Annotated in this window: 46 protein-coding genes; 33 read left to right on the plus strand and 13 right to left on the minus strand. The window is 72.3% G+C overall.

Translation table 11 applies throughout. The annotated features are described in order from the left end of the window. The first annotated feature begins 166 nt into the window (after positions 1 to 166). From AAC134_RS08475 to AAC134_RS08485, 3 genes are all read left to right on the plus strand, one after another. Entirely contained in the window at positions 167 to 1,438 is a 1,272-nt protein-coding gene (locus AAC134_RS08475) for a YihY/virulence factor BrkB family protein (RefSeq protein ID WP_339948643.1), read from the plus strand. A 23-nt stretch (positions 1,439 to 1,461) separates the two neighbouring features. Beyond that, the gene (ccmE, locus tag AAC134_RS08480) at positions 1,462 to 1,956 is read left to right on the plus strand and encodes a cytochrome c maturation protein CcmE (RefSeq protein ID WP_339948644.1); all 495 of its coding nucleotides are present in this window, start codon (positions 1,462 to 1,464) and stop codon (positions 1,954 to 1,956) included. 188 nt (positions 1,957 to 2,144) lie between these two features. Beyond that, the gene (locus AAC134_RS08485) at positions 2,145 to 3,041 is read left to right on the plus strand and encodes a PhzF family phenazine biosynthesis protein (RefSeq protein ID WP_339948645.1); all 897 of its coding nucleotides are present in this window, start codon (positions 2,145 to 2,147) and stop codon (positions 3,039 to 3,041) included. A 147-nt stretch (positions 3,042 to 3,188) separates the two neighbouring features. Here AAC134_RS08485 and AAC134_RS08490 read toward each other — a convergent pair whose 3' ends face one another. After that, the gene (locus tag AAC134_RS08490) at positions 3,189 to 4,124 is read right to left on the minus strand and encodes a homocysteine S-methyltransferase family protein (protein ID WP_339948646.1); all 936 of its coding nucleotides are present in this window, start codon (positions 4,122 to 4,124) and stop codon (positions 3,189 to 3,191) included. Positions 4,125 to 4,383: 259 nt separating this feature from the next. Between AAC134_RS08490 and AAC134_RS08495 the strand changes: the two genes are divergently transcribed. The 3 genes from AAC134_RS08495 (at position 4,384) to AAC134_RS08505 (ending at position 7,752) form a co-directional block, all read left to right on the plus strand. Next, positions 4,384 to 6,360, plus strand: coding sequence for a heme lyase CcmF/NrfE family subunit (locus tag AAC134_RS08495; protein WP_339948647.1), 1,977 nt, complete (start codon positions 4,384 to 4,386; stop codon positions 6,358 to 6,360). After that, positions 6,357 to 6,839: a cytochrome c-type biogenesis protein gene (locus AAC134_RS08500; RefSeq protein ID WP_339948648.1), complete on the plus strand. Its 483-nt coding sequence runs from the start codon at positions 6,357 to 6,359 to the stop codon at positions 6,837 to 6,839. Before AAC134_RS08495 ends, AAC134_RS08500 begins: the two co-directional genes overlap by 4 nt. Positions 6,840 to 6,921: 82 nt before the next feature. Further along, positions 6,922 to 7,752 (plus strand): enoyl-CoA hydratase-related protein, encoded by an 831-nt coding sequence (locus AAC134_RS08505; protein ID WP_339948649.1) that lies wholly within the window; start codon positions 6,922 to 6,924, stop codon positions 7,750 to 7,752. A gap of 234 nt (positions 7,753 to 7,986) precedes the next feature. Here the strand turns inward: AAC134_RS08505 and AAC134_RS08510 are convergent, their stop codons facing one another. Continuing rightward, positions 7,987 to 8,967: an HNH endonuclease gene (locus AAC134_RS08510; protein ID WP_339948650.1), complete on the minus strand. Its 981-nt coding sequence runs from the start codon at positions 8,965 to 8,967 to the stop codon at positions 7,987 to 7,989. A gap of 47 nt (positions 8,968 to 9,014) precedes the next feature. On the opposite strand from AAC134_RS08510, the gene AAC134_RS08515 reads away from it, so the two are divergent. Further along, entirely contained in the window at positions 9,015 to 13,427 is a 4,413-nt protein-coding gene (locus AAC134_RS08515) for an error-prone DNA polymerase (protein ID WP_339948651.1), read from the plus strand. Positions 13,428 to 13,453: 26 nt separating this feature from the next. Here the strand turns inward: AAC134_RS08515 and AAC134_RS08520 are convergent, their stop codons facing one another. Beyond that, entirely contained in the window at positions 13,454 to 14,278 is an 825-nt protein-coding gene (locus tag AAC134_RS08520; protein ID WP_339948652.1) for a formate/nitrite transporter family protein, read from the minus strand. 232 nt (positions 14,279 to 14,510) lie between these two features. On the opposite strand from AAC134_RS08520, the gene AAC134_RS08525 reads away from it, so the two are divergent. Beyond that, entirely contained in the window at positions 14,511 to 15,296 is a 786-nt protein-coding gene (locus AAC134_RS08525; protein WP_339948653.1) for an enoyl-CoA hydratase/isomerase family protein, read from the plus strand. Positions 15,297 to 15,673: 377 nt separating this feature from the next. Here AAC134_RS08525 and AAC134_RS08530 read toward each other — a convergent pair whose 3' ends face one another. Next, positions 15,674 to 16,138 carry an alcohol dehydrogenase catalytic domain-containing protein gene (locus tag AAC134_RS08530; protein ID WP_339948654.1) on the minus strand — a complete coding sequence of 155 codons (465 nt, stop codon included), beginning with the start codon at positions 16,136 to 16,138 and terminating at the stop codon, positions 15,674 to 15,676. Between the two features lie 243 nt (positions 16,139 to 16,381). On the opposite strand from AAC134_RS08530, the gene AAC134_RS08535 reads away from it, so the two are divergent. From AAC134_RS08535 to AAC134_RS08545, 3 genes are all read left to right on the plus strand, one after another. After that, positions 16,382 to 17,578 (plus strand): aminotransferase class V-fold PLP-dependent enzyme, encoded by a 1,197-nt coding sequence (locus AAC134_RS08535; RefSeq protein WP_339948655.1) that lies wholly within the window; start codon positions 16,382 to 16,384, stop codon positions 17,576 to 17,578. A gap of 285 nt (positions 17,579 to 17,863) precedes the next feature. Next, positions 17,864 to 20,830, plus strand: coding sequence for an isoleucine--tRNA ligase (gene ileS / locus AAC134_RS08540; RefSeq protein ID WP_339948656.1), 2,967 nt, complete (start codon positions 17,864 to 17,866; stop codon positions 20,828 to 20,830). Positions 20,831 to 21,046: 216 nt separating this feature from the next. Further along, positions 21,047 to 21,289, plus strand: a complete 243-nt coding sequence (locus AAC134_RS08545) for a hypothetical protein (RefSeq protein ID WP_339948657.1) — start codon at positions 21,047 to 21,049, stop codon at positions 21,287 to 21,289. Positions 21,290 to 21,397: 108 nt separating this feature from the next. Here AAC134_RS08545 and tkt read toward each other — a convergent pair whose 3' ends face one another. Next, the gene (gene tkt / locus AAC134_RS08550; RefSeq protein WP_339948658.1) at positions 21,398 to 23,416 is read right to left on the minus strand and encodes a transketolase; all 2,019 of its coding nucleotides are present in this window, start codon (positions 23,414 to 23,416) and stop codon (positions 21,398 to 21,400) included. Between the two features lie 261 nt (positions 23,417 to 23,677). Between tkt and AAC134_RS08555 the strand changes: the two genes are divergently transcribed. Both AAC134_RS08555 and AAC134_RS08560 read left to right on the plus strand, forming a co-directional pair. Further along, on the plus strand, positions 23,678 to 24,016 hold the full coding sequence (locus AAC134_RS08555) for a hypothetical protein (RefSeq protein WP_339948659.1): 339 nt from the start codon (positions 23,678 to 23,680) through the stop codon (positions 24,014 to 24,016). Between the two features lie 56 nt (positions 24,017 to 24,072). Continuing rightward, a complete protein-coding gene (locus AAC134_RS08560) occupies positions 24,073 to 24,765 on the plus strand; it encodes a cell division protein ZapA (RefSeq protein WP_339948660.1) in 693 nt (230 codons plus the stop codon). 377 nt (positions 24,766 to 25,142) lie between these two features. Here the strand turns inward: AAC134_RS08560 and AAC134_RS08565 are convergent, their stop codons facing one another. Further along, positions 25,143 to 25,862, minus strand: coding sequence for a PAS domain-containing protein (locus AAC134_RS08565; protein ID WP_339948661.1), 720 nt, complete (start codon positions 25,860 to 25,862; stop codon positions 25,143 to 25,145). Between the two features lie 355 nt (positions 25,863 to 26,217). Between AAC134_RS08565 and AAC134_RS08570 the strand changes: the two genes are divergently transcribed. The 3 genes from AAC134_RS08570 to AAC134_RS08580 all read left to right on the plus strand — a co-directional run bounded on the left by AAC134_RS08570 (position 26,218) and on the right by AAC134_RS08580 (position 28,468). Beyond that, on the plus strand, positions 26,218 to 27,123 hold the full coding sequence (locus AAC134_RS08570) for a YicC/YloC family endoribonuclease (RefSeq protein ID WP_339948662.1): 906 nt from the start codon (positions 26,218 to 26,220) through the stop codon (positions 27,121 to 27,123). An 83-nt stretch (positions 27,124 to 27,206) separates the two neighbouring features. Beyond that, on the plus strand, positions 27,207 to 27,944 hold the full coding sequence (gene gmk / locus AAC134_RS08575) for a guanylate kinase (RefSeq protein ID WP_339948663.1): 738 nt from the start codon (positions 27,207 to 27,209) through the stop codon (positions 27,942 to 27,944). Next, the gene (locus tag AAC134_RS08580) at positions 27,941 to 28,468 is read left to right on the plus strand and encodes a gamma carbonic anhydrase family protein (protein WP_339948664.1); all 528 of its coding nucleotides are present in this window, start codon (positions 27,941 to 27,943) and stop codon (positions 28,466 to 28,468) included. The genes gmk and AAC134_RS08580 overlap by 4 nt, the downstream gene beginning before the upstream one ends. A 282-nt stretch (positions 28,469 to 28,750) precedes the next feature. Here the strand turns inward: AAC134_RS08580 and AAC134_RS08585 are convergent, their stop codons facing one another. Further along, positions 28,751 to 29,509, minus strand: coding sequence for a histidine phosphotransferase family protein (locus AAC134_RS08585; protein WP_339948665.1), 759 nt, complete (start codon positions 29,507 to 29,509; stop codon positions 28,751 to 28,753). Positions 29,510 to 29,563: 54 nt separating this feature from the next. On the opposite strand from AAC134_RS08585, the gene AAC134_RS08590 reads away from it, so the two are divergent. The 3 genes from AAC134_RS08590 to AAC134_RS08600 all read left to right on the plus strand — a co-directional run bounded on the left by AAC134_RS08590 (position 29,564) and on the right by AAC134_RS08600 (position 31,598). Continuing rightward, positions 29,564 to 29,734, plus strand: a complete 171-nt coding sequence (locus AAC134_RS08590) for a DUF3553 domain-containing protein (protein ID WP_339948666.1) — start codon at positions 29,564 to 29,566, stop codon at positions 29,732 to 29,734. A gap of 164 nt (positions 29,735 to 29,898) precedes the next feature. Further along, entirely contained in the window at positions 29,899 to 30,759 is an 861-nt protein-coding gene (locus AAC134_RS08595; RefSeq protein WP_339948667.1) for a GNAT family N-acyltransferase, read from the plus strand. Further along, positions 30,756 to 31,598 carry a 1-acyl-sn-glycerol-3-phosphate acyltransferase gene (locus AAC134_RS08600; protein ID WP_339948668.1) on the plus strand — a complete coding sequence of 281 codons (843 nt, stop codon included), beginning with the start codon at positions 30,756 to 30,758 and terminating at the stop codon, positions 31,596 to 31,598. The genes AAC134_RS08595 and AAC134_RS08600 overlap by 4 nt, the downstream gene beginning before the upstream one ends. Before the next feature lie 141 nt (positions 31,599 to 31,739). Here AAC134_RS08600 and AAC134_RS08605 read toward each other — a convergent pair whose 3' ends face one another. Both AAC134_RS08605 and AAC134_RS08610 read right to left on the minus strand, forming a co-directional pair. Next, on the minus strand, positions 31,740 to 32,366 hold the full coding sequence (locus AAC134_RS08605; RefSeq protein WP_339948669.1) for a thiamine phosphate synthase: 627 nt from the start codon (positions 32,364 to 32,366) through the stop codon (positions 31,740 to 31,742). A 324-nt stretch (positions 32,367 to 32,690) separates the two neighbouring features. Further along, on the minus strand, positions 32,691 to 34,154 hold the full coding sequence (locus AAC134_RS08610) for a short-chain fatty acyl-CoA regulator family protein (protein WP_339948670.1): 1,464 nt from the start codon (positions 34,152 to 34,154) through the stop codon (positions 32,691 to 32,693). Between the two features lie 293 nt (positions 34,155 to 34,447). On the opposite strand from AAC134_RS08610, the gene AAC134_RS08615 reads away from it, so the two are divergent. The 7 genes from AAC134_RS08615 (at position 34,448) to AAC134_RS08645 (ending at position 42,372) form a co-directional block, all read left to right on the plus strand. Beyond that, complete coding sequence (locus AAC134_RS08615; RefSeq protein ID WP_339948671.1) at positions 34,448 to 35,791, plus strand: substrate-binding protein; 1,344 nt, start codon at positions 34,448 to 34,450, stop codon at positions 35,789 to 35,791. A 221-nt stretch (positions 35,792 to 36,012) separates the two neighbouring features. Continuing rightward, complete coding sequence (locus AAC134_RS08620; protein ID WP_339948672.1) at positions 36,013 to 37,041, plus strand: branched-chain amino acid ABC transporter permease; 1,029 nt, start codon at positions 36,013 to 36,015, stop codon at positions 37,039 to 37,041. Positions 37,042 to 37,044: 3 nt separating this feature from the next. Continuing rightward, entirely contained in the window at positions 37,045 to 38,214 is a 1,170-nt protein-coding gene (locus AAC134_RS08625; protein ID WP_339948673.1) for a branched-chain amino acid ABC transporter permease, read from the plus strand. Between the two features lie 11 nt (positions 38,215 to 38,225). After that, the gene (locus tag AAC134_RS08630) at positions 38,226 to 38,990 is read left to right on the plus strand and encodes an ABC transporter ATP-binding protein (RefSeq protein WP_339948674.1); all 765 of its coding nucleotides are present in this window, start codon (positions 38,226 to 38,228) and stop codon (positions 38,988 to 38,990) included. Then, entirely contained in the window at positions 38,987 to 39,763 is a 777-nt protein-coding gene (locus AAC134_RS08635) for an ABC transporter ATP-binding protein (RefSeq protein ID WP_339948675.1), read from the plus strand. The genes AAC134_RS08630 and AAC134_RS08635 overlap by 4 nt, the downstream gene beginning before the upstream one ends. A 113-nt stretch (positions 39,764 to 39,876) precedes the next feature. Continuing rightward, the gene (acs, locus tag AAC134_RS08640) at positions 39,877 to 41,832 is read left to right on the plus strand and encodes an acetate--CoA ligase (RefSeq protein WP_339948676.1); all 1,956 of its coding nucleotides are present in this window, start codon (positions 39,877 to 39,879) and stop codon (positions 41,830 to 41,832) included. 135 nt (positions 41,833 to 41,967) lie between these two features. Beyond that, the gene (locus AAC134_RS08645) at positions 41,968 to 42,372 is read left to right on the plus strand and encodes a PaaI family thioesterase (protein WP_339948677.1); all 405 of its coding nucleotides are present in this window, start codon (positions 41,968 to 41,970) and stop codon (positions 42,370 to 42,372) included. A gap of 103 nt (positions 42,373 to 42,475) precedes the next feature. On the opposite strand, the gene AAC134_RS08650 is transcribed toward AAC134_RS08645, so the two are convergent. The 3 genes from AAC134_RS08650 to nrdR form a co-directional block, all read right to left on the minus strand. Next, positions 42,476 to 43,012, minus strand: coding sequence for a serine acetyltransferase (locus tag AAC134_RS08650; protein WP_339948678.1), 537 nt, complete (start codon positions 43,010 to 43,012; stop codon positions 42,476 to 42,478). A gap of 69 nt (positions 43,013 to 43,081) precedes the next feature. Continuing rightward, the gene (ribD, locus tag AAC134_RS08655) at positions 43,082 to 44,224 is read right to left on the minus strand and encodes a bifunctional diaminohydroxyphosphoribosylaminopyrimidine deaminase/5-amino-6-(5-phosphoribosylamino)uracil reductase RibD (RefSeq protein WP_339948679.1); all 1,143 of its coding nucleotides are present in this window, start codon (positions 44,222 to 44,224) and stop codon (positions 43,082 to 43,084) included. Positions 44,225 to 44,256: 32 nt separating this feature from the next. Beyond that, positions 44,257 to 44,727: a transcriptional regulator NrdR gene (nrdR, locus tag AAC134_RS08660; protein ID WP_339948680.1), complete on the minus strand. Its 471-nt coding sequence runs from the start codon at positions 44,725 to 44,727 to the stop codon at positions 44,257 to 44,259. A gap of 363 nt (positions 44,728 to 45,090) precedes the next feature. Between nrdR and AAC134_RS08665 the strand changes: the two genes are divergently transcribed. Continuing rightward, entirely contained in the window at positions 45,091 to 45,897 is an 807-nt protein-coding gene (locus AAC134_RS08665) for a hypothetical protein (RefSeq protein ID WP_339948681.1), read from the plus strand. 562 nt (positions 45,898 to 46,459) lie between these two features. On the opposite strand, the gene glyA is transcribed toward AAC134_RS08665, so the two are convergent. Next, positions 46,460 to 47,755: a serine hydroxymethyltransferase gene (gene glyA, locus AAC134_RS08670; protein ID WP_339948682.1), complete on the minus strand. Its 1,296-nt coding sequence runs from the start codon at positions 47,753 to 47,755 to the stop codon at positions 46,460 to 46,462. A 308-nt stretch (positions 47,756 to 48,063) separates the two neighbouring features. On the opposite strand from glyA, the gene AAC134_RS08675 reads away from it, so the two are divergent. The 6 genes from AAC134_RS08675 to AAC134_RS08700 all read left to right on the plus strand — a co-directional run bounded on the left by AAC134_RS08675 (position 48,064) and on the right by AAC134_RS08700 (position 55,538). Continuing rightward, positions 48,064 to 48,840: an NAD kinase gene (locus AAC134_RS08675; RefSeq protein ID WP_339948683.1), complete on the plus strand. Its 777-nt coding sequence runs from the start codon at positions 48,064 to 48,066 to the stop codon at positions 48,838 to 48,840. Beyond that, positions 48,837 to 49,463, plus strand: a complete 627-nt coding sequence (locus tag AAC134_RS08680; protein WP_339948684.1) for a LysE family translocator — start codon at positions 48,837 to 48,839, stop codon at positions 49,461 to 49,463. Before AAC134_RS08675 ends, AAC134_RS08680 begins: the two co-directional genes overlap by 4 nt. 129 nt (positions 49,464 to 49,592) lie before the next feature. Beyond that, a complete protein-coding gene (locus AAC134_RS08685) occupies positions 49,593 to 50,756 on the plus strand; it encodes an AI-2E family transporter (protein ID WP_339948685.1) in 1,164 nt (387 codons plus the stop codon). Next, on the plus strand, positions 50,753 to 51,460 hold the full coding sequence (locus AAC134_RS08690; RefSeq protein ID WP_339948686.1) for a chromosomal replication initiator DnaA: 708 nt from the start codon (positions 50,753 to 50,755) through the stop codon (positions 51,458 to 51,460). The genes AAC134_RS08685 and AAC134_RS08690 overlap by 4 nt, the downstream gene beginning before the upstream one ends. A gap of 32 nt (positions 51,461 to 51,492) precedes the next feature. After that, a complete protein-coding gene (locus AAC134_RS08695; RefSeq protein ID WP_339948687.1) occupies positions 51,493 to 53,709 on the plus strand; it encodes an RNA degradosome polyphosphate kinase in 2,217 nt (738 codons plus the stop codon). A 353-nt stretch (positions 53,710 to 54,062) separates the two neighbouring features. Beyond that, the gene (locus AAC134_RS08700; protein WP_339948688.1) at positions 54,063 to 55,538 is read left to right on the plus strand and encodes a Ppx/GppA family phosphatase; all 1,476 of its coding nucleotides are present in this window, start codon (positions 54,063 to 54,065) and stop codon (positions 55,536 to 55,538) included. Positions 55,539 to 55,880 lie beyond the last annotated feature (342 nt).

Consider the following 55,880-nt stretch of genomic DNA (forward strand, 5'->3'; position numbering starts at 1 on the left):
GCCTGGGGCCGGGCCGGGCCGGGCGCGGAGGCGTCCCGACCGGGGCGCCCAGGCGGCGTCGGACGCTGGGGCGCCTGCGGCGCCGGCGCCTCACGCCTGTGTGACCTCCCGCCGCGAAGGGTCCCGCGGCTTGCGTCCGCCGAGCCGCCCGATACCTTGATCGGCCATGAACGTCGGCGCCTTCCTGCGCGCGCGCCTGCCCGGCGGCGCCCCCGATCCCATCGCGGCCGCCGAGGCAGCGGAGGAGGCGCAGGCGTCCGCGTCCCCGCCGTCATCTGCAGAGCCTCGCCCCGTCGACCCGCCGCCGGCCGAGCCCCCTCCGCCGGCGCCCCCTCCCGCGCCCGCCGCCCGCCGCGGCCTGCGCGGCGAGGGCGGCGACGCCGCGCTCTCGGGCCTGCGCGCCCCGCGCGCGGGACCTCCGCCCAGCCGTTCGCACCTGCCCTCCGACCCCGAGCGGCGCGACCCCGTGGCCCGCGAGTTCTGGGCCGACGCGCCCGAGGATCCGTTCGCCCGCAAGCGCACCGGGATCGAACGCTTCTGCCTGTGGGCCGGGCGCTCGCTGTCGCTGGTCTTCTCGCTGGCCGCGCTGAAGGTGCTGTGGGACGCCACCAACCGCTTCCAGACGCACGAGGGCTTCATGCTTTCGGGCCACATCGCCTATTCGGCGCTGCTTGCGCTGTTCCCGTTCCTGATCTTCTGCACCTCCGTCGCCGCGGCCACCATCGGGCCGGGAGAGCTGCAGGCGCTGATCGACCTGATGTTCGACATCGCCCCCGCGCAGGTCGCCGACGCCATGCGCCCGATCCTCGAGCAGGCGCTGGGGGTCGAGCGGCGGGGCCTGCTGACCATCTCGGGCGTCGGCGCGATCTGGGCCGCCTCGAACGGGGTCGAGGCGTTCCGGCTGGGCTTCGACCGCGCCTACCAGCCGCCCAACGTGCGCAACTTCGTGATCAGCCGGGCGGTGGGGCTGGTGTTCGTGCTGATCGGCGCCGGGGCGGCGCTGATCATGGGGTTCGCCGTGGTGCTCGCGCCCCTGATCATCGAGCTGACCGAGATGCTGATCGGCCGCGCGCCCCCCTTCGGCATGGGGGTGCTGCGCTACATCATCGCGCTGGTGGCCTTCGCGCTCTTCCTCTACATGATGCACGCGATCCTGCCCTCGGGGCGGCCCCGCGCGCGCCGGCTCTGGCCGGGGATCACCGCCACGATCCTGCTGTGGACCGTCGCGGCCTCGGCCTTCTCGATCTACCTCGCGCGGTTCCCGACCTACACGGTCACCTACGGCGGGCTCGCGGGCGTGATCATCACGCTGCTGTTCTTCTACCTGTCGGGGGCGGTGATCCTCTACGGGGCGGAGATCAACGCGGCCATCCATCGGCGCGAGGCCGAGGCGGAGGCCAGGGCCCGGGCCGAGCGCGAGAGCCTCGCCACGGCCTGACGAGCAGGGACGGAGGACCGGCCATGGCCATGACCCGCAAGCGTCGGCGCATCATCCTGATCGGCATCGGCGCCGGCTTCGTGCTGGCCGCCTCGCTGCTGGTGGGCGTGGGGATGCGCGACTCCATCGTGTTCTTCTTCTCCCCCTCCGAGATCGCCGAGCGCGCGCCCGGCCCCGAGCAGCGCGTGCGCGTCGGCGGCCTGGTGGTCGAGGGCTCTGTCAGCCGGCAGGACGACGGCTCGGTCGCCTTCACCGTCACCGACGGCGCGATGGAGCAGCGCATCGCCTTCCCCGGCATCCTCCCCGACCTTTTCCGCGAGGGGCAGGGCATCATCGCCGAGGGTCGCCTGCAGTCCGGCGGTCTGTTCGTCGCCGAAGAGGTGCTCGCCAAGCATGACGAGAAGTACATGCCCAAGGAGATCGCCGACACGCTGAAGACCGAGGGCCATTTCAAACCCGAGTACGGCGCCGACGCCCCCCAGGCCGCCGGCGAGGCCGCCGCCGACGCCGACGGCTGAGGTCCGCCGGCCTTGCCGCCCCGCTCTCGCGAGCGGCTGCAAGGCGGGCCTGAGGATCTGACGTCGGCGCTTGGGCGCCGATCCGTCAGGACCTGCGCCCGTTTCGGGCCGCGCGAGGCCCCGGTTCAGGCCCGGGGCTCGCGCCCGACCCAAGCCCTTGCGATGCCCGCTGACCGGAGACCCGTCCCATGACCTACAGCTTCGACTGGGTCGACGCCTTCGCCGAGGCGCCCTTCGGCGGCAACGCCTGCGCCGTGGTGCACGGGGCCGAGGGCCTGAGCGTCGAGACCCGCCTCGCCCTCGTCCGCGAGACGAGCCTGAGCGAATGCGCCTATCTCGTCCCCTCGGCGCGCGCCGACTTCGGGGCCCGCTACTACCTCGCCCATCGCGAGATCCCGATGGCCGGCCACCCCACCGTGGCCACGGTGACGAGCCTGGTTTCGCGCGGGCTGGTCGACGTTTCGGCCGGCCCCGCGCGCTTCACGCTGGAGGTGGGCGCCGGGGTGCTGCCGATCGAGGCCTCGCGCGACGCGCAGGGCCGGATCCGCGTGACGATGACCCAGGCGCGTCCGCAGATCGGCCCGCCTCTCGACCCCGCGCCCATCGCCGCGATCTACGGGCTGGAGGTCGCCGACATCGCCCACCCGCCGCGCATCGTCTCGACCGGCACGCCGTTCTGCGTGACGCTCCTGCGCTCGCGCGAGGCGCTGCGCCGCGCCCGGCTCGACGTGGCGCGGCTGGAGGAATGGCGCGTCGCGAGCGCCCACCCCGACGCCGGCCTGATGGAGCCGTTCCTGGTGACGCTGGGCGGCGAGACTCCGGGAGGCGACGTCTTCTCCCGCCTGCTTCTCGCGCCCCCCAGCCCCGCCGAGGACCCGTTCACCGGCTCGGCCACCGGCTGCATGGGCGCGTATCTGTGGTCCGAGGGGCTGATCCCAGCCCCCCGCTTCACCGCCGAGCAGGGCCACTGGCTCGGCCGCCCCGGCCGCGCCGAGGTCGAGGCGCTGGGCCCGCGCGAGGACATCGCCGGGGTGAAGGTCTCGGGCGCCGGCGTGGTGCTGATGCGGGGCGAGCTGCTGGTCTGACCGGGGGGGACTCGCGGGGACGCGCGGCGGCCCGAGAGCTCCCGTCGGCGCGCGGCCCCCCGCGCATCAAAAGGCCGGCGGCCCAGGGAGGGGGGCGCGCCGGCCGGCTTGATGAAATCGGCTTGTCTGGAACGGGTCGCCCGGCGCTCAGGCCGCGGCGCGCAGGGCCTGCGACAGCTCGCCGGCGTGGCGCAGGTCGGCGCCGCAGCTCCCGCCGAAGACGTTCATCCACGGCATCCGCGCCCGCATCTCTGCCACCAGGCGACCGAACTCCTTCGCGTCGCCGGGGGCGAGCGCGCCGCAGTCCCCCCGCTCGGCATCACCCTCGCGCGCAGGGGCGCAGCGCAGGCCGCGGATCCGACGCGCCCAGACCTCGTCCTCGAGCCTCGCGGGGAAATGGTCGGGCTTGGCGCAGTTGACCATGTAGTAGGCCGGCGCCGCGCTGGTCGCGAAATCCACCCGGCGGATGGCCTCGGCCAGCGTCTCGCCCGAGGGCAGGCGGCCGTCGGTCTCGACCGTGAAGCTGACCACGTGGCGCAGCCAGGCGTCGGAGGCCGCGCGCGAGAACCCGATCGCCTCGGCCGAGGCGACATGGGTGGTCGCGGTGACCAGGTCGACGTCCGTCTTGGCCAGCCAGCCCATCTGCACGGCGTGGTAGTCGCGGGCCTGCTCGGCGGTCATCTCCGGCCGCCCGGCGCCGCCGTGGGGGCCCACGGGGGCGTTGAGCAGGATCGGCTGGGTCCCGGCGAACTCGTCGCGCAGGGTGGCGGCGAAGGCGACGGCCTCATGGTTGGCCAGGCGCAGCGCGGTCTCGTCCTCGCCCAGTTCCTGCGACCAGCAGGGGTGCGCCTTCCAGGTCGGCGCGTCGAGGATGAAGCCCGTCCCCGCCTCCCGCGCCAGGCGCAGGAAGCCGCGGAAATACTCAGCCAGCGCCGCACGGCCCTTGGGGTCGGGAAGCAGCGTGTGCGCGGCCATCGCCCGCACGGCGAGGCCGCGGTCGGCCATCAGGTCGGTCTCGAGCCCGGCATCGGTCAGGAACGGCGCGCCGGTCAGCTGGGGCAGTCGGGAGCTGCGGTCGAACATCGCTCTGCCTCTTGTGCGGGGAGCGGCGGGGATCGCCGGTCTCGGCCTCCGGTTTCGCTGCGTCAGCGTGATACGAACGTGATATTTGTGTTGCAGTAATGCCGCGAAAACGATTTCCAGCCGCAGCGCGCCGCAAAAAAGCCGCCGCGACCATCGGCGGACTGGCCTCGCGACCTCCTGAATTGCACCACGCGCCCGGTCGCGGCATGGTCCGCGCAGGCGCGCGCCCCGCGCCGGGTTCCACCGCGGGAGGCCGATCATGACCGCCGAACTGGGCCACTTCGCCCTGATCCTCGCCCTTGTGGCGAGTCTCGCGCAGACCGTCGTGCCGCTGGTCGGCGCGGGCCGGGGCTGGTCGGACTGGATGCGGCTGGCGACGCCCGCCGCGGGGATCTCGTTCGTCCTCACGCTGGCGGCCTTCGGGGCGCTGACGGCGGCGTTCGTGACCTCGGATTTCTCGGTGGCGCTGGTGGCCAACAACTCCCACTCCGCCAAGCCGATGCTCTACAAGGTGTCGGGCGTGTGGGGGAACCACGAAGGGTCGCTGCTGCTCTGGACCCTGATGCTGACGCTGTTCGGCGCGCTGATCGCGGGGCTGGGGGGGAACCTGCCGGCCTCGCTGAAGGCGCGGACGCTGGCCGTGCAGGGGGCCATCGGGGCGGCGTTCCTGGGTTTCATGCTGTTCACCTCGAACCCGTTCGAGCGGCTGGCCCATCCGCCGCTGGACGGGGCCGACCTGAACCCGCTGCTCCAGGACCCCGGCCTCGCCTTCCATCCGCCGTTTCTCTACCTGGGCTATGTCGGCCTCTCGACCGCCTATTCCTTCGCGGTCGCGGCCCTGATCGAGGGCCGCGTCGACGCCGCCTGGGCGCGCTGGGTCCGGCCCTGGGCGCTGACCGCCTGGCTGTTCCTGACCGTGGGGATCGCGCTGGGCAGCTACTGGGCCTACTATGAGCTCGGCTGGGGCGGCTGGTGGTTCTGGGATCCGGTCGAGAACGCCTCGTTCATGCCCTGGCTGGCGGCCGCCGCGCTCCTGCACTGCGCCATCGTGGTCGAGAAGCGCGACTCGCTGAAGTCCTGGACCATCCTGCTGGCGATCCTGGGCTTTTCGCTGTCGCTTCTGGGCACGTTCATCGTCCGCTCGGGGCTGCTGACCTCGGTTCACGCCTTCGCCTCGGACCCCACGCGGGGCGTGGTGGTGCTGGCGATCCTGGTGGTGGCGGTGGGAGGGTCGCTTGCGCTTTACGCCTGGCGGGCGCCCAGGCTCGCGCCGGGCGGGGTCTTTGCGATGCTCAGCCGCGAATCCATGCTGGTGGCCAACAACCTGCTGCTGACCGTGGCCTGCGCGGTGGTCCTGCTGGGCACCCTGATGCCGCTGATCCGCGAGGCCTGGGACGGCGGGCGCATCTCGGTCGGGGCGCCGTTCTTCGACCTCGCCTTCACGCCCTTCATGATCGCGCTGGCGGTGCTGCTGCCGATCGGCGCGCTGGCCCCGTGGAAGCGGGCCCGCCTCGGGCGGATCCTGCGCCGGCTGTGGCCCGCCGCGGCGCTGGCCTTCGCGGTCGCGGCCCTGGTCTGGGCGCTGCAGACCGGGCGCAGCGCCATGGCGCCGGTGGGCATCGCGCTCTCGGTGTGGATCCTCGCCGGCGTGGGCGTCGAGATCTGGGAGCGGGCCGGCCTGTCCCGCCCCGGCCGCTGGCGGCGCCTGTCGGGTCTGCCGCGGGCCGACTGGGGCAAGTCGGTCGCCCACTCGGGCCTCGCGCTGACCATCTTCGGCATCGCCTCGCTGACCGCGTGGGAGAGCGAGTCCGTTCGCGCCCTGCATCCCGGCGACACGGTCGAGGTGGGCGGCTACGCCTTCCGCTTCGACTCGGTCGATCGCGCGCAGGGCCCCAACTACTCGATCGAGCGGGGCGCCTTCACCGCCTTCAAGGACGGGACCGAGGTGGCCGTCCTGCGCCCCGAGAAGCGCTTCTACCCCGTCCAGCGCATGCCCACGACCGAGGCCGCCATCGACGCCGGCCTCCTGCGCGACCTCTACGTGGTGCTCGGCGACCGGCAGCAGGCCGACGCGGGCGCCTGGGCGGTGCGGATCTATGTCAAACCCTTCGCCAACTGGATCTGGATCGGGGCGCTGGTGATGGCGCTGGGGGGCGTCGTGTCCCTCTCGGATCGGCGCTACCGGGTGGGGGCGGCCGCCCGGCGGGCCCCCTCGGCCGCGGTCCCCGCGGAATGAAGCTCCCCTCGCCCCTGCGCGCCCTGGTCCTGGCGCTGGCCCTCCTCGCGCCCCTCGCGGCCCCTGCCGTGCAGCCGGACGAGGTTCTCGCCGACCCCGCGCTCGAGGCCCGGGCGCGGGCCCTCTCGGCCGAGGTCCGCTGCCTGGTCTGCCGCTCCGAGAGCATCGACGAGTCCAACGCCGACCTCGCCCGCGACCTGCGGGTGCTGGTGCGCGAGCGTCTGCTGGCGGGCGACAGCGACGCCGAGGTGAAGGCCTATCTCGTCGCCCGCTATGGCGAGTATGTGCTGCTCAAGCCCAGCTTCTCGATGGGCAACGCGGTGCTGTGGTTCGGCGGGCCGGCCCTGCTGATCGGCGGCGGCGCGCTGGCCTTCCTGTGGATCCGCCGCGCCCGCCCGGAGGCCGCCGCCGGCGCCGCCCCCCTCAGCCCAGAGGAGAGGGCCCGCCTCGACGCCCTGATGAAGCGGGACGACGCCTGAGGCTTGCCTCGCCCGGCCCCGCCCCCTAGCTGCCGTTCTGGGCCCTCGCGGCCTCCCCCATTGTCTCCCGGAGGCCCCGCCGATGACCGAAGCTCCCGCTCCCCAGGCTCCCGCTTCCGTCGCCGCCCCCGGCCGCTCCCCCTACCAGACCCTGCGCTACGCCGTGCGCGAGGGCGTCGCCACCCTGGCGCTGGCGCGTCCCGAGCGGCTCAACGTCCTCGACGCGCAGGCCAAGTCCGACCTGGTCCATGCCCTGCGCCGCGCGCCCGGAGAGGCGCGCGTCGTGGTCCTCACGGGCCTGGGCGAGGCGTTCTGCGCCGGCCACAGCCTGGGCGACGCGCCCCGCATCCGCGAGCTCGACCTCGGCCGCACCCAGCGCGAGGACACCCGACCGCTGCTCGAGGCGATGGCGGGCTCGCCCCTGCCGATCCTGGCCGCCGTCAACGGGGTCGCGGCCGGCGCGGGGCTGGCGCTGGCGCTCGCCGCCGACATCGCCGTGGCGGCGGAAGGCGCCAGTTTCGCCGTCACCTCCGCGCGCGTCGGCACGATCCCGGACGCGGGGCTCTCGTTCTGGCTGCCGCGCCTGGTCGGCCCCGCCCGCGCCCGGGGCCTGGCCCTGCTGGGCGAGCCGCTCTCCGCCCGCCAGGCCGCCGACTGGGGCCTGATCTGGGAGGCCGTCCCCGACGCCGCCTTCGCCGAGCGGGTCGAGTCCCGCGCCCGCGCCCTGGCCGAGGGCCCCACCGAGGGCTTCCGCCTGACCCGCGAGGCCCTGCGCGCCGGCCTGGAACTGTCCTGGTCCGACCAGCTCGAGCGCGAGGCCGACCTCCAGGCCCAGGCCGGCCGCACCCGCGATTTCCTCGCCGGCGCCCTGGCCGAGGCCGAAGGCCGTCCCCCCCGGTTCGAGGGCCGCTGAGCCCCGCCCGCGCGGCGCCGCCCTCCACGCGGCGGGACGACGCCGCCTGCGGATGGAAAAGAGAACAAAACAGGAATATCCTGTCTCCCGGATCACGGGAGACTCGGCATGACGAGCAGGGCGGATCGCTTCCCTGCAAGGGAAGCGCCAGCAAGGCGCCCCCTGGGCGCGGACAGCGTCAGGGGCGTGGGCTGTGGCAGGGGCGCGGGCAGGCGGCGGGGCGGGGCGGCGGCCTCAGCCCTTGAACACCGCCTCGCGATGCCACTTCAGATACGCCGGATGTGGCCGGGCGGGCGCATGGTCGGGCAGCAGCAACCGACGCTCGGGCCGCAGCAGCGCCTCGGCGCCCGGGGGCAGCGAGTCGCGCGCGGTCAGGATCGAATAGTCGTCGTCGATCGACAGCAGCCCGCGGTCGAACATCCAGTGGACCGTGCCCGACAGGGCCACGCCGTTGTTCAGCACGTCGGGGCCGTCCTGCTCGACGGCGCGGATATGGGCGGCCTGCACCTCCGGCCGCCCGCCGCCGTTCAGGATGCGCAGCCCGGTCATCGCGCAGGTCTCGCGGTAGGCGCTCTTCACCTGGCGGGCGAAGGCGGCGTCGCGCAGGCGTCGGCTGGTCAGGCGCTCGACCAGGGGACGGCGGAAGGGCTCGGCCGGGGGCTCGGCCGCCTCCAGCACGGGCTCGGGCGCCTCCGCCCAGCGCCGCCCGCCGTCCTCCTGGCGGGGCGACGGGGACGGCATGGGGCGCGGCGCGCGGTCGATCTGCGGCGTCCAGTCCTCCGCTCCCAGCTCCTCGCGCAGTCCGGCCATGCCCAGGGCCACGATCGTCTCGAACTCGGCGTCGGGGATGAAACGCACGTTGCGCCCGAAGGCGCCCTTGTTGGTGCTCCCGTCCGCCTTGCGCAGCCCGCTTTCCAGATAGAGCCCGTCCGTGCGGAACGGGACCGCGGCCGCGAAGGGCACATAGCCGGTCATGTCGGCGTAGAAGTGGTCGGCCAGGGCCGGATCCGGCCGCACCCGGACCACGCGGGCCGCGGCGTAGTAGGCCATCCGTCCCCGCCCCGAGGCCGCATCGCGCCGCGGCTCGTAATAGATCGCCCAGTCGCCGAGAGCCGCCTGCACGACGTTCAGATAGGTTCGCGGGAAGTGATACCGCTCCCACGGCAGGTCGTCGTATTTCGACCCTTCCGCGTGCGTGAAGATCGCCTTGGCCATGGGGCGAGCCTATACCTGTCCCATATCGGCACGCCAGGCGCCGCCTGATGCCGTTCGCCGAGCTCCACGTCACCACCAACTTCAGCTTTCTCACCGGCGCCTCCCACCCCGAGGAATTCGCCCGCGAGGCCGCGGCCCTGGGCCTTTCGGCGCTGGCGGTGGTCGACCGCAACTCGGTGGCCGGGGTGGTGCGCGCCCATCAGGCGCTGCGCGACCTCGCCCGGGCCGCGGCGCAGGCGGGAGCCGGGGCGGAAGGCGCCGGCGCGGTGCGCACCACCGACCGCATCGGCCACGCCGAGGTGATCGCCCACGCCCTCGCCCGCCGCCAGGGCGCCTCCCGCGACGCCCATGACGACGCCGCCGATGTTCGCGCCCGCGGCCAGGCCGCCCTGCGCGCCGCGGCCGCCCGGCATGCGCCGGGGCCCCCCGCGTCCCTGTCCGGGCCGCCCTCCCGTTCCGGCGACGGACCGCCACAGGCCGACCGCCCTGAGCGCGAGTCGGGCCAACCTGCAGAGACGGCCGCCCCCGGCGCCCTGCGCCCTGCAGCGCCCCGGCCTGCAGGGAAAAGCGATGCGGCCGCGTCTGTCGCTCGCGCCCGGCTGGCGGCGCAGGGCGCCTTGACGAGCAAGGCCGCGGCGCCGTCGAGGCGGGACTCGCAGACGGTTTCGGCCGTCATGTCTTCCGCAATGTCTCCGGCTCCCGCAGGCAAGCAGGGTCCGGATCCCGACCCCGACCCCGGCCCTGGCGGCGATCTCATCCCAGGCGCCGACCCCGAGCCCGGCTCCGTCTCTGGTCGCGATCTCGCCCCCGGGACCCATCCCGACTCCGGCCCCGACCTCGAGCCGGAGCCCTGGTGGCTGGCGCCCGGGCCCGCCCGTCCGGCCTCCCCCGACGGTCCCACCAGGCCCGATCCGCCCAGCTTCGCCCCCCTGTCCCCGCTCTCGCTTCCGCGCCTGATCCCCGGCGCCCTGCTGGCGCTCCGCGACGGGCAGGAGCTGGTGGCCCTGCCTACCGACCGCGCCGGCTGGGCCCGGCTCACCCGCCTGCTGACGCTGGGCAAACGCCGGGCTCCGAAGGGCGAGTGCTGGCTCGATCCCGCCGACGTGCTCGACCACGCCGAGGGCCTGATCCTGCTCTGGCGCCCCTCGCCCGAGGCCGCGCCCGAGGAGCTCGACCCCGACGCGCCCCCCGCCGCGCGCCCCGACACGCCCCCCGCCGGCGCCGAGGGACCGGACGCTCCTCGTCGCCGCGCTCCCGGGAGCGAGGGCAGGGCGCCGCATGGTCCGCCCCGGTCGGTGGACGCGCCCCCAGAGGGCGCCCGGCCCGCCGCGGGCGCCTGCGCCGCCGATCACGCCGCGGGCGGCGGGCGGGTCGCGCCTCCCGTCTCCGCCGGCAACGCCTTTCCCCCGCCTGCCGGACAGGCCTCCCCGGCCGCCGCGGCGGGAAGCCCCCCGGCCGCAGCCCCCGCGCGCCCCACGGCGCCCGCCCGCCACAGGGCGCCGCGCCAGCCGCGCGGCGCGGGCGCCGCCTTGGCATCCTTGCGACAGTGGTCGCGCCGCCTCCCCGGGCAGGTGTTCCTGCTCGCCGCCCCGCTCTACGACGGCCGCGACGCCGCGCGCCTGGCCGCCCTCGCGCGGCTGGCCGAGGCCGCCGGCGCGCCCCTCGTCGCCTCCGCCTCGCCGATCATGCACGTGGGCGCCCGGCGCCGCCTCGCCGACGTGCTCGCCTGCATCCGCGAGGGCGCCACCATCGACCAGCTCGGCCGGCGCGCCCAGCCCAACGCCGAGCGTCGCCTGCGCGCCGAGGCCGAGATCCGCCGCCTCTTCGCCGACCACCCCGAAGCCGTCGACCGCGCCCAGGAGATCGCCGGGCGCTGCCGCTTCTCCCTCGATGAGCTGCGCTACGAATACCCCGACGAGGTCTCGGGCGGCGAGGTCCCCCAGGCCCGGCTCGAGCGCCTGACCGCCGAGGGTCTTCGCGTCCGCTACCCCGACGGCGTCCCCGCCAGGGTCCGCGCCCAGGCCGCCCACGAGCTCGCCCTGATCGGCAAGCTCGACTACGCGCCCTATTTCCTGACCGTGCGCGACCTGGTGGCCTTCGCCGAGTCCCGCGGGATCCTCTGCCAGGGCCGGGGGTCGGCGGCCAATTCCATCGTCTGCTACGCCCTGCGGGTCACCGCCATCGGCCCCGAGGTCGCCTCGATGGTGTTCGAGCGCTTCGTCTCCGAGGCCCGCGACGAGCCCCCCGACATCGACGTCGACTTCGAGCATGAGCGCCGCGAGGAGGTCATCCAGCACATCTATCAGCGCTACGGCCGCCACCGCGCCGGCCTCTGCGCGACCGTGATCCACTACCGCGCCCGCCGCGCGGTGCGAGAGGTGGGCAAGGCGATGGGGCTGAGCGCCGACGCGATCAACGCCCTCGCCTCCCAGATCTGGGGCTGGTCGTCGGAGTCGATCCGCGAGGAGCGCATCCGCGAGATCGGCCTCGACCCCACCGAGCCGCGCCTGCGCCAGACCCTCGATCTGGTGGCCGAGCTGATCGGCTTCCCCCGCCACCTCTCCCAGCATGTGGGCGGCTTCATCATCACCCGCGACCGGCTCGACGAGCTGGTGCCCATCGAGAACGCGGCGATGGAGGACCGCACGGTGATCGAGTGGGACAAGGACGACATCGACGCGCTGGGCATCCTGAAGGTCGACGTGCTCAGCCTCGGGATGCTCACCTGCATCCGCAAGGCCTTCGAGCTGATCGAGCGTCATGCCGGCGACAGCTGGTCGCTGGCGACCCTGCCGCCCGAGGACCCCCTCGTCTACGACATGCTGTGCGAGGCCGACAGCATCGGCGTCTTCCAGGTGGAATCCCGCGCCCAGATGAACTTCCTGCCGCGGATGCGCCCGCGCTGCTTCTACGACCTGGTGATCGAGGTCGCCATCGTGCGTCCCGGCCCGATCCAGGGCGACATGGTCCACCCCTACCTGCGCCGCCGGCGGGGGGAGGAGCAGGTGAGCTTCCCCTCCGACGAACTCGGCCAGGTGCTGGGCAAGACGCTGGGCGTGCCGCTGTTCCAGGAGCAGGCGATGCAGATCGCCATCATCGGCGCGGGCTTCACGCCCGAGGAGGCCGACCTCCTGCGCCGGGCGCTCGCCACCTTCCGCAAGTCCGGCACGATCCACAATTTCCGCGACCGGTTCCTCGCAGGCATGACCGCCAACGGCTATGAGGCCGACTTCGCCGAACGCTGCTTCTCCCAGATCGAGGGCTTTGGCGAATACGGCTTTCCCGAGAGCCACGCGGCGAGCTTCGCGCTGCTGGTCTACGCCTCGGCCTGGATCAAGCGCCATCATCCGGCGGCCTTCGCCTGCGCGCTGCTGAACTCCCAGCCGATGGGGTTCTATGCGCCCGCCCAGATCGTGCGGGATGCGCGCGCCCATGGGGTGGCGGTGCGCCCGATCTGCGTGAACGCCTCCTACTGGGACAATGTGCTCGAGCCCGACCCCCGCTCCACCGGCGGGCTGGCGCTGCGGCTCGGGTTCCGCCAGCTGCGCGCGATGAAGGAGGACGACGCGCTGTGGCTGACCGGGGCGCGGGGCAACGGCTATCGCTCGGTCGAGGATCTGTGGCGCAAGGCGGGGCTGCCGGCCTCGGCGCTGGCCACGCTGGCCGAGGCCGACGCCTTCGCCGCGCTGGGGCTCGACCGTCGCCAGGCCCTGTGGCAGGCCAAGGCCGTGCCGGGGGGCGACCCGCTGCCCCTTTTCGCCGGCCTGCTGGAGGGCGAGGGGATCGAGGAGCCGCCCACCCCGCTCCCGGCCATGTCCGAGGGCGAGGAGGTGGTCGAGGACTACGTCGCCGCCCGCCTGACGCTGCGCGCCCATCCCGTGGCCCTGCTGCGCCCGCGCCTGACCCCGCCCGGCGCCCCCATGCCGGGCGGCCGCACGGGAGAGCCCTGGCCCCGTCCCCCCGCCTGCCTTCCCGCCACGGCTCTGGACCTGCCGCCCGAGAAGGCCCGCGTCTCGGTCTGCGGCCTGGTGATCGTGCGCCAGCGTCCGGGCAGCGCCGGGGGGGTGATCTTCATCACGCTCGAGGACGAGACGGGGGTGGCCAACATCGTGGTGTGGGCGCGCGTCTACGAGACCTTCCGCCGCCAGGTCATCGCCGGCCGCCTGCTGCGGGTGACCGGGCGGGTGCAGCGCGACGGCTCGGTGATCCACGTGGTGGCCGAGACGATCGAGGACCTCTCGCCGATGCTCGACGACCTCGCCCGCGGGGCCCGCGAGATGCCCGACCCCGCCGGGCCGGTGGACGAGGTCCGCCGTCCCGTGCAGGGCAGCCGCCGCGGCAGCGCCGCCGAGGAGATCCGCGATCCCCGCCGCGAGGGCCCCGCGTCGGCGCCCGGCGCCCCGGCAGGCCACCCCCGTCGCCAGGCGAGGAAACTGTTCCCCTCCCGCGACTTTCACTGAAGGCCCCGGCGGCGTCCTGCCGGGCGTCAGGCCCGTTCGCGCACCTGCGCGTAGGCGAGCGCCGAGAAGATCCCGGTTCCGCCCAGGACGTTGCCCGCCAGCGCCGGCGCCGTGTCGCGCCACAGCGCGCCCCAGAGGTCCAGCTCGCCCGCAATGGCCAGCATGAACAGCTTGGTCGAGCCCGCGACCACGTGGGACATCTCGGCCACCGCGATCAGCCAGGTCACCATCACGATGGCGATGATCTCGCCGGCCCCGTCCTGCCGCGGCAGCATCCAGACCAGCGCCGCGATCAGGAAGCCCGCCGGGATGCCGCGCAGGAACTGCTCGGTCGGGGTCATCGAGGCGTAGGACCGGGCGATCTCCAGCGCGCCCTCGGCGATCTTCTCGGGGATCAGGCCCGGCAGGCTCATCGCGGTCGCGGCCACCGCGCAGCCGACCAGGTTGGCGGCCAGCACCACCCCCCACAGCCGCGCCAGCCGGCCCAGCAGGCTCCGCCCGGGGTTGAGGAAGAAGGGAAGGATCGGGGTGATGGTGTTCTCGGTGAACAGCTGCATGCGCGCCTGCACCACGATCAGGAATCCGAACGAGTATCCGAACGCCGCCACCAGCGGCCGCCAGGGCTGGTCTGGCAGCAGCGCATGCAGCGCCCCCTCGGCCAGCACCGACAGGCTCAGCGCGATGCCCGCCGCCACGCCCGACCACCACAGGCCCGAGACCGGCCGCTCGAGTTCATGGAGCCCGGCGCGGCGGATCGCTTCGTAGACGACCTCCGTGGGCGCCTCGGCGTGTTCCTCGACCTGCTGCCGCTCCTGGCTGTCGAGATGGATCTCGTCCTCGGTCTCGCGCATTCGGCTCTCCGTGGTCGCGGCGCGCCGCAGGGGCGCATCCCCCTCGATATGGCGCGGCACGCGCGCGGGGCGAGCCCTGCGGCCCGGCCCGTTCCCGGCCCGCCTTGTTCCCGGCCGCCTTCGCCTTGCGCCTTCTCGCCCCCTCTGGCATCCCCGACCTGCCGGCCGTAAGGTCCCCGGCGAACCGGCCCCGGGCGGACCAACGGCCCGCCCCCGGAGGAGAGGAGACGCCATGACCGCCTATTCGCAGCCCGAGCTCGGGATCGAGCTGAAGGACTTCGTCGCCACCGTCGAGATCCAGCGCCCGCCGCTGAACTTCTTCGATTTCAAGCTGATCCAGCAGATCGCCGACACGCTCGAGGCGCTGGACAAGGACCCCGACTGCCGCGCCATCGTGCTGTGCGCCAACGGCAAGGCGTTCTGCGCGGGCGCGGACTTCTCGTCCTCGGGCGAGGACGACGACGCGGTCGACCGGCTGGGCGTGGGCAACCTCTACCAGGAGGCGACGCGGATCTTCGCCTGCCGCAAGCCGATCGTGGCGGCGGTGCACGGGGCGGCCATCGGCGGCGGCCTGGGGCTGGCGATGTCGGCCGACTTCCGGGTCTGCTCGGAGGCCTCGCGCTTTGCGGCCAACTTCACGCGCCTGGGCTTTCACCCCGGCTTCGCCCTGACCCACGTGCTGCCGCGGGCCATCGGCCAGCAGCGCGCCTGGCTGATGTTCTACACCTCGCGCCGGGTGAAGGGCGACGAGGCGGTCGAGTGGGGCCTTGCCGACGTGCTCGCCCCGGTGGGCGAGGAGCGCAAGGTGGCCTGGGACCTGGCGCGCGAGATCGCCGAGAACTCGCCGCTGGGCCTCGACACCACCCGCGAGACCCTGCGCCAGGGCCTGGTCGAGTCGGTCAAGGCCGCCACCGCCCGCGAGCTGGCGGTGCAGGAGGAGCTGCGCCACACCGAGGACTTCGCCGAGGGCGTCCGCGCCACCGCCGCGCGGGAGGTCCCCAACTTCAAGGGCCGCTGAGCCCCCTGCGGCGCCCCCGACCCCGCGGTCGGGAGCGCCGCGACAGCCCGACCGCGGATCGCCGCGTTCCGCCCGCGGCGCGGGGCAGGCGGGGCGCCTGGGGCCCCCGTCTCCCACCGGCGGCGGAGGTCCCGGGCGCCCGGCCAGTCGCGCGCCGCGGGCGCAGCGTTGGTCCCGGGCGGCGCGCCTGACGCGGCGCTTCCGCCGGCCGGGCGCCGCCTTCTGCCGCTTCCTCTCGGGCCTGGTCACGCGCCAGTCGGCCCCGAGCGCGCACGACTTCGGTCGGGGAGCTGACCACCGCCTCGGCGTCGGCGCCCCGGGCCCCGGGGCCGCCCCGGCCTTGGGGTCGTCGCCCACGCCCGCGATCCCCCGCGGGTTCAGCGCGCGGCCGGTGTCGATCGGGCCATGCCCACACCGCCCGCGGCGCCGGTCACAGACATCGCCGTGCCGGGCTGCAGTGCCGCGCGGTCCGCCAGCGCGGGGCGGGCGGCGAGGCCGTTGCGCAGGATCATCGAGGCGACCCCGTTCTCGACCGCGTCGGGCAGCGTCGCCATCCGGTGGGCGTCGATCATCGTCCGCTCGGCGAGGGCGCCGCGCCAGCCCGAGCAGCAGACCCGGCCGCCCGGCTCCAACCCCTCGGCGCCCTCACCCGGCGCCTCGTTCTCGCCGGCCGCGTCGGCGCCGGGCAGGCAGGGCAGGGGCGGCCTGAACTGGCGGCGCCCCCGGGTCGTCAGCCTGTCCATGCCGCCGACCGAGGCCGCGCGAACCCGCACCCTCACCCGCACCTGGCCCGAACCGGCCGCGCTTGGGCGCCCCGCATCGCAATTCTTTCTGCGCGCCATCACGCCCTGTCATGGCCGCCCGAAAAACCCCCAACTTTCCAACCACGTCCTCGCGATATCGCCGCCGCTCGCCCCTCCCGTCCCTCCCAGCCCATCCCCCGCGGCGGCGGCGGCACTTCCGGCGGCCACGATTTGCCGCTAGCGATTCCCCCGGCGCCCGCTCTTTCGCCCCGAGGCGCCCTCGTCACCGTCGCCGCCGCCGAGCCCTCCCCGGCGGCCGCCCCTGTTTCAGGAGCCCCTGCCATGTCGCTCGCCAACGGTCGGCATTTCCTGGCCATTCCCGGCCCCTCCGTGATGCCCGACCGGGTGCTGAACGCCATGCACCGCGGCGCGCCCAACATCTACGAGGGCGCCATCGTCGAGCTCGTCGACGGCCTCGCCGACGACCTGCGCAAGGTCGCCCGCTCGAAGGACGCGGGCGTGGCGATCTACACCTGCAACGGCCACGGCGCCTGGGAGGCGGCGATCGCCAACCTGTTCTCGAAGGGCGACAAGATCCTGACCCTCGACTGCGGCCGCTTCGCCGAGGGCTGGGCCCAGACCGCGCAGGGCATGGGCGTGGACGCCCAGGTGGTGATGACCGGCGACCGCGGCCCGGTGCCCCCCGACCAGCTCGAGGCGCTGCTGCGCGCCGACACCGCCCACGAGATCAAGGCGGTGATGGTGGTGCAGGTCGACACCGCCTCCTCGGCCTGCAACGACATCGCGGCCCTGCGCGCGGCCATCGACGCGGCCGGCCACCCGGCGCTGTTCATGGTCGACTGCATCGCCTCGCTCGGCTCGGAGCGGTTCGAGTTCGACGCCTGGGGCGTGGACCTGATGGTCGCCGGCTCCCAGAAGGGCCTGATGACCCCGCCGGGCCTGGCCTTCTGCTTCGTCGGTCCCAAGGCCTGGGAGCATCGCGGAGAGCTGGTCTCGGTCTACTGGGACTGGCGCCCGCGCATCCGCCCCGACATGCCCTACCAGCGCTTTGGCGGCACCGCGCCCACCCATCACCTGTTCGGCCTGCGCGAGGCGCTGGACATGCTGCTGGAGGAGGGGGTCGAGGGCGCCTGGGCCCGCCACCGCGCCATGGGCGACGCCGTGCGGGCCGCGGTCGCCGGCTGGTCCGAAGGGATGAACGACGGGCCGATGGAGTTCAACGTCACCGACCCCGAGCGCCGCTCCAACGCCGTCACCACGATCCTCACCCGAGGGTTCGAGCCGAAGAAGCTCCGCAACCTGTGCGAGACCGAGATGAACGTGACCCTGGGGATCGGGCTCGGCCGCTTCGCCCAGACCTCGTTCCGCATCGGTCACATGGGCTGGCTGAACCCGCCGATGGTGATGGGCGTGCTGGGCGCGGTCGAGAGCGCGCTCGACGCGCTCGAGGTGCCGCACGGTCCCGGCCTCTCGGCCGCGGCGCAGTCGCTGGGCCGGGCGATGCGCAAGGCGGCCTGAGGCGGGCGGGGCCCGGCCTCTGGTCCCGAACCGCGCCGCCTGTGCAGACGCGGGTCTGCGCAGGCGGCGCGCACTCTGTCCGGGCGGAATCCCGGCCTTCCCAACCCGCCGCGCGGCGTGTAATACCCGGGCCCATGAGCGACCTGCGCGCCCGATATCGACCCCTGCGGTCCCGGCGAATTACCGGCGCGGCCTCCTGAGTTCAGGAGCGCCGCCAGTCCCGTTTCGCCGACCATCCCGAACATGGATCCCGCAAGGGGATCAACAGCTTGTGGAGCGCTCCTGATGTGCGCCGACTCCCCCTCGACCGACGCGGCTGTCGATTATCGAGACACTCTCTTCCTGCCGAAGACCGACTTTCCGATGCGCGCGGGCCTGCCCAAGCGCGAGCCGGAGTGGCTGGCCCGCTGGGCCGAAATGCGCGTCTACGACCGCCTGCGCGAGACCGCCGAGGGCCGCCCGCCCTTCGTGCTGCATGACGGCCCGCCCTATGCCAACGGCCATCTCCACATCGGGCACGCGCTCAACAAGGTGTTGAAGGACTTCGTGGTTCGCTCCCAGCAGATGCTGGGGCACGACAGCCGCTATGTGCCGGGCTGGGACTGCCACGGCCTGCCGATCGAGTGGAAGATCGAGGAGCAGTACCGCGCCAAGGGTCTCGACAAGGACAAGGTCGAGATCAACGAGTTCCGCGCCGAGTGCCGCAAGTTCGCCGAGGGCTGGATCGACGTCCAGCGCGAGGAGTTCCAGCGCATGGGCGTGACCGGCAACTGGGACGATCCCTATCTCACCATGGACTTCGACGCCGAGGCGGTGATCGCCGCGGAGTTCATGAAGTTCGTGATGAACGGCTCGCTCTATCGCGGCTCCAAGCCGGTGATGTGGTCGGTGGTCGAGAAGACCGCGCTGGCCGAGGCCGAGGTCGAGTATCACGAGCACCAGTCCCACACGATCTGGGTGAAGTTCCCGGTGGTCTCCGCCGCCGAGCCCGCCTCGGCCGCGGATCTCGAGGGCGACTTCGCCGGCGCCGCGACCGAGCAGGTCGAGGGCGCTCTGGCCGACGCCTCGGTCGTGATCTGGACCACGACCCCCTGGACGATCCCGCAGAACCGCGCCGTCTGCTTCAATTCCAACATAAACTACGCGCTCTATCGCGTTGAAGAGGCTCCGGAAGGCAATTGGGCGAAGCCCGGCGACCTGCTGGTGATGGCCGAGAGCCTGGCGGACGCCGTGATGGGCCAGGCCAAGGTCGAGCGCTTCACCCGCCTCGCCGCCGTGGGGGCGCAGGAGCTGGAGGGGCTGACGCTCGCCCACCCGTTCCGCGGCCTCGACGGGGCCGGGGGGGAGTGGGACTTCGACGTGCCCATGCTGCCTGGCGACCATGTCACCGACGACGCGGGCACCGGCTTCGTGCACACCGCGCCCTCCCACGGCGCGGACGACTACGAGGTGGGGCGGAAGCACGGGCTTCCGATGACCTACAATGTGCTCGAGGACGGCAGTTTCCGCGCCGACCTGCCGCTGTTCGGCGGGGCGGTGATCTTCGATCACAAGGGCAAGGAGAAGGATGCCAACAAGCGGGTGATCGATGCGCTGGCAGGCTGCGGCGCGCTGATCGCGCGCGGTCGGCTGAAGCACTCCTACCCGCATTCCTGGCGCTCCAAGGCCCCGCTTATCTTCCGCAACACGCCGCAGTGGTTCGCCGCCATCGACGTGAAGCTGGGCGACGGGCAGGACACCTATGGCGAGACGATCCGCCAGCGCGCTCTGAAGTCCATCGACGATCTCGTTGAATTCACGCCGAAATCCGGCCGCAACCGCCTGCACTCGATGATCGAGGCGCGCCCGGACTGGGTGCTGTCGCGCCAGCGCGCCTGGGGCGTGCCGCTGACCTGCTTCATGCGCGAGACCGGGCCCGGCCAGGTCGAGGTCCTCAAGAACGCCGAGGTCAACGCCCGCATCGAGGCGGCCTTCCGTGCCGAGGGCGCCGACGCCTGGTTCGCCGAGGGCGCGAAAGAGCGCTTCCTCAAAGGCTTGGTGGACGATGTTGAGGCGTGGACGAAGGTCGACGACGTGCTCGACGTGTGGTTCGACAGCGGCTCGACCCATGCCTTCGTGATGCGCGACCGGCCCGACGGGCTGTGGCCGGCCTCGCTTTACCTCGAGGGCACCGACCAGCATCGTGGGTGGTTCCACTCCTCGCTGCTGCAGGGCTGCGGGACGCGGGGGCGCGCGCCCTACGAGGGCGTGCTGACTCACGGCTTCACGCTCGACGAGAAGGGCATGAAGATGTCCAAGTCGCTGGGCAACACCATCGCGCCCGAGGACGTCATCAAGCAGTACGGCGCCGACATCCTGCGCCTGTGGGTGGCCCAGACGGACTTCACGGCGGATCAGAGGATCGGCCCGGAAATCCTTAAAGGCACGGCGGATTCCTACCGTCGCCTGCGCAACACCATGCGCTTCATCCTCGGCGCGCTGGACGGGTTCGACGAGGCCGAGCGCCTCGATCCGGCCGAGATGCCGGAGCTGGAGCGCTGGGTGCTCCACCGCCTCTCGGAGCTCGACGCCGAGGTGCGCGAGGGCTACGGGCGCTACGCCTATTCCCAGGTGTTCCAGAGCCTGTTCCAGTTCTGCACGGTCGACCTCAGCTCGGTCTATTTCGACATCCGCAAGGACGCGCTCTACTGCGACGCCGCGGACAGCATCCGCCGCCGCGCCTGCCGTACGGTGATGGACCTGCTGTTCCACCGCCTCGTCACTTGGCTCGCCCCCATGCTGGTCTTCACCATGGAGGAAGCCTGGCTGGAGCGGTTTCCGGGCGTCGACAGCTCGGTGCATCTCGTCGACTTCCCCGACACGCCTGACTGGCGCGACCCGGCGCTGGCTGCGAAATGGGCGAAGATCCGAGAGGTGCGCCGCGTGGTCACCGGCGCGCTCGAGATCGAGCGGCGCGAGAAGCGCATCGGCGCCAGCCTCGAGGCCGCGCCCTCGGTGCATGTCGAGGATGCGGGCGTCCGCGAGGCGCTGGCCACCGTCGATTTCGCCGACATGTGCATCACCTCCGGCATCGAGGTCACCGGCGATCCGGCCCCGGCCGAGGGCTTCCGCCTGCCGGACGTCGCCGGCGTGGCGGTGGTCTTCGCGCAGGCCGAGGGCGCCAAATGCGCCCGCTGCTGGAAGGTGCTGCCCGACGTTGGCGCGCATGCCCACGACGGCGTCTGCGGGCGCTGCGACGCGGCCCTGAGCTGAGGCGAAGCGGCCCCGCGGCAGGGGCCGAACCGGATGCGCCCCGCGCGCCGCCTCCCGCCGGGGGCGGCGCGCTTTCGTTTCAAGCGGGCGGCGCCCCGGCCTGACGCAGCGCTGCGGGTCGGCCGCGTCGGGGCGCCGCAGAGCCTGTTGTCCTATGTCGGCCTTATTATATCGGCCCTGCAACCTTCCCTGCATGCTGATCCGAAAGGACACCCGATGAGCGCTTCGAACGCCGAGTCGAGCGCGACCACCGTGGCCGCGCCGAGCACCCCCGTCACCCGCGTCACGCCCGGCCTGCTGCTGGGCGCCGTCGTCGCGGTGCCTGCGGCCGCCGCGCTGGTGATCCTGCCCGAGGTGGCCGGCTTCGAGGGCCCGGGCTTCTTCGTCGCCGCGCCGGTGTGCTTCGTCGCGCTGGCCGTCGTCGTGGGAACCATCGCCAACCGCCTGTTCCGGACCTGAGCGGGCAGGGGCCCCGAGCCCCGCTCGACCCGTCCGGAAGCGTCGGGCGCAACGAGAAAGGGCGCGGACCGCCAGGTCCGCGCCCTTCTCATGTCGCGAGCGAAAGGCTCAGAGCAGGCTCTTGGCCTTCTCGGCCGCGGCCTCGGCGGTGATGCCGAAGTGCTGGTAGAGCTCGGGTGCGGGGGCCGAGGCGCCGAAGCCCTCCATCCCCACGAAGCCCGCCTTCTTCGAGGCGCCGCGCTCGCCCGACAGCCACTTGTCCCAGCCGAAGCCGGTCAGCGCCTCGATGGCGACGCGCACGGGGCCGGCGGGAAGGACCCGCTTGCGGTAGGCCTCGTCCTGGGCCTCGAACAGCTCCCAGCAGGGCATCGAGACGACGCGCGTGCCGATGCCCTCGGCCTGCAGCAGGTCGCGGGCGGCGAGCGCGATCTCGACCTCCGAGCCGGTGGCCATCAGGATCACCCGGCGCTTGCCCTCGGCCTCGGCCAGAACGTAGGCGCCCTGGGCGGTGAGGTTCTTGGAGCTGTACTTGGTGCGCACCGTCGGCAGGTTCTGACGCGACAGGGCCAGCACCGAGGGGGTGCCGGCGGTGGTCAGCGCCAGCTCCCAGGCCTCGGCCGTCTCGACCGCGTCGGCGGGGCGGAAGACGTGCATGTTGGGCGTCGCGCGCAGCATCGCCACATGCTCGACCGGCTGGTGGGTGGGGCCGTCCTCGCCCAGGCCGATGGAGTCGTGGGTCATCACGTAGGTGACCTGCGCCCCCATCAGCGCCGACAGCCGCATCGCGCCCCGCGCATAGTCGGCAAAGCACAGGAATGTGCCGCCGTAGGGCATGCAGCCCCCGTGCAGCGCCAGGCCGTTCATTGCCGCGGCCATGCCATGCTCGCGGATGCCGTAGTAGACGTAGCGGCCCTTGCGGCTGTCCACGTCGAAGGTCCCGAGGTCCTTGGTCAGCGTGTTGTTCGACCCGGTCAGGTCGGCCGAGCCGCCGATGGTCTCGGGCATCACCGGGTTGATCGCGGCCAGCGCCATCTCGGAGGCCTTGCGGGTCGCGACCTTGGGCGCGTCCTCCGACAGCTGCTTCTTGAGCTTGCGGATCGCGCCCGCGAGCTTCCTGGGCGCCTCGCCGGCGATCACCCGCTCGAACTCCGCCTTCTTGGCGGCCGAGAGCTGGTCGAGGCGGACCTCCCACTGGTAGCGCTCGCCGGCGCCGCGCTTGCCGATCTCGGCCCACTGGGCGGCGACGTCGTTGGGGATCACGAAGGGCGCGTGGCTCCAGCCGTAGATCTCGCGCACGGCGGCGATCTCGTCGGCGCCGAGCGGCGAGCCATGGGCGCCGGCGGTGTCCTGCTTCTTGGGCGAGCCGTAGCCGATGTGGGTCTTGCAGGCGACCAGCGTCGGGCGGTCGGACTTCTTGGCCGCGGTCAGAGCGCGGTCGATGTCCTCGGGGTCATGGCCGTCGCAGGACAGCACCTCCCAGCCCGAAGCCGCGAAGCGGGCCAGCTGGTCGGTGGCGTCCGACATCGAGACCTTGCCGTCGATGGAAATCCCGTTGTCGTCCCACAGCACGATCAGCCGGCCGAGCTGCTGGCGCCCCGCGAGGCCGATGGCCTCCTGGGAGATGCCCTCCATCAGGCAGCCGTCGCCGGCGATCACCCAGGTGCGGTGGTCGACGATCTTGCGCCCGAAGCGGGCGGCCATCGATTCTTCGGCCATCGCCATGCCCACGGCGGTGGCCAGGCCCTGGCCCAGCGGGCCGGTGGTGGTCTCGATGCCGGGCGCGTGGCCGAATTCGGGGTGGCCGGCGGTTCTGGCGCCCAGCTGGCGGAAATTCTTCAGCTGCGCGATGTCCATGCCCGGCGTGCCGGTCAGGTGCAGCAGCGAATACAGCAGCATCGAGCCGTGGCCCGCCGACAGCACGAAGCGGTCGCGGTCGGCCCACTCGGGGTGGGCGGCGTCGAACTTCAGGTGGCTCTCGAACAGGACCGTCGCCACGTCGGCCATGCCCATCGGCATGCCGGGGTGGCCGGAATTCGCCGCCTGGACGGCGTCCATGGCCAGCACGCGGATCGCGGCGGCCTTCATCCAGTGCTCGGGGTGCGAGGCGCGGAGGGTAGCGATGTCCACTGGCGTCGCCTTTCGTCGCTGGGTGCGGAGGGGAACGGGCGCGCGCGTCATGCAACGCGCGCGCAGGGGGGTCAAGGCGGCGCGGGGGCTTTTGGCGCCTGCGAACGGGCGCCGGCGCCGCGTCGCGCCCGCTTGACGGGGCCGCGCGGCGGTGGTCGGATCGGCGCCAAGCTTCTGGAACGGGGCAGGATCGAGGAGCACGGGCGAGTGCAGGCGCGCAGCACGGAAATCGCGACGGCCAGACGGGCCTTGTCGGCCGCCATGAGCGAGCTGGAGGCCGCGGTGGCCGCGGCGCGGGCCTTTCCCGCGACCGCGGACGGCGACCCCTTGCTGGAGGAGGCGCAGGCGACCGCGCGGGCCGCGCTCTCGCGCGTGGCGGAGATGGAGTCGCGCCTGGCCGAATCCGAGGCCGCCCATGACGCGGCGGCCGCCGAGCGGCAGGCCGCCGCCGCCGCCCGCGACGCGGCCCTGGCCGAGCGCGCCGCCGCCGCCCGCGAGATCGAGGCCCTCAAGGCCGAGGTCGAGGCGCTGAAGGCCGCTCGCGCCGAGGATGCCGCGATGATCGAGGAGGCGCTGTCGGAGCTGCGCGACGTGGTCTGAGACCGCCCCCCGCCGCCGCTTTCCCCACAGCCGCCCCGGGCGAGGAGACCCGCTGAATGGCCGACCTGGACATCGCCATCGCCGGACGCAGCTATCGCGTCGCCTGCGCCGACGGCGAGGAGGAGAACCTGACCGAGGCCGCCCGCCTGGTCGCCGCCGAGGCCGAGAGCCTGCGCGAGCAGTTCGGCACGCGCTTCGCCGCGCTGCCCGAGACGCGGATGCTGCTGATGGCCTCGCTGATGCTGGGCGACCGCTTCCGCGCGCATCTGGCCGAGGAGGCCTCCGCCCTCTCCGGACTGTCCGAGGCGCCGGCCGCGCAGGCCGAGCCCGCGCCCCAGGCCGGATTCTTCGACGATCCCGTGCAGAGCTCGCGCATCTCGGAGCTCGAGGCCGCGCTCGCCGAAGCGCGGGAGGGGGAGCTGGCCGCGCTCGCCGCCCTCGAGGAGGCCGCGGGCCGGATCCGGGCGCTTGCCGGCGAGATCGCCGAGGACGGGCTGGCCGAAGAGGACGAGGACGACGAGGCGCTCGACGACTTGGAGGACGAGGCGAGCCTCGAGGCGAGCCTCGAGTCGCCGGCGGATGTCGCCCCCGAGGCCGACCTCCCCGAGGCTGACCTTCCAGACGCGGCGCCGGACGCCGAGGACCTGCCCGAAGAGGACGTCCCTGAAGACGATCTCGAGGGCGACCCCGAAGACGACCCCGAGGAAGATCGGCCCGACGCGCAGGACCCGCTGGCCCCGCGCAGCTGATTTCGCCCGCCGACGGTCACGGCGTCAGGCGCGCGCGCCTGAGCTCCCGCCCGTGGTTCCGATCGCTGCGCCGCCCCTCGTCGCTGCTGACGACACGGTCGCGGCGGCCGGCTGACGCGCCTGCTCGCAAACGGCAAAGAGCGCCCGCGGGCCGGCACGCCCGCGAGCGCTTCCCGATCCGGCCGCGGATCGGGGGTGGAGCCGGGAAACTCGGCGCGCCCCCACGCGCGCCAGCGCGGCCCATGCCCTCCCGCGCCATTCTGGCGCCTCGCCGACGAACCGCGTCCCACGGGCGGTTCAACGCGCCGGGAGCGACCCGGCGTCGGCGATCGGGGAGGGCGGGCGGCGGCCAGGTTCCCCGGCCCCGCTCCGCCCCGTCAGTCCTTGACGATGCGGAGATTCGGTCGACGGCTCGCACCCCGGGGGCCGGAGGCGGCGCCATCGCCCTCGATCGCGGTCAGACGGGGCCGCGCATCCTGCGCGCCCACGCCCCGCGAGAACGCCGACGTCGGCGCGGCAAAGCCGGTCGCGTCGGTGAAATCGGCGACGCCCAGCGGATCGGCGAAGCGACGCTCCGGATCCTCGCGGCGCAGCTCGGGGTCGGTCTCGATCGGAGTCAGCCGCGCGCCGAGGCAGCGCAGGCGCAGCGGCGGCGCCACCCGGCGGCGCGGGCCCTCGGCCTCGAGGTTCACGCAGCCGATCACCCGCGCGAGGTCCCCGATCTCGGAGCGCAGCGGCAGCAGCAGCGCCTCGCCCGGCCAGTCGGTTCCCGCGCCGTCCAGGGCCCGCAGCCTCATCACCCCGATCCCCGGCGTGCGCAGAACCCGGCGGGCGAGGTCGGGCATCTCGACCTCGTGACCCGGCGCCATCACCGTCTCGGCGACGCAGCCGCGGGCCTCCATGCCCAGCCACTCGCACAGCCGCGTGCCGGCGAGCCGGAAGCGCATCTGGCCGTTGTCGAGGGCTTCGAGGATGAACATCGTTTCGAGCGAACCGGAAATCCGGCGCGGGTCGACCTCCGACCGGCACGGCGCGTCGCGGCCGGCCCTCAGGTCGTTCCAGTAGCGGTACAGGGCCTGGGTGTTCGGATGGTCCATGACGCTTTCGATTTTGCGGTAATTTCTTATCATTTCCACCCGTCCCGATCCAGTCCTCATGGAATTCACGGACCCCACCGCGAAATTCGCCTGCTCCAAGGCCCGGGGCGCGTCGACCTGCGTCGTCACCCCGTCCTCTCTGTCTCTAATTTGCAGCGAATCTTCGCCGGACGGGAGCGACGAGAAGGTTAACGATTTGCTAATCGTCCTTAACGGGGACCGGAGCGCGCGAAGACGGTGTTTTCGTCGGGCCGGAACGCGCGGCGGCGCGCGGGTCGGTTGCCCGGCCCGCGGCCCGCGGCTATGGTCCGCCCGCCCGCAAATGCCGGGCGCGCGATTTTCCAGAGGGTCGCCGATGCAGAGCATGACCGGCTTCGCCGCCGCCGAAGGGGGCGAAGCCCAGCTGACCTGGCGGTGGGAGCTGCGCTCGGTGAACGGGCGCGGGCTCGATCTGCGCTGGCACGGGCCCGAGGGCCGCGACGCGATCGAGCGCGCCTTCCGCGAGGCGGTGAAGGCGCGGCTGGCGCGGGGCTCGGTCTCGGCGAGCCTGCGGCTGTCGCGTCGCCCGGGGGCGGTCACGGCCCAGATCAACGAGGCGGCGCTGGCCACGGCGCTCGCGACCGCCGCCCGGGTCTCGGCCGCCGCGCGGGAGGCGGGCTTCGCCGTCGCGCCGCTGTCGGTGGAGGCGCTGATGGCCCGCCCCGGCGTGCTGGAGGCCGCCGAGATCGAGGAGGACGATCCCGCCCGCCGCGTGGCGCAGGAGGCCGCGATGCTCGCCGACGGGGAGCTGGCGCTCGAGTCGCTGGCCGCAGCGCGGGCCGAGGAGGGGGCGCGACTGCGCGAGATACTCGCGACCCAGGTCGACCGGGTCGCTTCCCTGACCGACGAGGCCGAAGCCGCCGCCGCCGCGCGCGCGACGCAGGCCGGCCCGGCCCTGACCCGCAAGGTCGAGGCGCTGGTCGCCGCCGGCGCGCCCGCCGAGGTCGGCGCGGAACGTCTGGCTCAGGAGCTGGCGCTGCTGGCGGTGAAGGGCGACGTGCGCGAGGAGCTCGACCGCCTGCGCGCCCACGTCGCCGCCGCGCGCGACCTGCTGGCCGCGCAGGGTCCGGTGGGCCGGCGCCTCGAGTTCCTGGTGCAGGAGTTCAACCGCGAGGCCAACACCCTGTGCTCGAAGGCCGATTTCACGGCGCTGACCGCGGCGGGGCTGGAGCTGAAGACGGTGATCGACCAGATGCGCGAGCAGGCGCAGAACGTCGAATGACGACGCGGGCGGCGGCTGCGCCGCGCGCGACCCCCCGGGGGCGGGGATGCGGGGACAGTCACGGGAGGCCGCGGGACGCGACGATGACCGGCACGGCGGACATGACCAAGACCCAGACGGGATCGCAGAGCGCTGCGCGCGCGCCCGAGAGCCCGGTGGCCCAGGCCCGCCGCGCGGCGGACGCGCGGCGGGGGCTGCTGTTCATTCTCTCCTCGCCCTCGGGGGCGGGGAAATCCACGCTCTCGCGGCGGATCCTGGCCAACGACGGGGGGTTCGAGTTCTCGGTCTCGGCCACCACCCGCCCGCCGCGGCCGGGGGAGGAGGACGGGCGGGAGTATCACTTCCTCGACCGCGATCGCTTCGAGGCGATGATCGGGGCGGGCGAGTTCCTGGAGCACGCCGAGGTGTTCGGCAATTTCTACGGCACGCCGCGTGCGCCGGTCGAGGCGGCGCTGGCCTCGGGGCGCGACGTGATTTTCGACGTGGACTGGCAGGGCGGGCAGCAGCTGCGCAACTCGGTCCTGAAGGACGCGGTTGTGTCGGTGTTCATCCTGCCGCCCTCGATCGCGGAGCTGGAGCGGCGGCTGCGGGCGCGGGGCCAGGATTCGGCCGAGGTGATCGGCGCGCGCATGGCCCGCGCGATGGACGAGATCAGCCACTGGGACGCCTACGACTATGTGTTGATCAACGACGACCTGGATCGATGCGAATCCGAGATCCGCGGGATTCTGGCGGCCGAGCGGCTGGCCCGCGCGCGCCGTCCGGGGCTGGTGGGCTTCGTGCAGGCGCTGAACCGGGAATTTCAGGAGAGGATGCGATGACCGTCTATGCCCTTGGCGACCGAGTGCCCGAACTGCCCGAGGACGGCGACGTCTGGGTTGCGCCCGGCGCCCATGTGATGGGCAGCGTGCGGCTGGGCCGGGGCGTCTCGATCTGGTTCGGCGCGGTGCTGCGCGGGGACAAGGAGTGGTTGAGCGTCGGCGCAGGCTCGAACATCCAGGACGGCACGATCTGCCATGCGGATCCGGGCGTGCCGCTGAGCGTGGGCGAGAACGTGACGGTGGGGCACAACGCGATCATCCACGGCTGCACGATCGGCGACGGTTCGTTGATCGGGATGGGGGCGACGGTGCTGAACGGGGCGAAGATCGGCAAGGGCTGCCTGATCGGCGCCAACGCCCTGGTGACCGAGGGCAAGGAGATCCCCGACGGCTGGATGGCCGTCGGCGCGCCGGCCAAGCCGGTGCGCGAGCTGACCGAGGCCGAGAAGGCGGGGCTGCTCGATTCGGCGCGCCGCTACCAGGAGAACAGCCGGCAGTTCCGCGACAGCCTGACGCCGCTCTGACGGCGCGGGCGGCCCTCGCGTCGCCTGCGGCTCCGCATCGCCCCGCCCGGCCGTCCCCCTCGGGGGGCTCCGGGGCGGGCCGGCGCGCTTCGGGGTCGGAGGGCCGCGGCAGGGCTGCGGCGTCAGGGACGGGGCCTCGGGGAGGGGGTTTCAGGGAGGGGGCGTCGAAGCGGCGGGGCCGCGGGCGGATTCCTGCGCGGGGGCGCCTGGCGCGGGAGCAAGCAAGCCCCGGGCCTCCGGGTGCGGGCGGCGAGCGCGAGGCTTCTTGCGCGCGGGGCGCGATCACATTCCGGGCGGCAGCAGCGCGGTCAGCGTCAGCGAGCCTTCGGCGGCGGCGAACCCCAGCCGCGCCTCGCTGGCGCGGGCGTGGGCGGCGGCGGCGACATAGTGAACCTCCCGCGGGGCGGGGGGCGCCTCGGCCGGGCGGCCGGCCAGCCAGTCGGCGGCCCCTGGCGCGGGCGTGGCCGTGGGCCCCTCCGCCGTCAGGGTGATCGCAAGGCCCGCGTCGCCCGGCGTCGTCTCGACCCGCACCAGCCCGCCGCGGGGCAGGGAGGAGACGGCGATCTGCATGAAGTTGAACATCAGCCGGGCGGCGGCGCGGGTGATCTCGGTTCCCTGCACGGCCCAGTCGAGGTCGGGACGCTGGAACTCGAACCAGGCGCGCGCGGTGCGCTGGGCGGCCGGGACGCCCAGCAGGTCGCCCGGGGGCGCCGCGCCAAAGGCGATGCGCAGGAACTGCAGGTAGGCGCTGGCCATGTCGGCGCTGCGCGAGATCAGCTGCAGCTCGGTCCCCTCGGCGCCACGGTCGATCTCGCGCAGCAGTTCGACTCCGTTGCCGATGGCTCCGACCGGCGATATCAGGTCATGGCAGATGCGCGAGCACAGCAGCGCCGCGAAATCCTCGGGCGCAAGGCCGGCCATCGCACCCTCGCCGGGAAGCGCGGCCTCGGGCGGGGCAGGCGCGGCCCGACGCTCGCCCGAGGCGGCCGGCGCTGCGGGCGCCGAGCGCGCGAAGGGGTCCGTCGACCAGGGGTCCGTCATGACGCGCCTTTCCTCAGGATACGGGACCCCGACGCTGATGGGACAGGGTTAAGAATGAATGAACACCTCGAACCCGGCGACCGCGTGAAGCTGCCCGGCGCCCCGGACTGGGGGGTTGGGCAGGTGCAGTCGGTGATCGGCGCCCGCATCACGGTCAACTTCGAGAACGCCGGCAAGCAGGTCATCGACGGCTCCCGCGTGGACCTTGAGGTCGTCTACGACTGACGCAGCGTCCGTCGCGGGATCGCCCCTGTCAACCGGCGCCCCGCCTGCACCCGCCTGCGACGGTTCGATGACAGCGCGTCGGCCCCGACCCGTTGCGCCGCACCGGCGCAATGCATATGGTCCGCCGCGCGCGCCGAGACGGGCGCGGCGGCTGGAGCTTCGGAATGGAGATCGACGCGGGTCGGTTCACGGTCCGCCTGGCGCGGGACGAGCAGGATATCGCTGCCGCCCAGCGTTTGCGCTACCGAGTGTTCGTGGAAGAGCTGGGCGCCTCCGCCAGCGACGAGGAGCGCGCCCTGCGGCGGGAGATCGACGAGTACGATCCCCACTTCGAGCACCTGATCCTGATCGACAAGGAAACCCGCTCCGACGACCCGCTTGACCGGGTCGCGGGCGCCTATCGTCTCATGACCACCACGCGGGCGAAGGCGGGGATCGGGTTCTACGGCCAGACCGAATACGACCTGAGCCTGCTGGAGACCTGCGGGCGCGACGCGGTCGAGCTCGGCCGCTCCTGCGTCGGGGCCGAGGTGCGGGGCGGGGCGGCGATGCATCTGCTCTGGACCGGGCTGGGCGAGTTCGTGACGGCCCGCAAGATCGAGATCATGTTCGGCGTCGCCTCGTTCCACGGGGCCGACCCCGAGCCGCTGGCCCATGCGCTGAGCTTCCTGCATCACAATCACCTGGCCCCCGAGGACCTGCGCGTGCGGGCGCGGCCCGAGAACTACGCCGCCATGGATCTGCTGCCCGCAGACGAGGTCGACCGCAAGCAGGCCGCGCGCCAGATCCCGGCGCTGATCAAGGCCTACCTGCGGCTGGGCGGCTTCGTGGGCGAGGGCGCCTGGGTGGATCACGACTTCAACACGGTCGACGTCTGCCTGCTGATGGACACCGCCCGGATGGTCGCCCGCTATCGCGACTTCTACGGCAAGGAGGCCAAGCCCGCCGCAGGCCGCGGAGGGGCGATGGCGATCCCGGGCGCCGGGTCCGGAGACAAGGCCGGGGGAGAGGGCGCGGGCGCGTGAGCGATCCGGTCTCGGACTTCTCCTGGGCCGGCCCGCCGCCGCCGCCGCTGCCCCGACCGACCGCGTGGGGGGTGATCGCCGCCTATGCGCGACTGGTGCTGGCGGTGCTGGTCACCGGGGTGCTGCTGTCGATCTATCTGATCTTCAAGGGGATCGAACGTCTGGTCCCCGCGTTGCGCGCGCGCGATCGGGTGCAGCGGGCGTGGGCGCGCGCCATGGCGGGCCTCGTCGGTCTGAGCGTCCGCGTGACCGGAGAGCCGATGGCCCACGGCGGCGCGCTGGTGGCCAACCACAGCTCGTGGTCGGACATCTTCGTGCTGGTGGGCGCGGCGCGGATGACCTTCGTCTCCAAGGCCGAGGTGCGTGACTGGCCGGGGGTGGGCTGGATCGCGGCGGTCTGCGGCACGGTGTTCGTCGAACGCAAGCGCTCGGCCGCCAAGGCCCAGGAGGCGGAGCTGCGCGCGCGGATGCTGGGGGGCGAGCGGCTGCTGTTCTTCCCCGAGGGGACCTCGACCGACAACCGCCGGGTGCTGCCGTTCCGCTCGACCCTGTTTGCGGCGCTGACGGCCGAGGAGCTGCGCGACGTCGCCTGGGTGCAGCCGGTCTCGGTGGTGTATCGGACCAATCCGGCGACGACGCTGCCCGACACTTTCTACGGCTGGTGGTCGGACATGGAGTTCGGCCCCCACGTCTGGTCGCTGCTGACGCTGAGCTTCGGGGGCGAGGCGGAGGTGGTGTTCCACCCGCCGATCGAGGTGGCCGGGATGCCCGACCGCAAGAAGCTGGCCCAGGCCAGCTGGCAGGCGGTGAACGAGGGGCTGCTCTCGCGTCTGCCCTGAACGTGCGCGGGCGCACGACCGTCTGCGGCGGCCGCGGGATCCGGGAAATCCGTCCGCCTCCGCGCACGGCCGGGACCCGAGCGCGCCCTGGGCTTGACCCGGGGCCTCCTGCGATCCGACCGCGCCGGGGGCCCGGCGGGATCAGCCGCGCAGGGCGGCGTCGATGTCCTTGAGATTGGCGACGAGGTCGCCCTCCCAGACCGAAGCCGCAGGCGCCGCGAAATCGGCGAAGGGGGCGAGGATCGCGGCCTGTGCGGCGTCGATCCCGCCCTCGGCCACCACCGGCACCTCGATCATCTGGGCCCACCACTCGAACAGCTCCAGCGGCGCGGGCTCGACGGGGCCGGCGGCGGGTTCGGGCACCACGGGGCCGAAGAGGACGTAGTCGGCGCCGGCCTCGCCCGCGATCATGCCGTCGTGGCGCGAGGCGCCGCAGTCCACGCCCAGGATGGCGTCGGGGCCGATGGCGGCGCGCACCTTCTTCAGGCTGGCGCCGGGCAGGCTCACCTGCACGCCGTCGAGGCCGAGCGGGCCGACCAGCCCGACATGGTCGCGGATCACCAGGGCGACGTCGGCGGCGTGGCAGATCTCGCGAAGGCGGTCGGCGGCGCGGCGCAGCTCGGGGTCCGAGGCGCCGGGCATGTCGAGGCGGACGGTGGCCACGAGTCCCGTGGCCAGCGCCGCGGGCAGGGCGGCGGCGATGGCGTCGAGCTCCCCGCGCGGCGGGGTGGCCAGGACGAGTCGGGCGGCGTCTTCGGCGTCGGTCATGGGGCGTCTCTAGTGCGGAACGGCGCGGAAGGGAATATGCGGCCGGGCGGCCCTCGCGTCCGCTGCGCGTCCGCAACGCCCCGCCCTGCCGTCCCCCTCGCAGGCCCGGCGCGGGCGGGGCGCCGCCAGAGGCCGGGGCGCCGGGCGCCGCGCTTGCAACGCCGCGCGCGACGCGGCCGGGAGCGTGACGTCGCCGCCGGCCCGCGCAGGCGCGGCGAGGGTTGGGAGCGAGCCGCGGAGTGTCCGTGTCGGCGCGGGCGGAAGCGGACCCGCGCGGGGGCGGCGAGGGATGGGATGACGGCCGCGGGACCGGACGAGGGCGCCTCAGCCCACCACCGGATCCTCGGCGCGGTGGCGGCAGTCCACGCGCGCGCAGACGCGGCAGTTGGGGCCCACGGGCTCGGCGGGCTCGCGCGGGCGGGGGGCGTAGACGGTGGCGGCCGAGGTCTCGCCCGGCAGCACCAGCACCGAGGCGAGGTGCACCGAGGGCCGGCCCCAGGCCGGCGGGTCGGCGGGCTCGGCGCGGGCCACGAACACCGCCCGCTCGCCGGCGGGGAACTCGGCGAGCTGGCGCAGGGTGCGGCCGGGCGAGGACAGCGCCCCGTAGAGCGCCCACAGCGGGCAGGCCGCGCCGTGGCGGGGCAGGGTGATCTCGGCCGCCAGGCGCCGCTGCAGGGTGACGCCGGCGGCGTTGATCCGCGCGTAGGCCGCGCGCGGCGCCGGCCCGCCGGGGCGGGCGAGGGTGGTCAGGCGGCGGGCGGCGGCGTCGAAGTCGACTCCGAAGCTGGCGGCCAGCGCATCGAGGTCCCAGCCGAGCGCCGCGCCCGTCGCCTCGAAGGGCGCGCGGGGCATCATCAGGGCGTCGGCTGCGTACTGCTCGAAGGCGGCCTCGGCGCGGCGGCGGGCGGCGCCCTCGCCCAGGCGGGGGCGGGCCTCGATCTCGTCTTCGATCTCCTGCGCGAAGCGCCGGCGCGCCACCGCGGTCGACAGCGCCCGGCGGCGGACCACCGGCGGCGCCTCGGGCGGGGCGACCGAGGCGCCGCCGCCGGGCAGGGCGGCGCGCAGGGCCCCGTAGATCGCCTCGGGGTGCATGTCGGCGGGGATCTCCTCGGCCGAGGGCTCCAGCGTCTCGAAGCGATTGCCGGCCTCCAGGAAGGCGTCCTCGACATCCTCGACGGGGGTCGAGGGGGCTTCGGAATGGGCCTCGTCGAAGAATCGGGCGAGTCCCTCGGCCACTTCCGAGGCGCGGGTGGATTCGCTCAGCAGGATCTCGTGGAAGCGTCGGCGCTGGGGGGCGTCGATGTCCTCGACGTCCTCCAGGATCTCGGAGGTGGAGCGCAGGGCCGCGACATGGGTCAGCATCCGGTGCAGGTGGTCCGAGAGCACCGGGTCGTGGGTCAGCCGGTCCGAGAGCGCCTCGACCAGGCGGGCGGCCTCGCGCCGCGCGGCCCAGGCGCGGGTCAGGGCGCGGCCCCAGTCGGGATGCCGGCCCAGCAGGTCGCGGGCGTCGTCGGGATCGAGGGCGAGGTCGGCGAACTCCGGCTCGGCCGCGATCTCGGAGAGGCGGTCGGCGAGTCGACGCTCGAGCGCGCCGTCGAGCTCGGCGGCGGGCACGCCCAGCGCGCTGGCGGCGCGCGAGACCAGGTCGGGGCTGGCGCGGCGCTTCTCGCGCTCGATCAGGTTGAGGTAGCTCGCCGAGATTCCCATCGTGCGGGCGAGCTCGGCCTGGCGCATGCCGGCCGCGCGGCGCCGCTCGCGGATGCGGAGACCGATCATCGTGGAAGGCAACCTGCATCCTCCATGCTGCACCTGCGCGCAACCCCGCCATGCGTCCCGTGCAAGGGTCTGGGATCATGGCGCTTTTGCGGCTCCCTGTAGACTATTTACAATCTCGCACATGCACAACGTCAAAAATTTACAAAAATATCCAGAGATAACAATGACTTGTTGACTTCTTGACGAAGCTGACCCAGAGTTCATCCAGGGCCAATGAGCCCAGACCGGTCGACGTCGCGCGCCAGGGAGGCCCTCGGGAGGGCGAGCGTCGTCGACCGGCGCAATCAATGCTTCGGGAGGTATTCATGGCGAACTTCACCATCAGCCGCCGCGGGCTGCTGAAGACCTCGGCGGTCGCGGGCGCCGGTCTTGCGGCCCCCATGGTCTGGCGGCGTCCGGCCTACGCCTACACCAACGAGCCGACCGGCTCCTCGGTGACGCTGGGCTTCAACGTGCCCCAGACCGGCGCCTACGCCGACGAGGGCGCCGACGAGCTGCGCGCCTATGAGCTGGCGGTCGAGCATCTCAACGGCGAGGGCGACGGCGGCATGCTGGCGACCTTCTCCTCGAAGGCGCTCGGCGGGGACGGGGTCAACGGCAAGAAGGTCGAGTTCGTCACCGGCGACACCCAGACCAAGTCCGACGCGGCCCGCGCCAGCGCCAAGCGCATGATCGAGCGTGACAGCGCGGTGATGATCACCGGCGGCTCGTCCTCGGGCGTGGCGATCGCGGTGCAGGGCCTGTGCCAGGAGATGGGCGTCATCTTCATGGCGGGTCTGACCCACTCCAACGACACCACGGGCAAGGACAAGAAGGCCAACGGCTTCCGGCACTTCTTCAACGCCTACATGTCGGGCGCGGCGCTGGCGCCGGTGCTGAAGTCCAACTACGGCGCCGACCGCAAGGCCTATCACCTGACCGCCGACTACACCTGGGGCTGGACCCAGGAGGAGTCGATCGCGGCGGCCACCGAGGCGCTCGGCTGGACCACGGTCGAGAAGGTGCGCACGCCGCTGGGCGCGGGCGACTTCTCGCAGTATCTCACGCCGGTCCTGAACTCGGGCGCCGACGTGCTGATCCTCAACCACTACGGCCGCGACATGGTCAACTCGCTGACCCAGGCGGTGCAGTTCGGGCTGAAGGGCAAGGAAGTCGGCGGCAAGAACTTCGAGATCGTGGTGCCGCTCTACTCCCGCCTGATGGCGCAGGGCGCGGGCGAGGCGGTGAAGGGCATCTACGGCTCGACCAACTGGCACTGGTCGCTTCAGGACGAGGGCTCGAAGGCCTTCGTGAAGTCCTTCGGCCAGAAGTACGGCTTCCCGCCGTCCCAGGCCGCGCACACCTGCTATGTGCAGACGCTGCTCTATGCCGACGCCGCGCAGCGGGCGGGCTCGTTCAACCCCTGCGACATCGCCGCCGCGCTCGAGGGCTACGAGTTCGACGGGATGGGCAACGGCAAGACCCTCTACCGGGCCGAGGATCACCAGTGCTTCAAGGACGTGCTGGTGGTGCGGGGCAAGGAGAACCCGACCTCGCAGTTCGACCTTCTCGAGGTGGTGGACGTCACCCCGGCCGAGCAGGTCACCTACGCCCCCGATCACCCGATGTTCGCGGGCGGCGAACTGGGCGAGTGCAACCCGGGCGCGTGATCCGCGCCTGAGCGAACCGGGCCTGCGCGCGTTCGCGCGCGGCCTGACGGGCGCGCCCCAGGGGTCGGGGCGCGCCCGACGAAACGTCGCCGGAAGCCCGCTTTCCGGCGGCGGCATCGGGGGCCGTCCCGCCTGGAGTCTCCTCCCCGGGCGTGACGGTCCCCACCCTTGCACACAATCGAAGGCCTGCCCCCGGGCCGCCTGCATTGGGAGCCGGCGCGATGGACGCGATCCTCCTCCAGATTCTGAACGGTCTCGACAAGGGCTCGGCCTACGCGATGATCGCTCTGGGTCTGACCCTCATCTTCGGCACGCTGGGCGTGGTGAACTTCGCCCATGGCGCGCTGTTCATGCTGGGCGCTTTCTGCTCCGTGTCGATCAACAAGCTGTTCTCGATGGAGATGATCGCCCTCTCCGACACCGAGACCACCGCCTGGGGCACGCCCCTCGAGATCCGCACCCCCTATGTCGAGGCCTGGTTCGGCGATTTCGGCCACTGGCTGAACGACTGGTCGGTGCCGGTGTCGATCATCCTCGCGATCCCCTTCATGCTGCTGGTCGGCCTGGTGATGGAGCGCGGGCTGATCCGCCACTTCTACAAGCGCCCCCACGCCGACCAGATCCTGGTGACCTTCGGTCTGGCGATCGTGCTGCAGGAGATCATCAAGGCCCTGTTCGGCGCCAACCCGATCCCCCAGCCCGCCCCCGACGCGCTCTCGGGCATGGCCGATTTCGGCGCGGCGGTGGGGATGGCGCCGGGCGCCATCGTCTATCCGATGTGGCGGCTGATCTACTTCCTGTTCGCCGCCGGCGTGATCGGCGCGGTGTTCTGCTTCCTGCGCTTCACCACCTTCGGCATGGTGGTCCGCGCCGGCATGGCCGACCGCGAGACCGTGGGCCTGCTGGGCATCAACATCGACCGGCGCTTCACCATGATGTTCGGCCTCGCCGCCTGCGTCGCGGGGCTCGCGGGCGTCATGTACACGCCCATTCTTTCGCCCGACTACCACCTGGGAATGGATTTCCTGGTGCTCAGCTTCGTCGTGGTCGTGGTCGGCGGCATGGGCTCGCTGCCCGGCGCCGTCGCGGCCGGCTTCCTGCTGGGCATCCTGCAGAGCTTCGCCTCGATGAACGAGGTCAAGCAGATCCTCCCGGGCATCGACCAGATCATCATCTACCTGGTCGCCGTCGTCATCCTGCTCACCCGTCCGCGGGGCCTTCTGGGCCGCAAGGGCGTGATGGAGGCCTGATCCATGACCAGCTCCAAGTCCGCCGACTTTCTCCTGCTGGCCGTCTTCACCGTCCTGGTCCTGGCGGGGCCGATCATCCTCGCGCCGTTCGGGGCGGGGTATCCCGACCTGCTGCAGAAGTTCGCGATCTACGGAATCTTCGCGATCGGCTTCAACATCCTGTTCGGGCTGACGGGCTATCTCTCCTTCGGCCACGCGGCCTTCCTGGGCGTGGGCTCCTACGCGGCCGTGTGGATGTTCAAGCTGCTGAGCATGAACATCGTCCCGGCCATCGTCTTCGCGGTGATCGTGGGGGGGCTGTTCAGCCTGCTGATCGGCTTCATCTCGCTGCGCCGCTCGGGCATCTACTTCTCGATCCTGACGCTCGCGTTTGCGCAGATGAGCTACAACCTCGCCTATTCGGTGCTGACGCCGATCACCAACGGCGAGACAGGGCTGCAGATCACGCTCGACGATCCCCGCGTGCTGGACGGGGGCGGGGCGGGGCAGCCGTTCTCGAACCTCTTCGGGCTGAACATGATCGACACGGTCCAGACCAGCGTGCTGGGCATGAACGTGCAGTTCAACGTGGGCTTCTACGTCTGCGCGGCGATCCTGATCGGGTGCTTCTACATCTCGATGCGCCTGTTCCGCTCGCCCTTCGGAATGATGCTCAAGGCGGTGAAGTCCAACCAGAACCGGATGAGCTACACCGGCCTGAACACCCGGCCGTACACGCTGGCGGCCTTCGTGATCTCGGGCATGTTCGCGGGGCTCGCGGGCGGGCTGCTGGCGGCGATGGATCCGCTGGCCGGCGCCGAGCGCATGCAGTGGACCGCGTCCGGCGAGGTCGTGCTGATGACCATCCTCGGCGGCGCGGGCACCCTGCTGGGCCCGGTGCTGGGCGCGGGTCTGATCAAGTATTTCGAGAACATCTTCTCGGCGATCAACGAGGGCGTGCTGATGGACTTCTGGTCCTTCCTGCCCGAGACGCTGCAGCATCTGGTGGTCTCGGTCTCGTCGCTGTTTGTGGGCGAGGGCTGGCACCTGACGCTGGGCCTGATCTTCATGGTCATCGTGACCTTCCTGCCCGGCGGCCTGATGGAGGGCGCGGCGCGCCTGGGCCGCCTCGTCACCAACCGCGGCAAGGGCGACAAGGCGGCCGCCCGCGCCGCCGCCGCCCCGGCCGAGTGAGGGAGGGAGCCATGGGAAACCCCATTCTCCAGGTCCAGAACGTCAACAAGCGCTTCGGCGGTCTCAAGGCGCTCGACGACGTCAATCTGACGGTGATGGAGGGCGGCATCCACGCCATCATCGGCCCCAACGGCGCGGGCAAGTCGACGCTGCTCAACACCTTCGTCGGCCGCCTGATCCCCGACACCGGGACGGTGACCTTCGACGGCCACAGCCTGATCGGGCGCAAGCCGCACGAGATCAATCAGCTCGGCGTCTCCCGCGTGTTCCAGACCCCCGAGATCTTCGAGGATCTGACGGTGGCCGAGAACGTGATGATCCCCGCCTTCGCCAGCCGCGACGGCGCCTTCCGCCTGCATGGCTGGGAGAGCATGTCGCGCGAGGCCGAGATCCGCGAGCGGGCGATCGCCTGCCTCGAGGACGTGACCATGGCCGACCGCCGCGAGATGCTGGCCAAGAACCTCTCGCGCGGGGACAAGCGGCGCCTCGAGATGGCGATGTGCCTGGTGCAGGAGCCCAAGCTTCTGCTGCTCGACGAGCCGACCGCGGGCATGGCGCGCGCCGACACCAACGCCACCATCGACCTGCTCAAGCGGATCGGCGAGGAGAAATCCATCACCATGGCGGTGATCGAGCACGACATGCACGTGGTGTTCAGCCTGGCCGACCGGATCTCGGTCCTCGCCCAGGGCCACGTCATCGTCGAGGACGAGCCCCGCAACATCAAAGGCAATCCCAAGGTGCAGGAAGCCTATCTCGGAGGAGCCCACCTGTGAGCCTGATCGAAGACGACCCCTACGCGAAGGTCCACAAGACCCCGAACCCGCGCAACGCCGGCACCCCGCCGGCCTATTTCTCCGCCTGGGACCTGCACGCCTATTATGGCGAGAGCTACATCGTCCAGGGCGTCAACTTCAACATCCACGAGGGCGAGATCGTCGCCCTGCTGGGCCGCAACGGCGCGGGCAAGACCTCGACCCTGCGCACCATCGCGCGGGCCGGGAACCCCGAGCTCAAGCACGGCGAGATCTGGCTGGACCACAAGCCGGTCCACGAGATGAAGGCCCACGAGGCCGCCCAGCACGGCATCCAGCTGGTCCCCGAGGACCGGCGCATCATCGCCGGCCTGACGGTCGAGGAGAACCTGCAGCTCGCCCAGATCGAGCCGCCCCTCGGCTGGTCGATCCAGCGCATCTACGAACTGTTCCCCCGCCTTGGCGAACGCCGCAAGCAGGAGGGGGTCACCCTCTCGGGCGGCGAGCAGCAGATGCTGGCCATCGGCCGGGCGCTGGCGCGCGACATCAAGCTGCTGCTGCTCGACGAGCCCTATGAGGGCCTTGCCCCGGTGATCGTGCAGGAGATCGAGAAGACGCTGGCCGAGATCAAGAAACTGGGCATCACCACGGTGATCGTCGAGCAGAACGCCATCGCCGCCTTGCAGCTTGCCGACCGGGCGATCATCTTGGACATGGGCCAGGTGGTCTTCGACGGGACCGCGGAGGAGGTCCTGAACGACGCCGCCATGCGGCAGGAGTACCTGGCGATCTGAGACTTCCGGAGGGGGCGACCTGCGCGCGCCCCGTCCTCATCATCGCGGGCGCGCCGCCCCGGGACGGACCGGCGGTCGAAGCGCGCCCCGGACAGCCCAGGAGGAGGACGCCCATGTCCGAGACCGTCGTTCCCGTGCCCGAGGAGGCCGCCAAGGGCGCCTCGATCACGGCCGAGCAGTACGAGACCATGTACAAGGCCTCGATCGAGGACCCGGAGGCGTTCTGGGACGATCACGGCCGCCGGCTGGACTGGATCCGGCCCTACACCACCGTGAAGAACGTCTCGTTCTCCTATCCCGACGTGCAGATCGAATGGTTCGGCGACGGCACGATGAACGTGGCGGCCAACTGCATCGACCGTCACCTCAAGGACCGCGCCGACCAGACCGCGATCATCTTCGAGCCTGACAGCCCCGAGGAGGAGGCGCAGCACATCAGCTACGCCCAGCTCCACGAGGAGGTCTCGAAGTTCGCCAACGTCCTCAAGACTCTGGGCGTGCGCAAGGGCGACCGGGTGGTGATCTACCTGCCGATGATCCCCGCCGCCGCCTACGCGATGCTGGCCTGCGCGCGGATCGGCGCGGTGCATTCGGTGGTGTTCGCGGGGTTCTCGCCCGACGCGCTCGCCGATCGGGTGAACGACAGCGGCGCCAAGCTGGTGATCACCGCCGACCATGCGCCGCGCGGGGGCCGCTCGACCGCGCTGAAATCCAACGCCGACCGGGCGCTGCGCCGCTGCGGCGACGACGTGAAGCTGCTGGTGGTCCGCCGCACCGGCGAGCAGACCACCTGGGTCGAGGGCCGCGACTTCCACTACGAGACGCTCGCCGCCATCGTCGATCCCGACTGCCCGCCCGAGGAGATGAGCGCCGAGGATCCGCTGTTCATCCTCTACACCTCCGGCTCGACGGGGAAGCCCAAGGGGGTGGTGCACACCTCCGCCGGTTATCTCGTCTACGCCTCGATGACCCATGAGCACGTCTTCGACTACCGCGACGGCGAGGTCTACTGGTGCACCGCCGACGTGGGCTGGGTGACGGGGCACAGCTACATCGTCTACGGGCCGCTGGCGAACGGGGCGACCACGCTGATGTTCGAGGGCGTGCCGACCTGGCCCGACGCCTCGCGCTTCTGGCAGGTGGTCGACAAGCACGAGGTTTCGATCTTCTACACCGCCCCCACCGCGCTGCGCGCGCTGATGGGCAAGGGCGACGAGTGGATCACCAAGTGCGATCTGTCGTCCCTGCGCATCCTCGGCACCGTCGGCGAGCCGATCAACCCCGAGGCCTGGAACTGGTATCACCGCGTCGTCGGCAAGGGGAAATGCCCCATCGTCGACACCTGGTGGCAGACCGAGACCGGGGGCATCCTGATCAGCCCGCTGCCCGGCGCGACGCCCCTCAAGCCCGGCTCCGCCACGCGGCCCTTCTTCGGGGTGCATCCGGTGGTGCTCGACGACCAGGGCAACGAGCTTGAGGGCGAGACCACCGGCGTGCTGGCGATCAAGGACAGCTGGCCCGGCCAGATGCGCACCGTCTGGGGCGATCACGATCGGTTCGTGTCGACCTATTTCGAGATGTTCAAGGGCTACTACTTCTCGGGCGACGGCTGCCGACGGGACGCGGACGGCTACTACTGGATCACCGGACGGGTCGACGACGTGATCAACGTCTCCGGCCACCGCATGGGCACGGCCGAGGTCGAAAGCGCGCTGGTCGCCCACCAGAAGGTCGCCGAGGCTGCGGTCGTGGGCTATCCCCACGACATCAAGGGCCAGGGCATCTACTGCTACGTGACCCTGATGGAGGGCGTCGAGGCGACCGAGGCCCTGCGCAAGGAGCTCTCGGACTGGGTGCGCACCGAGATCGGCCCGATCGCCAAGCCCGACGTGATCCAGTGGGCCCCGGGCCTGCCCAAGACCCGCTCGGGCAAGATCATGCGCCGCATCCTGCGCAAGATCGCCGAGAACGACACCGACGCGCTGGGCGACACCTCGACGCTGGCCGATCCGGGGGTGGTCGACGACCTGGTCGCCAACTCGGCCCACAAGCAGTCCGAGAGCGCCTGACGGGCGCCGCGCCTCGCGAAAGAACCCGAAAGGGGGCCCTCGGGCCCCCTTTTGCGTTTCCGATTACCTCTCGCGTCGTCGACACTGCGCCTCGCATCCGGCGATCATGACCGGACGAACGGGAGGAGACCCTGGATGACCCAAGACCTGGCGACCGAGAGCCTGGCCGAGCGCATGCCCTTCTCGAAACTGATGGGGGTGAAGGTGGTCGAGGCCGGCCCCGACAAGGTGGTGGCGACGCTCGAGGTCCGCGCGGACCTGTGCACCGCCGGCCATATCCTGCACGGCGGCGCGGTGATGGCCTTCGCCGACGCGCTGGGGGCGCTGGGCACGGTGCTGTCGATGCCGAAGGAGGCCAAGGGCACAACCACGATCGAGAGCAAGACCAACTTCCTCGGCGCCGCGAAGGAGGGGACCACGGTCACCGGGACCGCCACCCCGATTCACCTCGGCGGGCGCACCAGCGTCTGGCAGACCCGCATCACCCGTGAGGACGGCAAGAACGTGGCCCTGGTCACCCAGACCCAACTGATCCTCTGAACGGCGCGCGCCGCCAGGCTTCCGGAGACATCGATCCCTGGCGCGCCCGACGCCGCTGGGCCTGCGGTCCGGACCCGGGGCGGCAGCTCCGGTCGGCCTGCCCTCAGACCTCGCCTTCGGGCCTCTCGTCGAGCGGCGTCCGGTAGCGGATCACCTTCGCCGGCGCGCCGGCCATGATCGCGCGCGGCGGCACGTCCGTCAGCACCACCGCGTTCGCGCCGATCATCGCATGATCGCCGACGCTGATCGCCCCCAGCACCACCGAGCCCGGACCGACGTCGACATGGCCGCCCAGGCGCGGCGCGCCGTGCCGGCCGTAGTTCGTGCCCAGCGTGACGTTCTGCATGATCAGGCAGTTCGGCCCCACGACCGCGCCGGGATGCACCACGATGCCCGTGGGATGAGGCATGATCAGCCCGCCCGCGATCTGCGTGTTCAGCGGCAGCTCGATCGAGGTCACCGCCGACCAGAACCGATGCGACAGCGCCCAGCGCTTGCGCCCCAGCCGGCCGAGCGGCCCGGACCCGCAGGCCTGGTAGCGCCGGACGCTGCGCAGCAGGCGACGCGCCGGGTCCCAGAAGCGCCGCGGCCGTTCCCGCGACCAGTCCGGCACGTCCGCAGAGATCTCCTTGGCGCTCATCCGGGGGCTCCTGCGGCGAGGGGGGCGGCGGGGCCGCGCGTTCCTCTTCGCCGTGCGGAACGGTCGAGGTCAAGCATGCTCGGGTCGCCACAGCGTCAGCGCGTCGGGGCCGAGGCGCCGCGTCGCGATGCAGCGGAAGCGCGGCGCGTCGGCCAGAAGGTCCAGGCCCAGCGGCCCCAGCGAGGGCAGCCCCTCGGCTCCGATCGCCGCGCCGCCCGAGAACAGGGCCAGTTCATCCACCAGCCCCGCGGCGAGCAGCGCGCCGGCGAGGCGCCCGCCCCCCTCGCAGAACGCGCGGGTGACGCCTGCGGCCGCCAGCGCCTCGAGCGCGGCGGTGGGGTCCAGCAGGGCCGGCGCGCCGCCGGGGGCCGCGGGGATCGCCTGCAGGGTCAGGCCGCGGCCGCGCAGCTCGACCTCGCGGTCGGGATCGGGGCCGTCGGGGGCGCCTGCGGGCAGATGCAGGATCAGCGCCGGCCGCGCGCCCGCGCCCAGCCGCGCGCCGGAGGACAGGCTCAGGCGCGGGTCGAAGATCACGGGCAGGGGACTGCGATCCTCCAACCCCGGCAGCCGCACGTCCAGCGAGGGGTCGTCGGCGCGCACGGTGCCCGCGCCGACCAGGATCGCGTCATGCTCGGCCCGCATCAGGTGCACCCGCGCGCGGGCCTGCGCCCCGGTGATCCACTTCGAGTCGCCCGAGCCGGTCGCGATCCGCCCGTCGAGCGAGGTCGCCAGCTTCAGCGTCAGCCACGGCCGCCCGCGACGATGGCGCGAGAGGAACCCCGCGTTCATCGCCTCGGCCTCGGCGGCGAGCACGCCGGTCTCGACCGCGACGCCGGCCGCGCGCAGGCGCGCAAAGCCGCGGCCGTCGACGCGGGGGTCGGGGTCGCCGGCGGCCGCCACCACCCGCGCGACGCCCGCGGCCACCAGCGCGTCGGCGCAGGGCGGCGTGCGGCCGTGGTGGGCGCAGGGCTCGAGCGTGACATAGGCCGTGGCGCCGCGCGCGGCGTCGGGGCCGAACAGCGCCGCCGCCTGGGCGAGCGCCACGGTCTCGGCATGGGGCCTGCCCGAGGGCTGCGTGAATCCGCGCCCCAGCAGCACCCCGTCCCGGACGAGGACGCAGCCCACCGCGGGGTTGGGCGCGGTGCGCCCGACCGCCCGGCGCGCCATGGTCAGGGCGGCGCGCATCCAGCGCAGGTCCTGGTCGTCGGCCATGGGTGTTTCCGCTCGCGAACGCCGCTCTGGCGTCAGGGCTCCTCGCCCTTGGCGATGGGGCGCAGTTCGGCGACGAACTCCTCGAAGTCGTCGGCCTCCTGGAAGTTCTTGTAGACCGAGGCGAAGCGGACATAGGCGACGGTGTCGATCCGCGCCAGCGCCTCCATCACGATCTGGCCGACCTCGTCGGAGGCGACGTCGGTGTCGCCCTTGCTCTCGAGCCGCCGGACGATGCCCGAGATCATCTGCTCGATGCGCTCGATCTCGATCGGGCGTTTCTGCAGGGCGATGCGGATCGAGCGGGCAAGCTTGTCGCGGTCGAAATCCTCGCGCCGGCCGTTCTTCTTGACCACCACGAGGTCGCGCAGCTGCACGCGCTCGTACGTGGTGAAGCGGCCGCCGCAGGCGGGGCAGAAGCGGCGGCGGCGGATTGCGACGTGATCCTCCGCCGGACGGCTGTCCTTCACCTGGGTTTCGGTGTTTCCGCAGAACGGGCAGCGCATATCGGTCCCTCTCGCGCATCGGACGCCGCCATTATAGGGGGGCCCCAAGCGGTTGGGTAGGGGCTGCGTCCCGGCGCGAGATATGCGCGCGTTCGATCCGCGGCGCCGCCCCTCTCGCGCTAAGGGCGAATCATGTGCGCGCAGGCAGATGTACCCTAAGGCGATTTGAACGCGCACAAACAAAACTCAACCTGAGAATGAATGTGCAGAGTTTTTGGTTTGCCGACAGTCATGTCGATGAGCCGAATTTGATTTCGTTGTTCAGCAAAATGTCCTTTGGGTTGAGCGATTGCCGCAATTTCGTCATATTGCGGCGGGCACGCTGGCTCCTGGGTGCAAGGTTATGTGTAAGGGGAGACCACTATGAGTTGCATTTCTCGGGTCGCTGTCCGGTCCGTGTGGGGCGCCGCGGCGCTGGCATTCGGAGCCGGGCTTGCGGGAACCTCGGCCTCGGCGTCTTCGATCGATCTCGCCAGCCTGCCGTTTGCTCAGATCGACACCAACCTCAACCCTCTCGACGGACTGTTTGGATCGGGGGGGACGGCGACGACGAGCTTCACGATCGGTGGCGGCCCTGGCGTGGACGTCACGATGTCGACAAGCGGAACGCGAGAGGTGCTTGACCTCGGGCTTGTCTCGATCGGCACGGTCCAGAGCAGGTTGAAGGGGGGCTCGAACGGCGGCGGTCTGATCCAGACGATCACCGGAGCGGACGGCGTCTGCGCAGGCGGAAGGGGCGCCGTGTTGACCGAACTGGACTGCGGTGCGCCGGTCACCTTTGACTTCAGCGCCAACCCCATCAGTTCGTTCGAAATCGCCTTTGACCAGAACCTCGACATCCTCAGCGGCATGAACATCGAGGTGGTCCACGGCGGCGGCACGGCTTCGGGCAGCGTCTTCACGCTGGCCGAGGTGGGACTGCTCGACGTGGTCGGCCTGAGCCTGTTCGACCTCAGCGGCTTCTATCTGGCCTACACGGGGATCACGAAGGTCACATACACGCCTTCGCCGCTCCTGGGCCTGGTGGACGCCGGCGGGCCGGTGGCGCGCTACCTCACGGTCAACGAGTCCCAGGCGGTGGCGCCTGTGCCGCTGCCGCCTGCGGGGTTCGCCCTGCTGGCTGCGCTGGGCGGACTGGGCTTCCTGCGGCGGCGGGCGACGGCCGACTGACAACGCGCAAGCTCCGGCGTCGCGCCTTCAGGGCGCGGCGTCGGCCGAGGTCCTTGACCTCGACTCCGCGTCGCGTGTTGTTCGCGGACGGGAGCTGCGCCTGTCCGAGCGTCCGTCGCGTCCGTGACGAACACCCAGCAGCGCCGGAGCGGGTCGCGTTCTCCGGCAGGGCGCCGCGTGCAGGATGCGCCCGGCATGTTCCCCGGGCCATGGCCATTCCCCAGGGGCCATGGCCCTCCGCGTGTGCGGGGCCCAATCGCCGGGCGGCGACGGCGCCCGGAAATCACACGGCCACCACCCCATTTCGGTCACAATATATGCGTCAATATGACCCATACCGCCGGTCGGGATCGCGTTGCGTCGCCCGGCCGAGACCGAGTTTGCGTCGACGTCTCGAACGGGTGGGACGGGCCATGGTCGACCCCCAGCGACCATGGCCCGCATTCGCTGGGGGCTGGCGAGGGGCCCGAAGCTGCAAGGGCGGCGCGGGAGGGTTCCCGCGCCGCCCTTGCAGCTTCAGGCCGGTCGCGCGCGGCGCCGCCCAGGCGTCGCGCGCCCCCGATCAGAGGGTCGGATAGATCGGGAAGCGACGGCAGAGGGCGATCGCCTCGTCGCGCACCGCGGCCTCGATCTCGGCGTCGCCGCCCTCGCCGGCCGAGGCCAGCCCGTCGACAACCTTCACGATCATCCGCGCGACCTGGCGGAATTCTTCCTCGCCAAAGCCGCGGGTGGTGCCGGCGGGGGCGCCGAGCCGGATGCCCGAGGTGACCATCGGCTTCTCGGGATCGAAGGGCACGCCGTTCTTGTTGCAGGTGACATGGGCGCGGCCGAGCGCGATCTCGGCGGCCTTGCCGGTCACCTTCTTGGGCCGCAGGTCGGCCAGCATCAGGTGGTTGTCGGTGCCGCCCGAGACGATGTCGATCCCGCCCTTCATCAGCTCGTCGGCCATCGCCTGGGCGTTGGCCACGACCTGATGGGCGTAGGCGCGGAACTCGGGGCGCTGGGCCTCGGCGAAGGCCACCGCCTTGGCCGCGATCACGTGCATCAGCGGGCCGCCCTGCAGGCCGGGGAACACCGCCGAGTTGATCTTCTTGGCGATCGCCTCGTCGTTGGTAAGGATCAGGCCGCCGCGCGGACCGCGGAGCGACTTGTGGGTGGTGGTGGTCACCACGTCGGCGTGCGGCACCGGGCTGGGATGCGCGCCGCCCGCGACCAGGCCCGCGATATGGGCCATATCGACCATCAGGTGCGCCCCGACCTCGTCGGCGATCTTGCGGAACTCGGCCCAGTCCCAGACGCGGGAATAGGCGGTGCCGCCGGCCACGATCAGCTTGGGCTTGTGCTCATGGGCCTTGGCGCGGATGTCGTCCATGTCCAGCAGGTGATCCTGGGCGCGCACGCCGTAGGAGATCACGTTGAACCACTTGCCCGACATGTTGACCGGCGAGCCGTGGGTCAGGTGGCCGCCCGAATTCAGGTCCAGCCCCATGAACGTGTCGCCGGGCTTGAGCAGCGCCAGGAACACCGCCTGGTTCATCTGGCTGCCGGAGTTGGGCTGCACGTTGGCGAACTTCGCGCCGAACAGCGCCTTGGCCCGCTCGATCGCCAGTTCCTCGGCGATGTCCACGAACTGGCAGCCGCCGTAGTAGCGCTTGCCCGGATAGCCCTCGGCATACTTGTTGGTCAGGACCGAGCCCTGCGCCTGGAGCACCGCGTGGGACACGATGTTCTCGGAGGCGATCAGCTCGATCTCCTCGCGCTGGCGGCCGAGCTCGAGGCCGATGGCCTTGAAGATTTCGGGGTCGCGCTCGGCGAGCGCCTCGGTGAAGAAGCCGGAATCGCGCGTGCTGGCGTCCATGTCGCGTCTCCTGTCTCGGGGCCCCTCTGCGGGGGCGCCTGCGGGCGGGGAAAAGGTTCCCGGCGTCCATACACCCATGCGCGGGGTTTGTCCCGTCCCGGAGGCGACGCTTCGCGCGCCCGCGGCGTCGCGGGGGCCGGGTTCGCCGCGGGCCCGGCCGCCGCCCCTGCCGCGCGGCCGCTGCGCCGCAGGCGGCGCCCGGCCGCGGCGCTTGCGCGAGGGGGCGCGGAGGGTCATGGTCGGCCTCCCCCGGCCCGGGGGCCCGTCCCGCCCCCCTCCCTTTCAGGTCACGTCCGAGCCCCCCGCCCATGGACCCCATGCTGCTGCAGCCCCGCGTCCACTTCGTGCGCTCCGACGCGCCGCAGGCGGTCGCGGCGTTCGAGGGGCTGGTCGCCCGCTACGGCCAGACCGCCCTGCATGACGCCGACGTGATCGTGGCGCTGGGCGGCGACGGGCTGATGCTCGAGGTGCTGCAGACCTCGCGGCGCGACCCGCGGCCGGTCTACGGGATGCACCGGGGCACGGTCGGCTTCCTGATGAACGACTACCTCGAGGACGGCCTGATGGAGCGGCTGATGTCGGCCGAGGCCGCCGTGATCAACCCGCTGAAGATGACGGTCGAGTGCGACGACGGAGAGATCCGCCAGGCCCACGCGATCAACGAGGTCAGCCTGCTGCGCGAGCGTCACCAGGCCGCCAAGATCCGGATCCTGATCGACGGCAAGGAGCGGATGTCCGAGCTGGTCTGCGACGGGGTGATGGTGGCGACGCCCGCGGGCTCCACCGCCTACAACTATTCCGCCCACGGCCCGATCCTGCCCATCGGGGCCGAGATCCTGGCCCTGACCCCGATCTCGGCCTTCCGCCCCCGGCGCTGGCGCGGCGCGCTGCTGCCCCGCCACGCCCGCGTCACGCTGGAGTGTCTGGACCCCGAGCGTCGCTCGGTCTCGGCCACCGCCGACAATGTCGAGGTGCGCGGGGCCGCGAAAGTGCATGTCGAGCTCGATCCCTCGATCTCCCACACGCTGCTGTTCGATCCCGGCCACGGGCTGGAGGAACGGCTGATTCGCGAGCAGTTCGCGTGACGCCCGCCGGCCTCGATCCCGGCCTGCTCGCCGGGTTCGTGGCCGTCGCGGCGCTGTCCATCGCCGTGCCCGGGCCCAACGTGGCGCTGATCCTGGCGGTGTCGGCCCGCGAGGGGCTGCGCGCGGGGCTCGCGGCGGCGCTGGGGACCACGCTCGCGCATGCCGGGCAGATCGCGCTGGTGGTCTTCGGGCTCGCCTGGATCGCGCAGGCCTGGGGCGCGGCCTTCGAGGTTCTGCGCTGGATCGGCGTGGCCTGGCTGCTGTGGCTGGGCGCGGGCCTGTGGCGCGAGGCGCGACGGCCCCCCGTCCGCGATCCCCGCCAGACGGCGCGCAGGGCGGCGCGGCGCGGGCTGCTGGTGGGCCTGGCCAATCCCAAGAGCCTGGCGTTCCACGCGGCCTTCCTGCCGCAGTTCGTGGAGGCCTCGGCCCCCGCCGGCCCGCAGTTGGCGGCGCTGGGGGCGATCTATCTGTGCGTGGCGCTGGCGCTCGATTCCGGCTGGGCCTGCCTCGGGTCGGCCGGCGGGCGCGGCGCGGGACCCGCGGCGCGCGCGTGGATGGCGCGCGGGGGCGCCGCGGCGCTGATCGGAGGGGCGGCCTGGCTCGCCTTCGGCCGGCGCGCATGATCGCGCCCTCCTGACGGCGCCCGCCTGGCCCCGCGCGCCGGAACGCGCCCCCCGATCACGTCACGCCGGGGTTGCAAGCGCGGGCGCAAGGCCGCAAACCCAATGCGCGTCGCGGGCAGGGAGAACGGCATGGCGTTGAGCCAGGGCGAACAGGTCAGATGGTGGCTGGTGGGGCTCGCCGTCCTGCTGCTCTTCATGTGGGCCATGGCCGGGGTGATGCTGCCGTTCCTCGCCGGCGCCGCGCTCGCCTATTTCCTCGATCCGCTGGCCGACCGGCTGGAGGCGCGCGGCTTCTCGCGCACGCTCGCGACCGCCACCATCACCGTGCTGATGGCGACCGTGTTCATCGTCGCCATGCTGGTGCTGATCCCCGCCTTCGTCGAGCAGGCCCGCGAGTTCATCGAGCAGGCTCCCGTCTACGCCGACGCCATCCGCGGCTTTGTCGAGCGGCGCTTCCCCGAGGTGCTCGACAAGGGCGGCGCGGTGGAGCAGGCGCTCGAGACCTTCAAGGGCCGGGCCGAGGAATGGTCGGTCGCCGCCCTCAAGTCCGCCTGGACCGGCGGCCTTGCGGTCATCGACTTCGTGACCCTGCTGGTGATCACGCCGGTGGTGGCCTTCTACCTTCTGATGGACTGGGACCGGCTGACCGCCAAGATCGACAGCTGGGCACCGCGGGACCATGTCGACACGGTCCGCGAGCTCGCCTCGCGCATCGACGGGGTGCTGGCGGGCTTCGTGCGCGGACAGCTGACGGTCTGCGTGATCCTGGGCGCCTTCTACGCCACCGCGCTGATGCTGGTGGGGCTGCAGTTCGGCCTGGTGATCGGGCTGTTCGCGGGGCTGATCTCGTTCATTCCCTTCATTGGCTCGATCCTGGGGGGGGCGCTGTCGATCGGGGTGGCGCTGTTCCAGTACTGGGACGACCCGATCATGATCCTGGCCGTCGCGGGCATCTTCCTGATCGGGCAGACGGTGGAGGGCAACTTCCTGACGCCCAAGCTCGTCGGCGGCTCGGTCGGGCTGCACCCGGTGGCGCTGATGTTCGCGCTCTCGGCCTTCGGCTCGCTGCTGGGCTTCACCGGCCTGCTGATCGCGGTGCCGCTCGCCGCCGCCATCGGCGTCATCGGCCGATTCGCCATCGAGGAATACATGCAGGGCCGCCTCTACCGCGGCCACACCGTCTATGAGCGCCCGCCCGAGGCGCCCCGGGACGGACCCGCCCCCGCCGTCGCCGACGCCCCCTCCGCCGAGCCGGACGACCGGGGCCCCGATGAGCGGAGGTTCGGCCCGTGACGACGCGCGCCCGCCAGCTGCCGCTCGACCTGCCGATCCGCGCCGCGCGCGACCGCGAGAGCTTCTTTGTCTCGGACTCCAACGCCCTGGCGCTGGCCGCGCTGGATCGCTGGCGGGAGTGGCCCGAGGGTCGGCTCGCCCTCGTCGGCCCCGAGGGCGCGGGCAAGACCCACCTCGCCGCGGTCTGGTCGCAGGAGACCGGCGCCCCCCGCATCGCCGCGCCCGAGCTGCCGGGCGCCGACCTGCGCGCGCTGCTGGGGCAGGGCGCGCTGGCGGTCGAGGACGCCGACCGCCTCGCCGGCGCGCAGGAGGCCGAGCGGGCGCTGTTCCACCTCGTCAATCTCGCCGCGGCGCAGGGAGCGGCGCTGCTGCTGACCGGGCGCGCGCCGCCCGCGCGCTGGCCGGTGGCGCTGCCCGACCTCGCCTCGCGCCTCGCGGCGCTGCCGATCGCGCGGATCGACGCGCCCGACGACCGGCTGCTCGAGGGGCTGGCGATGAAACTGCTGGCCGATCGCCAGCTGCTGGCCTCGGCCGACGCCTCGCTGCCGCACTATCTCGCCACCCGCGGCCCGCGCTCCCACCGCGGGCTCGCCGAGACGGTTGCCGCCATCGACCGCGCCGCGCTGGCCGGCCGCGCGCGCCCCAGCGTGCGCCTCGCCGCGAAGGTCCTGCGCGAGGCCGAGACCCGGGACCCGGCGGCATGAAATCGTCATCGAAGTCCGCTAGGCTGCGTCCCATGCGAGCCGATTTCCTCAACGCGCCCTGCGCGCCCGCCGAAGCCCACCGCAACGAGTTCGACCCCGACGGGCCGGAGCGGTTCATCAACCGCGAGCTCAGCTGGCTGGGCTTCAACTGGCGCGTGCTCCAGGAGGCCGAGAACCCCCACCACCCGGTGCTGGAGCGTCTGCGCTTCCTGTCGATTTCGGGCGGCAACCTCGACGAGTTCTACACCGTGCGCGTCGCCGGCCTGCGCGGCCTGGTGCGCGGGGGCCTCGACACCCAGTCGGCCGACGGTCTGACCGCCGCCCAGCAGCTCGACAAGATCGACGACGACGCCCGCGCCCTGATGGCCCGCCAGCAGGTGGTCTGGGGGGAGCTGGTCAAGGCGCTGAAGGCCGAGGGGATCCTGGTGCTCGACCGCCGGGCGCTGACCCGGGCCGACGTGGCGCTGGTCGAGAAGCACTTCCTCGAGCAGGTGTTCCCCGTGGTCACGCCGCTGGCCATCGACCCGGCCCACCCGTTCCCCTTCATCCCCAACGAGGGCTTCGCGCTCGCCCTGCAGCTGCGCCGCCTGTCGGACGACGAGCCGCTGGACGCGCTGCTGCCCGTCCCCCAGCAGGTGCGCCGCTTCATCCGGCTGGAGGATGGCCGCAAGGGCGAGACCCGCTACCTGCCGCTCGAAGAACTCCTCAAGCTGTTCATCGACCGCCTGTTCCCCGGCTACCGGCTTGCGGGGCACGCGCTGTTCAAGGTGCTGCGCGACAGCGACCTCGAGCTTGAGGAAGAGGCCGAGGATCTGGTGCGGGAGTTCGAGACCGCCCTCAAGCGCCGCCGCCGGGGCGAGGTGATCCGCCTCAAGATCGCGGCCGGCGCGCCCGCCGACCTCAAGGCGATGATCGCCGACGAACTGGGCGTCGCCCGCCACGAGGTCGTCGACGTCGAGGGCGTGATCGGGATCAAGGACCTCTCGGAGCTGGTCACCAGGGACCGGCCGGAACTGCTGTTCCACCCCTACACCCAGCGGATGCCCGAGCGGGTGAAGGACTTCCAGGGCGACATCTTCGCTGCGATCCGCCAGAAGGACATGCTGCTCCACCACCCTTACGAGTCCTTCGACATCGTGGTGCGCTTCCTGCAGCAGGCCGCCCGCGATCCCGACGTGGTGGCGATCAAGCAGACGCTCTACCGGACCTCCAAGGACAGCCCCATCGTGGCCGCCCTGTGCGAGGCCGCCGAGGACGGCAAGTCGGTCACCGCGCTGGTGGAGCTCAAGGCCCGCTTCGACGAGGCCGCCAACATCCGCCAGTCCCGCCAGCTGGAGCGCGCGGGCGCCCAGGTGGTCTACGGCTTCATCGACTGGAAGACCCACGCCAAGGTCTCGATGGTGGTGCGCCGCGAGGGCGACCAGCTGGTCACCTACACTCACTTCGGAACCGGCAACTACCACCCGATCACCGCCAACATCTACACCGACCTTTCGCTGTTCACCTGCGAGCCGACGCTGGGCCGCGACGCCGCGCGGGTGTTCAACTTCGTCACCGGCTACGCCGAGCCCGAGGGGCTGGAGGCGCTCAAGCTCTCCCCCCGCACCCTCAAGCAGCACATCCTGGCGGGGCTCGAGCGCGAGATCGCGCACGCCAGGGCCGGCCGCCCGGCCGAGGTCTGGGCCAAGATGAACTCGGTCATCGACCCCGAGGTGATCGACGCGCTCTATGCCGCCGCCCGGGCGGGGGTGAAGATCGACATGGTGGTGCGCGGCATCTGCGGCCTGCGCCCCGGCGTCCCGGGCCTGTCGGAGAACATCCGGGTCAAGTCCATCGTCGGGCGGTTCCTCGAGCATTCGCGGATCGTGTGCTTCGGCGCGGGGCATGGTCTGCCCTCGAGGGAGGCGGAGGTCTGGATCTCCTCGGCCGACTGGATGGGGCGCAACCTCAACCGCCGGGTCGAGACGCTGGTGCCGATCCTCAACCCCACGGTCCACGCCCAGATTCTCGAGCAGGTGATGGCCGCCAACCTGCGCGACGAGGCGCAGAGCTGGGTGCTGCAGCCCGACGGCCACTGGCTGCGCGCGGTGGCGCCCGAAGGCGACGAGCCGTTCTCGGCCCATGAGTTCTTCATGACCCACCCCTCCCTCTCCGGTCGCGGACGCGCGGGGGCCGAGGACGCCCCCCGCCTGCTGCCCGAAACGGTCGAGACGGCGCTGGGCGAGGACCCGGATCTGGCGGCGGAGTGACCCTGCGCCGTCGCCCCGGCCGGCGTCCCGCGAGGACCGCGCCCCCAGCCCCCCCGTGCGGCGAGGGGGCCGGGGGCGCCTCGCCGGGCCTCCCCGGCCTCGGCGGGAAGCGCGGCGTTGTCCGCCAAGATCCTGATTCGATAAAATAAATTGGGAATTGGATCCGCCCTCTCCCGATACGGCGTCGCGGCGCAGCCGGGCCCGTTCGCCCTTGACCCCATGCCCGAGCCGTGCGAGCGACGGAACGCGACGGCGGCGGAGGAGCGCGCATGAGCGAGCCTAGGCGACAGTCCCGATCGAGCGTCCGTTCGGGCGTCCCAAGCGTCGGCGGCGCCAAACGCGGACACGCGCGGGTGGGCGTGGTCGACGTCGGCTCCAACTCCGTCAGGCTGGTGGTGTACGAGGCGCTGTCGCGCTCTCCGGCCTATTTCTTCAATGAGAAGGTGCTGTGCGGCCTGGGCGCCGACCTCGCGTCCACGGGTCGGCTCTCGGTCGAGGGACGGGCGCGCGCGCTGCTGGCGCTGCGCCGCTTCGCGGCGCTCGCGCGCAGCATGGACATCGACGTGCTCGACGGCGTGGCCACCGCCGCGGTGCGCGAGGCCTCCGACGGGCAGGAGTTCGTCGAGGAGGTCGAGCGCGAGACCGGCCTGCGCCTGCGGGTCGCCACCGGCGAGGACGAGGCCCGCCTCGCCTCGCAGGGGGTGCTGATGGGCTGGCCGGACGCGGACGGGCTGGTCGCGGACCTCGGGGGCGCCTCGCTGGAACTCTCGCGCGTCGGGCTGGGGCAGGTGGGGCGCGGGGTGACGCTGCCGCTGGGCCCGCTGCGGCTGATGGGGCTCGAGGGCGGGGCGAGCGCGCAGGATGCGCTGATCGACGCCTCGCTCGCCTCGGTCCGCGGCATGCTGGGCGCGCCGGGGGGCCGGATCTACCTGGTCGGCGGCTCCTGGCGGGCGCTGGCCAAGCTGCACATGACCCGCATCGGCTATCCCATTCAGGTGCTGCACGAGTTCGAGCTGCCCGCCGAGGAGATGCTGGCGCTGGCCGAGGAAGTCGCCGCCATGACCCCCGAGGCGCTGCTCAAGGAGATGACGAGCTCGCGCGACCGCATCGCCGTCACGCCGATGGGCGCCCGCGTGCTGGCCGGCCTGATCCGCGCGGCGCAGCCCGCCCGCGTCGCCGTCTCGGCCTTCGGGCTGCGCGAGGGCGTGCTCTACGAACATCTCCCCGAGGCGCTGCGCCAGCAGGATCCGCTGCTCTCGGCCGCCCGCCACATGGAGCGACGGCTGTCGCGGTTCCCCGGCTTCGGGGCGGAGCTCGCGGCCTTCGTGTGGCCGCTGTTCCCCAACGCCTCGCTGGCCCGCCGGCGGCTGATCGAGGCGGCCTGCGTGCTCAACGACGTGGCCTGGAACGCGCATCCCGACTATCGCGACCAGGCGGTGTTCGAGAGCGTTTACCGCGCCAACCTCTCGGGCATCGGCCATGCCGAGCGCGCCTGGATCGGGGCGGCGCTGCGCTATCGCTACAAGTCGGGCGGGGGGGGCCGTCCCGCGGCGCCCGCGCTGGCGCTGCTGTCGGAGTCCGAGCAGGCCGAGGCGCGGCTTCTGGGCCGCACCATCCGGCTGGGGGCGATGCTGTCGGGCTCGGCCCCCGGGGTGCTGCCGCAATGCTCGCTGTCGGTGGACGCCGATGCGCTGACCCTGCGCTTGCGGGGCGGGGCGGCGGCGCTGGCGGGCGAGATGGTGCAGAAGCGCCTGACCTCGGTCGCCGACACCGTCGGCCGTCCGCCGCGCCTGGTGATCGAGGACGCGGCCGCAGAGGCGATCGGCTGAAGAGCCACGCGCAGAATGCTTCGGGGATCGTAGCTTAACCGCGCCTTAATCGGGTGAGCGGATGGGGCGACCGCCTTTTGGCGGCCGTTGACGTCAGGCGCCGATTTTGACTGTCGAACCAAAAGCAAAGGCCCGCGAATCGCGGGCCTTTGTTCTCCTCCCCAGACTTGCGCCGGTGTCGTTCTGCTCGCGATTTTAGCAGCGAGAACGCTTCACGCAAGAAAATTGCGATTCTGGCCGCCGGTAGAAAGAATGTTCCGCATGTGTCCGCTGCAACCGCGAAGCGAATGGGCGCTTTCGCGACGTCGGCTTCGCGCTTGCAGCAAGGCGCGGGCGCGATCC

This window comes from uncultured Albimonas sp., from assembly GCF_963977235.1.
Taxonomy (GTDB): domain Bacteria; phylum Pseudomonadota; class Alphaproteobacteria; order Rhodobacterales; family Rhodobacteraceae; genus Albimonas.

What these genes read in the sequence shown, in the direction of transcription:
- AAC134_RS08625 (WP_339948673.1), top strand. Translation starts at nt 37,045, where the DNA reads ATGACCAGCTCCAAGTCCGCCGACTTTCTCCTGCTGGCCGTCTTCACC.
- AAC134_RS08620 (WP_339948672.1), top strand. Translation starts at nt 36,013, where the DNA reads ATGGACGCGATCCTCCTCCAGATTCTGAACGGTCTCGACAAGGGCTCG.
- AAC134_RS08585 (WP_339948665.1), bottom strand. Translation starts at nt 29,509, where the DNA reads ATGACGGACCCCTGGTCGACGGACCCCTTCGCGCGCTCGGCGCCCGCA.
- AAC134_RS08490 (WP_339948646.1), bottom strand. Translation starts at nt 4,124, where the DNA reads ATGTTCGACCGCAGCTCCCGACTGCCCCAGCTGACCGGCGCGCCGTTC.
- AAC134_RS08500 (WP_339948648.1), top strand. Translation starts at nt 6,357, where the DNA reads ATGAAGCTCCCCTCGCCCCTGCGCGCCCTGGTCCTGGCGCTGGCCCTC.
- AAC134_RS08520 (WP_339948652.1), bottom strand. Translation starts at nt 14,278, where the DNA reads ATGCGCGAGACCGAGGACGAGATCCATCTCGACAGCCAGGAGCGGCAG.
- AAC134_RS08590 (WP_339948666.1), top strand. Translation starts at nt 29,564, where the DNA reads ATGAATGAACACCTCGAACCCGGCGACCGCGTGAAGCTGCCCGGCGCC.
- AAC134_RS08665 (WP_339948681.1), top strand. Translation starts at nt 45,091, where the DNA reads ATGAGTTGCATTTCTCGGGTCGCTGTCCGGTCCGTGTGGGGCGCCGCG.
- AAC134_RS08545 (WP_339948657.1), top strand. Translation starts at nt 21,047, where the DNA reads ATGAGCGCTTCGAACGCCGAGTCGAGCGCGACCACCGTGGCCGCGCCG.
- AAC134_RS08525 (WP_339948653.1), top strand. Translation starts at nt 14,511, where the DNA reads ATGACCGCCTATTCGCAGCCCGAGCTCGGGATCGAGCTGAAGGACTTC.
- AAC134_RS08580 (WP_339948664.1), top strand. Translation starts at nt 27,941, where the DNA reads ATGACCGTCTATGCCCTTGGCGACCGAGTGCCCGAACTGCCCGAGGAC.
- gmk (WP_339948663.1), top strand. Translation starts at nt 27,207, where the DNA reads ATGACCGGCACGGCGGACATGACCAAGACCCAGACGGGATCGCAGAGC.
- AAC134_RS08675 (WP_339948683.1), top strand. Translation starts at nt 48,064, where the DNA reads ATGGACCCCATGCTGCTGCAGCCCCGCGTCCACTTCGTGCGCTCCGAC.
- AAC134_RS08685 (WP_339948685.1), top strand. Translation starts at nt 49,593, where the DNA reads ATGGCGTTGAGCCAGGGCGAACAGGTCAGATGGTGGCTGGTGGGGCTC.
- AAC134_RS08530 (WP_339948654.1), bottom strand. Translation starts at nt 16,138, where the DNA reads ATGGCGCGCAGAAAGAATTGCGATGCGGGGCGCCCAAGCGCGGCCGGT.
- AAC134_RS08495 (WP_339948647.1), top strand. Translation starts at nt 4,384, where the DNA reads ATGACCGCCGAACTGGGCCACTTCGCCCTGATCCTCGCCCTTGTGGCG.
- glyA (WP_339948682.1), bottom strand. Translation starts at nt 47,755, where the DNA reads ATGGACGCCAGCACGCGCGATTCCGGCTTCTTCACCGAGGCGCTCGCC.
- AAC134_RS08565 (WP_339948661.1), bottom strand. Translation starts at nt 25,862, where the DNA reads ATGGACCATCCGAACACCCAGGCCCTGTACCGCTACTGGAACGACCTG.
- ileS (WP_339948656.1), top strand. Translation starts at nt 17,864, where the DNA reads ATGTGCGCCGACTCCCCCTCGACCGACGCGGCTGTCGATTATCGAGAC.
- AAC134_RS08605 (WP_339948669.1), bottom strand. Translation starts at nt 32,366, where the DNA reads ATGACCGACGCCGAAGACGCCGCCCGACTCGTCCTGGCCACCCCGCCG.
- acs (WP_339948676.1), top strand. Translation starts at nt 39,877, where the DNA reads ATGTCCGAGACCGTCGTTCCCGTGCCCGAGGAGGCCGCCAAGGGCGCC.
- AAC134_RS08535 (WP_339948655.1), top strand. Translation starts at nt 16,382, where the DNA reads ATGTCGCTCGCCAACGGTCGGCATTTCCTGGCCATTCCCGGCCCCTCC.
- AAC134_RS08555 (WP_339948659.1), top strand. Translation starts at nt 23,678, where the DNA reads ATGAGCGAGCTGGAGGCCGCGGTGGCCGCGGCGCGGGCCTTTCCCGCG.
- nrdR (WP_339948680.1), bottom strand. Translation starts at nt 44,727, where the DNA reads ATGCGCTGCCCGTTCTGCGGAAACACCGAAACCCAGGTGAAGGACAGC.
- AAC134_RS08645 (WP_339948677.1), top strand. Translation starts at nt 41,968, where the DNA reads ATGACCCAAGACCTGGCGACCGAGAGCCTGGCCGAGCGCATGCCCTTC.
- AAC134_RS08505 (WP_339948649.1), top strand. Translation starts at nt 6,922, where the DNA reads ATGACCGAAGCTCCCGCTCCCCAGGCTCCCGCTTCCGTCGCCGCCCCC.
- ccmE (WP_339948644.1), top strand. Translation starts at nt 1,462, where the DNA reads ATGGCCATGACCCGCAAGCGTCGGCGCATCATCCTGATCGGCATCGGC.
- AAC134_RS08475 (WP_339948643.1), top strand. Translation starts at nt 167, where the DNA reads ATGAACGTCGGCGCCTTCCTGCGCGCGCGCCTGCCCGGCGGCGCCCCC.
- ribD (WP_339948679.1), bottom strand. Translation starts at nt 44,224, where the DNA reads ATGGCCGACGACCAGGACCTGCGCTGGATGCGCGCCGCCCTGACCATG.
- AAC134_RS08595 (WP_339948667.1), top strand. Translation starts at nt 29,899, where the DNA reads ATGGAGATCGACGCGGGTCGGTTCACGGTCCGCCTGGCGCGGGACGAG.
- AAC134_RS08485 (WP_339948645.1), top strand. Translation starts at nt 2,145, where the DNA reads ATGACCTACAGCTTCGACTGGGTCGACGCCTTCGCCGAGGCGCCCTTC.
- AAC134_RS08695 (WP_339948687.1), top strand. Translation starts at nt 51,493, where the DNA reads ATGCGAGCCGATTTCCTCAACGCGCCCTGCGCGCCCGCCGAAGCCCAC.
- AAC134_RS08570 (WP_339948662.1), top strand. Translation starts at nt 26,218, where the DNA reads ATGCAGAGCATGACCGGCTTCGCCGCCGCCGAAGGGGGCGAAGCCCAG.
- AAC134_RS08515 (WP_339948651.1), top strand. Translation starts at nt 9,015, where the DNA reads ATGCCGTTCGCCGAGCTCCACGTCACCACCAACTTCAGCTTTCTCACC.
- AAC134_RS08560 (WP_339948660.1), top strand. Translation starts at nt 24,073, where the DNA reads ATGGCCGACCTGGACATCGCCATCGCCGGACGCAGCTATCGCGTCGCC.
- AAC134_RS08510 (WP_339948650.1), bottom strand. Translation starts at nt 8,967, where the DNA reads ATGGCCAAGGCGATCTTCACGCACGCGGAAGGGTCGAAATACGACGAC.
- AAC134_RS08630 (WP_339948674.1), top strand. Translation starts at nt 38,226, where the DNA reads ATGGGAAACCCCATTCTCCAGGTCCAGAACGTCAACAAGCGCTTCGGC.
- AAC134_RS08615 (WP_339948671.1), top strand. Translation starts at nt 34,448, where the DNA reads ATGGCGAACTTCACCATCAGCCGCCGCGGGCTGCTGAAGACCTCGGCG.
- AAC134_RS08650 (WP_339948678.1), bottom strand. Translation starts at nt 43,012, where the DNA reads ATGAGCGCCAAGGAGATCTCTGCGGACGTGCCGGACTGGTCGCGGGAA.